This is a genomic window from Tangfeifania diversioriginum (genome assembly GCF_900141875.1).
GTDB lineage: Bacteria > Bacteroidota > Bacteroidia > Bacteroidales > Prolixibacteraceae > Tangfeifania > Tangfeifania diversioriginum.
The window spans coordinates 1-57,671 of sequence record NZ_FQZE01000018.1 but is presented as its reverse complement, the minus strand read 5'-3'; the positions used below and the strand labels follow the sequence as shown (position 1 = coordinate 57,671).

Below are 57,671 nucleotides of genomic sequence, written 5' to 3'. Positions count from 1 at the left end.
CGCGAAAACTATATATTATGCGACTAACAGAGATTCAATCAATAGCGATATTTCAATGATTTCTATAAAATATTTCAGCTAACAAAACCGACTTAATTTTTAACTTTGCACCATACAACAAATTTGTCTGAAGAAATAATTCATGAGCACAACAAATAACCCGGCAAGCCCAAAAGCCTGGTATGTAGTATATACCCGCTCGCGGGCTGAAAAAAAAGTTTTAGCCGACTTAGCAGCACAAAATATTGAGTATTTTTTACCCCTGCAGAAAAAACTGCGCCGGTGGAAAGACCGTAAAAAATGGGTTAAAATGCCTTTAATACCAAGTTATTGTTTTGTGCACATTACCCGAAAAGAATATGACCATGTATTGCAAACCGACAATGTAGTTTGCTTTATAACTTTTGAAGGAAAGGCAGCAATTGTTCCCGACCAACAAATTGATGCACTGAAAAAAATGATGAAACAAACCGATTTTGAAGTGTCAGTTACGACGGATAACTTTAAGCCCGGGAAAAAAGTGGAGATAATTGCTGGTCCGCTCGTTGGCGTGCAGGGAGAATTGGTAAAATTTAAAAGCAAAAACCGGTTCATCATCCGAATTGAACAAATTGATACCGTTTTTTCAGTTGAAGTGCCGGCAGAAAAAATTACTGCACTGCCCTAAGAGTACCTTTGCTGCTTCTGAAAGTCGTTTAAACAGAAAAATTAATGCAATTCACCTGTTTTACATTATTATAAAAATTATTTTTGCCTTTCGTTTGTGAAACAGTTTTTAAACAATTATTGCTTGAAACCAATTGCCAAAAAATTTATAATAATATGAAATTCCATTCAAGAAAAATACTTCTTTTGTTCTTGTCAGTTTTTTTTGCAATTAGCTCCATTGCACAAGATGTTCGTTCTGTTGATCCGAAAACAATGCCTGAATCGGATGTAAAAAAGATTGAAGAGGCCATCAGAAATGCCGGCCTTTCGCCAACTGAAGCGGCCAATATGGCCCGCCAGCGTGGAGCTTCGGAGCAACAAATCAGAGATATGCAGCAGCGCCTGCAACAAAGTATTGCAAACAGGGACACGATAATGCAAACTCAAAAAACTGATTCCTTACAAAGACAAAAAGGCGACCAACTCTCTGAAAGAAAAGTTCAGGTAAAAGATACACTCAGAGTATTCGGCTCCTCATTGTTCAACAATGAAAATCTCACTTTCGAACCCAGCATAAACATACAAACCCCCAAAAATTATGAAATAGGTATTGGCGATCAAATTATTATCAACATTTGGGGAAATTCACAAAACAACTACCAGCTCACCGTAAACAAGAGCGGACAGATATTAATACCGGATGTAGGGCCAATTTATATTGCCGGAATGACTTTTGAAAATGCCGAAACAAAAATAAAACAACGGCTCACCGAAATATACGCCGATATGGGCAGTGACAATCCCCAAACTTTTGCGCAGATTAACATGGGCCGGCTTCGCTCAATAAATGTGAATATTGTTGGCGAAGTAACTGCTCCCGGAACATATACTCTCCCGGTTACAGCCACTGCGTTTAATGCACTCTATTTATCGGGCGGTCCAAACGAAATTGGTTCTTTTAGAAACATCAATATTATCAGAGATGATGAAATTTTTAAAACCATTGATATTTATAAATTTTTAATCGATGCTGATGTGGCTGAAAACGTCCGTTTAAAAGACGAAGACATCATTTTGATTCCACCTACTGAAAAACAAGTTGCAGTTTCCGGTGAGTTTAAACGGAAAGGACTATTCGAAGTGAAAGAAGACGAAAGACTGAATGATGTTATCAGATTTGCGGGAGGTTTCACCTCAGATGCCTACTGGACTAATTTGAAAATTTACAGGAAAAACATAGGTGGAAAAAGTATTATTGATGTTCCTTTTCATGAAGCTGAAAGTGCACTCATACTAAACGGGGACTCCATCTTTAGCGGACAAACCGTTAAAATATTTAAAAACAGGGTTACCATTTCCGGAGCTGTTTTTCGCCCGGGAGAGTACGAATGGAAAGAAAATATGACTCTGAAAGACTTAATATTTAAAGCCGACAGCCTGAAAGGAAATGCTTTTTTAAACCGTGCAATAATCACCCGACTGAACAGTGACTCTACCCGCAGGACACTTTCATTTGATTTAAATCCTATTCTCAGCGGAGAAAATACAATCTTGCTTAACCCTGAAGATTCAGTGCAAATTAAATCGCTTTTGGATTTAAAACAAACGCCCTACATAAGCGTAACCGGCGAAGTGTTGGAACCGGGTGATTTTCATTTTGCAGAAAACACAACCCTTGCCGATGCAATTTTCATGGCCGGTGGTTTTACAGAGGCTGCCGACAGCTCATTTATTGAAGTATCCCGAAGGCTTTCATATGAAGAAGCAGCGGAGCTATCTGATGAGATGGTACACATTTTCACGTTTGACCTGTCGCGCGATTTAAAATTTAACGAAGGCGATGCCAACTTCACGTTGAAACCGTTCGATCGGGTTTCGGTACGGCGTGCCCCGGCATTCCGCGAAAATGCCTCAGTAATGGTTCGAGGCGAAGTAAAATACGCAGGCATTTTTGCCATTCAGAATAAACACCAGCGTATATCCGATTTGGTAGAAATGGCTGGTGGTTTAACACCTCAGTCCTTTTTAGATGGAGCAACTTTTTCGCGTGTATCTGAAGAGTTGGGAAGTGAATTTATCGCCATTGACCTCAACAAAATATTGCAAAATCCAGGTGGAAACGAGGACCTGCTATTACGCGACGGAGACATTCTGGAAATTCCAGAGCAAATGCAAACCGTAAAAATTACCGGTAGTGTTCAAAATCCATTTTCAATCACTTACCAGGAAGGAAAATCTCTGAAATATTACATCGACAAAAGCGGCGGTTTTTCATCAGATGCGTTAAAAAGAAAAGTATATGTAAGATACCCCAACGGAGCCACATCATCTACCAAAAGTTTTATTGTAAAAAACTACCCGGAAGTATTGCCCGGCAGCCAAATAGTTGTTCCGGCAAAACCCGAGCGGGAAGGAATCACGACACAAACCTGGTTGTCGATTGCCAGTACATTCTCATCCATTGCCGTTGCACTTGCAGCCGTGTTACGATAACATTTTGATAATTTTGAATTTGAATTACCTGTAAAATGAACGAAAAAAATAAAAATACGCCGGTTGCCGAAGAAGGTGAAATTGATTTAGTTGCCCTGGCAAAAAGCATTTGGGAACGCCGGAAATTCATTATTAAAACAGTACTTATTTTTGCTGTTATCGGTGTGATTGTGGCACTGTTTTCTCCCACACAATACACAGCTTCAACCAAAATGGTCCCTCAGAGTTCAGGAGGCACCCAAAGAGCAAGCGGTGGATTGTCATCACTGGCATCAATGGCCGGCATTAATCTGAACATGAACCAAACCACCACCGAACTGTTGCCGCAAACCTATCCGCAAATTTTGCAAAGCGTACCATTTCAGTTAAAGCTCATGCAAAACAAATTCACTTTTTCGGATGTTGAGGAACCCGTTACCCTTTTTGAGTATTACACCGAGTACAGCCAGCCCGGAGTGCTTTCCCTGGTAAAAAAATATACTATTGGCTTACCCGGAGTTATAAGCAAAGCCATAAAAGGTGATGAAGAAAAAACTTCCGCAGTAGCAACACAAGATGGAAATACAATCCGGCTGACAAAAGAGCAGGAAGAAGTCCGCAAGATTATTTCAGATAACATTTCACTCGAAATAAACGACCAGGATGGATTTATCCAGCTAAATTCCAGTTTTCATGAAGCCGAACTGTCGGCAGAGGTCGCCCAAAAAGCACAGGAATTGCTGCAGGAATACATCACCGATTTCAAAATTGAAAAGGCCTCAGAACAATTAAATTTTATTGAAGAGCGATACAAGGAAAAGAAAAAAGAATTCCAGGAAGCGCAGGCAGCCCTTGCCGCTTTCCGCGACCGCAACAAAAACGTGACCAGCGCCATGGCCCTTACCGAGCAGGAAAGGCTCCAAAACGAATACCAGCTGGCCTTTGAGGTTTACTCAAACCTTGCCCAGCAACTCGAACAGGCACGTATTAAAGTTAAAGAAGATACGCCTGTATTTTCTGTAATACAGCCGGTTACTGTTCCACAGGAACGCACCAAACCCAAACGAAAAATTATTTTGATTATCTGGATTTTCCTGGGCGGGATTGTTGCCATTGGATGGGTTTTTGCCAGCCAATACCTCGAAACTGCCAAAGAACACTGGAAAGAAATAGACACGGGCAATAAGGAAAACAACAATTCTCTGGCTGAAAATTCAGAATCCTGATACTGCGAAAAGGTGGCTCCCGTTCTCGATTCTTCGGGATTATTTTTAATTTTGAAGATGACAATACGAATGAAGTTTAAAGGGAGGAGCCATTTGTGAAACGTTTATTATTCATACTATTCACCATCATAATTTATAATGTATCAGCACAGGAAATGCTGATGCCCTTGCTTCCTGAACAGGATTCTTTGCAAATGCAAACCGAACGGCAAATGATGTACCGGAATTTCCTTCAGGGCAATTCGCCCACGGGAGAATTAATGGAATTTCAAGAACTGCCGGAGTTTGATTTCAAACAGGCACTAACCAACCGCTGGAACTACAATCTGTCTGATTTTTCATTTCACCAGGGGAATTTTTTCGCACCGGGTTTCGGAGGAATTTCACCTTCCCCATTTTTACGCAATGCAACCATTTTTAGCGAAGGCAGTTATCAGGTTGGCAAAAACTTCCGCTTGGGTGGTTACAGTTTTGGAGGAAATTCAATCTTTAAAGCCCCCTACCCCAGCCAGGGACTGAACAATTTTGACACCCGCGGCTCAACGCTGTTCATACAATACAACGTTTCCAAAAACTTTAAAATTGAAACCCGTGTGAATGTGATACAAAGCCACCCCACCCCCTGAAAATTTCAGCAGCTTCGTCTGGAAATGCAGTCACGCCTGAACAATTCTGGTAGGCAGGCGAGTTGGCAATGGCCAATGCCCTCCCACACCAGCTTTGTATTACAACCAGTTTTTAATACATTTGAAGAAAAATGCAAAAAAATGGAAACAATAATTATAAAACCAAAAGACAAGGACGAACTAAATTTTTTTCTTGAATTGGCAAAAAGGTTAGGTGTAAGTGCTAAAACTTATGAAGAAATGCAAGATGAACAACTCTTGAAGGCAATGGAAAGAAACAGAAAAACTCACAAAACCGACAGAAAAAAAGTATTAGATACACTCAACAATATATTAAATGAGAATCAACAAGACTATCATAAATGAAAACCGAATACCTTGATGGTTTTGAAAAGGAGCTTGCTAAAACAAGAGATAAAAAACTTAACATAAAATGCTCACCGTTTATAAAGCATCAGCCGGTTCCGGCAAAACATTTCAGCTGGTAGCAGAATACCTCAAACTGCTGTTGAAAAATCCGTTCAACTACAAACACATTCTTGCGGTTACATTCACCAACAAAGCCACCAACGAAATGAAAAACCGCATCCTGGGACAACTCAATGTACTGGCCAGCAACCAATCTACTGATTATACCACTATACTGGAAAATGAAACTTCACTCACTGAAGAAGTTATCCGCCAACGCGCACGGCAGGTGCTGAAAAATATTCTTCACGATTACAACCGGTTTTCAGTAAGCACCATCGACTCATTTACCCAGCGGATAATTAAAGCTTTTAACCGCGAAATGGGCATTTCGCCCCAAGTTACTCTTGAGCTCGACGATGGTTTATTGCTGGAAGAAGCAACCGACCGGCTGCTGCAAAAAATTGACAGTGACAAACAACTGCGAAAATGGCTGGTAAGTTTCAGTGAAGAAAAAATTACCGATAACAAAAGCCAGCAAATTGAGGATGACATAAAAAACCTGGGAAAAGAGCTGTTTAAAGAAAAGTTCCAACTGTTTTTCCCGGAAAAGGAAAATTCTGTTTACACCCGCGAAAACCTGAAGGAATTCAGAAGCGAGCTAAAAAAAATAATCATCTGGTACGAGTCGGAATTAAAGCAGAAGGGTGCTGAATGCGTCAGGCAAATGGAAAACGCCGGACTTGAGCCTGATGATTTTTCAGGGAAGAGCCGAAGTATTGGATATTTTTTCCTGAAACTGGCTGCCGGTGAACAACCAAATTTTACCGCTACAGTTGAAAAACATGCCACTGAAATTGAAAAATGGTACACTGCCAAAAGTCCAAAAAGGGACCAGATTCAACACGCAGTTGAAACCACCCTCCAGCCACTTTTACAGGAAATTATCGCTTTCAAAAGCAATAACGAAACCCGTTATTTTTCAGCTATTGAAGCAAATAAACAGCTCCGAATGCTCGGGATACTGACCGACCTGAAAGAAGTAATCAGGGAGCTGTTGCACGAAAAAGGAGTACTACAACTTTCCGACTCCAACCTGCTTTTAAGCAAAATTATTGGCGAAAGCGATTCGCCATTCATTTACGAGAAAATCGGGAACCAGTTCAGTCATTTTATGCTCGATGAGTTCCAGGACACCTCAGCCTTGCAATGGAATAATTTTAAGCCACTCGTGGCCAATTCACTTTCGGAAGGGAACACCAACCTGCTGGTAGGAGATGTAAAACAGTCGATTTACCGGTGGCGAAACAGCGACTGGAATATCCTCGACGAACAAATAAACACCGATTTTCCACATTTTCAACCCGAAGAAAAGCCACTCAAAAAAAACTGGCGCAGCCGGCAAAACATCATCAATTTTAATAATGCCGCAATTGGCCAACTGAAACAAACATTCGAAAACTACCTGCTCGCTGATATTAATGACGAAAAATTCAAAAACAAGTTCTCATCCATTTACGAGCATTTTGTCCAGCAGCCCGGTAAAACCGAAACGGCCCCAACCGGACTGGCACAAATTAATTTTCTGGAAAAAGATGATTTTGAAAAACAATCGGCCCAATTGCTGGTTAAGCAGGTAAAACAACTGCAGGAAAATGGGCTGCGAGCTGCCGATACTGCAATCCTCATCCGGACAAACAAGGAAGGAACAAAAATTATTGAAACCTTTGTTGAGGCTGCCCAAAAACCGGAAAATACCGGGTACAATCTTTCAGTCATTTCAAATGAGTCGCTTTTCCTGTTCGCGTCAAAAGGCGTTAATTTCATCATTTTAATTATTGAATTGCTGGTTGACCCCGACAATAAAATTGTAAAAGCAGCCCTGCTAAACTTATGGCTCTCATGGCTGAAACCGGAGTTGGAATCCAATGGTCAACAAACAATTCCCGGTATCCGGGAAGAAAAATGGCAACTCGATACTGATTTCGAACAAGCTTTTGAAAAAGAACTGCAGCCTGCAATTGAGCGAGTAAAATCGAAAGTTTTGCTGGCTTCACTAGATGAGTCGGTAATGGAAATTGCTTCCCTCTTTGGCCTTTTTCAGATGAAATCGGAGCTCCCTTTTCTTCAGGCTTTTATCGACCAAACGGCAGACATTAAAATTTCAATTTCAAACGACCTCTCCAACCTGCTGCACTGGTGGAACGAAACAGGCTACAAAAGCCCGGTGAGCGTAAATGAAGATGTTGATGCCATCAGGTTACTGACCGTTCATAAAGCAAAAGGACTGGAGTTTGAAGCTGTTCTGCTGCCCAATTTTAACTGGAACAGCTCATGGAAAGGAAACCTGGCGCCCATTTTATGGTGCACGCCTGAATCAGGGCCCTTCAACCGTTTTCCATTACTTCCTGTAAAAGCTACACAGGCATTGGAAAAAACAATTTTCAGCAACGATTATTACGAGGAAAAGCTAAACGCTTATATTGATACGCTAAATTTGGTTTATGTGGCATTCACGCGGGCCAAATCAGTTTTAATGGTGAACGCAGAACAACCCGATGAGAAAAACAATTCAAAAGGCCCGGGAAAAACAATCAACCATCTTTTAAAATTTGCGTTGGAGCAACTGGAAGAAAACTCGTTTGCAGAATGCTGGAATGCTGAAAACACTCAATTCACTTATGGTGAACTTCCCGTTTTTACTGCCAAAAAAGTTGAATCCAACTCAGAATGGATTACAAAATATCACTTTAATAATTTTGGCGAAAGAATTAAACTGAGGCTGAACAGCGAAGATTTTCTGATACCGGGCGAGCTCCATCAATCAGTAAAAAACACCGGAAAACTGGTGCACGAAATCCTCGCGGAAATTGAAACTGTTGATGATATTGAAGCAGCTTGCCAAAAAGCTCAAAACGAAGGAAAAATTAATGACGAGGAAGCAGCCGAAATAAAAATGAAACTGACAGAAAGTATTCAAAACCCACAAACAATTCCCTGGTTTAACGGGAGTTATAAAGTACTAAACGAGCGGGAAATTATTTCATCAGGACAGTTGTACCGTCCGGACCGCATCATGATTTCAGGAGAAAATGCAGTGGTTGTAGATTACAAATGGGGCGAAAAAATTCCCGGAAAATATAACAAACAAGTAAGTCGTTACGCCCAATTGCTCCGTGATTCCGGCTTCAAACAAGTGGAAGGATTTTTATGGTATATCAATCAGGACGAAGTGGAAAAAGTGTGTGAGATATGATTGCTAACAAGGAAAAAAACTATTTTTGCAGAAAATTTTAAAACATGATTCAACGAATTCAAACTGTATATTTACTTGTTGCCGGCTTGCTAACCGCTACCCTTTTTAAACTCGATTTTGCAGAAATACTTGTAAATGACGAGCTGCATATTTTCAATGCAAAAGGAATTTTTAATGGTGAAAATATGATTTTCGACGGCCTGCCGGTAATGGTTTTTATCGGCCTTATTACCCTGCTGCATTTTGTGGCAATTTTCATGTACAAAAAACGCATCCGGCAAATCCGAATAGTCGTTTTTACCATCATTTTGTTACTCGGCCTGGTTGGATTGTTTTTCTATTTTACGTACGCTGCATTCGACAATGCACAAGTGGCTTACAAAGTGCCCATGGCATTTCCTCTGGTTGCCATCATTCTCGATTATCTGGCCATCCGAGCCATCGGAAAAGATGAAGCACTAATCAGAAGCCTGAACAGAATACGGTAAACCCCAGCTATGAAAGCAATGATTTTTGCTGCCGGCCTCGGCTCCAGGCTAAAAGAAGAAACCCAAAACAAACCCAAAGCCCTGGTTGAAATTGGCGGCAAAACATTGTTGCAACATGCCATTGAAAAATTAAAAAAGGAAGGCATTTCAGAAATTGTGGTGAATGTGCACCATTTCGCCGATTTGATGATTAATTATATTGAAAGCAATGATTTTGGCCTGCCGGTAACAATTTCCGACGAAACCCACGAATTGCTCGAAACAGGCGGCGGACTGAAAAAAGCAGCTCCCCTGTTAACCGGAAATGAACCCGTTCTCCTCTACAATACAGATATCCTGACCAACCTGAATATACAGAAAGTGACCGAAAACCATAAAAAGTCAGATGCCTTGGCAACACTGGTTGTAAGAAAACGAAAAACCCAGCGCTACTTTAAATTCGACCAAAACCAGCGACTGGTGGGATGGATCAATAAAGAAACAGGAGAAACTAAAATTTCGTTACCTCAAAATTTTGAAAAGGCAAGGGAAATGGCATTCAGTGGAATTCATGTTATCAGCCCTGAAATTTTCAACTACTTTCCCCGTCACCAGCGTTTTTCAATGACCACCTGGTACCTCCAACTGGCAAAAAATTATAGCATAAAAGGCTTTTTCGACACATCAGATTTTTGGATGGATGTGGGCAAACCTGAACAGTTGAACGAAGCAAGAAAAAATTCAATTCTTTTTGATTTATTTTAATTTATAAGTACCTTGAAGAAAAATTAATACACCGAATAAGTACTCTTTTTTCAAAAAAATGAATACTAATCAAAAAACCAAATTACTTAAAACTAAGTATGCCTTTTTGCTTTGTCCAATCTTTTTATTTATTAGCATTGTAACTCACAGCCAAACAGTTCCAGTAACTTTTCATTATAATTCATTGGGCAAAAGTATTTCCTCGGTTTACCTTACCGGTATGATTGCAGATTGGGAACCTGACAATCCGAATTTTGAATTAAAAGACCAGGATAGCGATGGGATTTTTGAAATAACACTGGATTTAAATCCTCAAACAACATCGGAATTTGGATACTTTTTTGTAGTGGATGGGGAGTGGATTGAAGATCCAAATAATCCTCTGAAGTTCGAAGAAAATGCACAACCATACATGGAAATATCCGATCCAATGATTTCATACCTTATCCCCAAAGATAATAAGAAAGGAAATTTCAGCAGCGAAATCGTAGCAATTGTAGCTTTTTCCGAAGGAAATCCTCCTTTAAACGATTCATGGGAAGTTAAAATAAATGGAACAACTATTGAAAATCCATCTTACTATTACAATGAGGAAACTCAAACATTCAGATATGATGCGTACGATTTGCTAATAAAGGAAAAAAATACTGTTTCAGTAAAAATTGGTTCTTCGGAAGGCACAAAAACAAGAACTGTATCATTTGATTACCTCCCCGGAACTGAAACCTGGCCTTATGTTGAAATAGAGGGAAACATAACGGGCAGAGAAGTAACACTTACAGCAAACGGTTCTTCTCCTGTTGATCTTGACTTATCATATCAATGGAGCCAGGAAAACTCCAATCCGAAACAAGTATCTTTTTCATCATTATCCGGAACAAGTACAACTTTCACAATACCACATGAAAATACCGGGGAATATATGTTTAATGTGGAAGCTACAAATACAGAAGGAAACAGCTTCACAGCAAAAAAAATAGTTTCTGCAAAGCCAAATAAAATAGTCATTCATACGGTTGACAATTTTGCCGGTTGGATTGACAGCATGAATATTTATGAGATTAATTCCTATGGATGGGTCCCTGGAGGAAAAATATTCAATAATGTAAAATCCAGATTAGATTATTTAAAAGAACTGGGTGTTGAGGCTATTTGGTTTACTCCAATTACAAAAGGCGGGGGAATGGGCTACTGGGTTGAAGACTATTATGAAATTGAAAGTTATTTGGGAACTAAACAAGAATTTAAAGAAATGGTGGATGCCGCCCATGAAAAAGGAATAAAAATCATACTTGATATCGTTTTCAACCATACCAGCAAAGAACATCCTTTTTTTCAGAACTGTTTGGTAAACAAAGACAATTCTCAGTTTGCTGATTTTTATATATGGGATGGAGTCCCGGGAGAGTCAAATTATGATTACTACTACGATTGGATAGATAATCCAAATCTAAATTATTCCAATCCGCAAGTAGAAAAATACTTAATTGATGTGGCAGATTACTGGATGACAACCTTTAATTTGGACGGATACAGGGCTGATGTTGCCTGGGGAATTGAGCAACGCTCAAATGTCTTCTGGAAAAAACTTGCCAAACACCTCAAAAATAAAAACCCTGAATTTTACTTACTGGGAGAAGCAGCCGCATCACCTGCAACTGGGAGTTATGAAGAATCACCATCTGAGGAACACAACAAAAGTATTTTATTCGACGACCGTTTCACATCAGTATATAACTGGAAGTTAAGAGGATGGGATGAATCCATAGGGCTTCCGGGAATCTTAAACAACCACTCCTCTGTTAACGATTTACACTCTATTTTAGATGAAAAATTCCCCGAGAATGCCCTCCCCCTCAGATTTATTGAAAATCATGATCATGAAAGAGCAGCCAAATTATTTGGCACTGAAAAATCAAAATTAGCACACACCCTTGTTTTTACGGTTCCCGGAGTTCCTCTAATTTATGGAGGAGCAGAGACAGGACAAACAGAACAATTTGAAGGGTTGACAGAAGGAAATCAAAGTTTAATTCCTTTCTTCAAAAAACTTCTCAATACACGTAAAAAGCATATTCAAAACAGTGCTAAGTTAATCCGTTTACCCAATACAAATCAAAATGTTTATACATACGTAACAATAAATAAGGACAGCAGTTTTGTTGTAACAGCTCTGAACTTTTCAGGCGAACACACAGGCCTGACAATGGATCTTGGTACTTTATACAATGCCTCTGAGGGATATTATATACTTACCAATATATTTGATGATAAGCGGAAATACTTCAAATCAGATGAAATTAACGCTATTCCCCTATCGCTTGATGCATTTGAGGCAAAAATTTATCTCCCGACAGATGACGACAATCTGATTATTAACGGGACTTTCGAAAATGAAACAGATTATTGGAACCTTTATTTAAACAGTGAAGCAAATGCACAAATGAATGTATTAAATGAAGAAATAATTATTGAAGTAGATAACCCGGGATCAGAAAAATGGCATATCCAATTGATTCAGACAGACATTAAAATTGAATATGATAAAAGTTATGAACTCAGTTTTGATGCATCAGCAAATAAACAAACTACAATTGATGCAGTAATAAGCGAAAACGGGGGCGATTACTCCGACTATTTTCGTCAAAACCTCGAAATTTCTGAAAGCAGGAACAGATTCAAATATGCCTTTAAAATGGAAGAATCCACAGACATTAATTCACGCTTTGTCATTGAAATAGGTTCATCAGATGCAATGATTACGATGGACAATATTGTACTCAAAGAAATTGATAAAAACCCAAGTGAAATATCATTAACAAGTCCCAATGATGGCGAAAAATTTATTGCGTCAGAAACAGCAAGTGTTGAATGGGAATCCGAAAATATTGAAAATGTGGATATCTATTTCTCAAGCGATAATGGCACTACATGGGAAGTAATTGTTGAAAATCTTGACGCACAGGAAGGCAATTATTTTTGGGATATACCTTTAATTAATTCATCAGGGTGCATGATCAAAATCACAAGTTCAACTTATCCGGCAATATTTGACACCTCAGAAAGTACGTTTGAAATTGCTATGCCATTTATCGAAGTATTGTATCCAAATGGCGGGGAGGAATTAAAAACTGAAAAAGAAATTAATATTCAGTGGAGCTATGAAAATGTTGAATTTATTGATATATATTTTTCAAGTGATGGAGGTAACAACTGGCAGATTATTGGTTCAAATATTAATGCGGTTGAAGAAATATACCAATGGACAGTGCCCGAACTCAATTCTTCAGAATGCATGATAAAAATAACTAAATCAGGCATACAGGATATAAATGATAGTTCAAACGGACTTTTCACTATTTCTCCCAACACCAATTCTTCAATTTTAAATGAAAAAAAATATGTATTGAAACAGAATTACCCCAATCCATTTACTGAACGAACCACAATAGATTTTTCGGTTCCTCAAAATAGTGACACCGAGCTGAATATCCTCAACTTAAATGGTGAAATTTTAAAAACATTGATTTTTAACAGGAATATTTCAGGCAAACAATCCCTTTCGCTAAAATTGAATGAATTGAAGACGGGCATCTATATTTATGAACTGAAAACACCACAGGGGAGTCTCAGAAAAATGATGGTTCGTTTTTAATTACCTATATACAAAAAAAATAAAGGGGATTATCAAAACCTCGATAATCCCCTTCTTTTCTTTCCTTCGTTATTTAATCAACTCAACACTTCTCCGTACAAATTTATCTAAATCGGCACCCTTGAGCATGTTGTTGGCCAACAGCGCCAAATCAACCATTTGTTTGGCCAGTTTGTTTTTCTTACCAAAATCGGCCAGTTTGCTGCGCTTTTCTTCTTCTAATTTAGCCAACTCATTGTTCACGCTTTCCAACTGTTCTTTTTCAGCTTGCGGAACCTCCTCCTCTTTTTTGCCCTCTTTGGCTTTTTCGAGTTTTTCAGCCTCCGCTTTTTGGGCTGCAATATCCGCATTCATTTTTTCAAGCTGCGTGCTCAGCTTTTTATCTTTGGCTTCAATCACTTTTTTCACAAGCGGGTGAGCTGTGTTCACTACCAGGTTTAAACTGTCCGGTAAATCACCGTACATATTCATACCACCCTGGGCAGCGCTCATGTCCTTCATGCGGCGCATGAATTCGCTGCGGGTAATCACCATCGGGCTGGCATTTTCGCCCAAATCTTTAAAATCAACAATAAACGTATGGTCATTTTTCTCTGGTACAACAGCCTGGAAAACAGGTGAAAGCTCCTGCTTTTCCTCCCACGAAAGATCTTCTTTTTCCGAATCTTCCTTTTTAATCAGGTTTTCAGCCACGTCGGCATCAACACGCACAAAACTGGTGTCGGTTTGTTTCTGTTCGAACCGGTTAATCAGGTGTGGAGCCAGCACATCGTCCAGTATCAGTACATCGTAACCTTTTGCGCGGGCATCTTCCACAAAAGTATATTGTTCTTCCTGGTTGGTAGTGTAAAGGTGCACCACTTTTTTATCCTTGTCGGTCTGACTTTCTTTAATCAGTTGTTCATATTCCTCAAAAGTGAAATATTTCCCCTCGGTATTTTTAAACAGGAAGAATTTCATGGCACGGTCGTAAAACTTATCATCAGTCAACATTCCGTATTCGATGAATATTTTCAAATCGTCCCATTTTTTCTCGAAATTTTCACGGCTCTCCTTAAAAATTTCGCTCAACCGGTCGGCCACTTTTTTGGTAATGTGGTTGCTGATTTTTTTCACATTCGAATCGCTCTGCAGGTACGAACGCGAAACGTTCAGCGGAATATCGGGCGAATCGAGCACCCCGTGCAGCAGCGTCAGGAATTCTGGCACAATGCCTTCAACCGAATCAGTAACAAAAACCTGGTTGGAATAAAGCTGAATTTTATTTTTCTGAACCTCGAAATTATTTTTGATTTTCGGGAAATAAAGAATACCAGTGAGGTTGAACGGATAATCCACATTTAAATGAATATGGAACAGCGGCTCATCAGCCATTGGGTACAACTTGCGATAAAAATTATTGTAATCTTCATCTTTCAGGTCGGCCGGCATTTTTGTCCAGGCAGGTTCGGTATCGTTAATCTGGTTGTCCTTGTCGGTTTCAACCTCTTTGCCGTCTTTCCACTCTTTTTGTTTTCTGAAAACTACCGGAACCGGTAAAAATTTGCAGTATTTATTGAGGATTTCACTGATTTTATTTTCGTCAAGAAACTCTTCCGAATCCTCGTTGATGTGCATTACAATATCAGTTCCGACTTCCTCTTTTTCAATCTCATCCAGCGTGAATTCCGGTGTTCCCTGGCACGTCCATTTTACCGGTTTCGAACCTTCTTTATACGATTTGGTGATGATGTCCACCTCCTTCGAAATCATAAACGAACTGTAGAAACCGAGTCCGAAATGGCCGATAATAGCGTTGGCATCATCTTTATATTTTTCCAAAAAATCGTTGGCGCCCGAAAAGGCAATCTCGTTGATGTACTTCTCGATTTCCTCGGCAGTCATCCCGATTCCGTTATCGGAAACCGTAATGGTTTTCGCCTTTTTATCGAGTTTTACCCGAACTTTCAAGTCGGTTACATCGCCTTTGTATTCATCTTTTGAAGCCAGTGTTTTTAATTTCTGTGTGGCATCCACCGCATTCGAAACAATTTCCCTCAAAAAGATATCATGATCAGAGTAGAGAAATTTTTTGATAATGGGGAACAGATTTTCACTGGTTACGCCAATTTTTCCTGTTTGCATATTTTTTCGTTTTAATATTACTTTTTGAATTGTTTGCCCCCTGGAATCAAACCGTATGCCAACGGCGTTTTATGACGAAATGTCATAATCGCCAGCGTGGACACTAAATTTCAATATCCGAACATTTTGTATAAATTTGAAAATATTAATATTGCATGAATATGGAACTGCTATTAAAAGGGAACAAAAAACAATTAAGAATATTCACTGATTTGGCCAAAATGCTAAACATAAAGCATTATTCCATTACTGATGAAATGGAAGAAAAAGCTTTTGCCAAATCAATTGAAGATGGCGATCAATCTCTACTGGATGAAAAAGAAGCCCAAGAATTTGAAAATTGGCTAAAAAAATGAAAATTGTTTATTCCAAACAATTTTTATAAATATTTCCCATAGTTCAGTTTTATTATAATTCATACTAACCATGACATATCTTCTAAAACAATTTCATGAAAGCCATTTATTTTGCAGAGCATATTTTACCATGTAACTAATTCAATGGAAAAGTACTTCAAAAAATTTAGAAAAAACATTGTTGGCATCGACCAGGAATTTGAAACCCCGTTCGGAAAGCAAAAAATTTTGTATGCCGACTGGATTGCCAGCGGCCGGTTGTACCAACCCATCGAGGACAAAATAAACCACGCATTCGGTCCGTTTGTGGGCAACACGCACACCGAAACCAGCGAAACCGGTTTACTCATGACCCAAGCCTATCATCGCTCGCACGAAATCATAAAAAACCATGTAAATGCCGGCCCTGAAGATGTTCTCATCACTGCTGGTTTTGGAATGACTTCCGTAATCAACAAATTTCAGCGAATTCTTGGGTTAAAATACTGCGGAAAACTTACGCACAGAAAATGCCTGGAAGAACGCGAGCGCCCGGTGGTTTTCATCACGCACATGGAACATCATTCCAACCAAACCAGCTGGTACGAAACCAATGCCGAAGTGGTAATAATTGAACCCGGCGACGGAATGATTGTCAATCCTGAAAACCTGCGCAAACAGCTGAAAGAATACGAAAATCGTCCGTTTAAAATCGGATCGTTCACGGCCTGTTCAAATGTAACCGGAGTGAGAACTCCCTACAAAGAGCTGGCCCGCATCATGCACGAATTTGGCGGCGTTTGTTTTATCGATTTTGCCGCTTCGGCGCCATACGACGAAATTGACATGCATCCGGCCGATCCAAAAGAAAAACTGGATGCTGTACTTTTTTCACCACACAAATTTTTGGGTGGACCGGGCGCTTCAGGCGTACTGGTTTTCGATCGCTCAATGTACAAAAACCGGGTGCCCGACAATCCGGGTGGCGGCACTGTGGACTGGACCAACCCTTGGGGAAAATACAAATATGTGGACGACATTGAGGCGCGCGAAGACGGTGGAACCCCCGGTTTCCTGCAATCCATAAGAGCGGCTTTGGCTTTTGAACTGAAAGACCAAATGGGAATTGAAAACATCAAAAAACGGGAGGAAAAACTTTTGGAACTGGCGTTTAATGGCCTCGATGAAATACCGGAAATTAAAATCCTGGCCAACAATGTGCGCGAACGCCTTGGTGTAATCTCATTCTACATAGAGGGCATTCACTATAATTTGGTGGTCCAAATCCTGAACGACAAATACGGCATTCAAACCCGCGGTGGCTGTGCCTGCGCCGGAACCTACGGCCACTTTCTGCTGGAAGTAACCCAGGAGCAGTCGGAGGAGATTACCAAAAAAATCAATCACGGCGACCTGTCCGAAAAACCGGGCTGGGTGAGGTGGTCGCTCCATCCCACCATGACAAACAGTGAAGTGGAACTGATGATTACCGCTCTGAAAGACATCGTAAAAAACATTGGAGAATACGAGAAGCAGTACGACTACGACAACCACAAAAACATTTTCTGGCATAAAAAAGATAAAGGCAGAGAAAATGTGATGCGGGATTGGTTTACATTGAAATGACCTGTTTTCATCCCTATTAAAAACGTTTTCATTTTTGTAAACTTGTAATTTATTTGAAAAATGCATCATGAAAAAATACAAAACCGGCCTGGTTTTAAGTGGTGGCGGAACACGCGGATTTGCACACCTTGGCGTAATTGCGGCGCTTAACGAAAAAGGCATTTACCCGGAAGTGATTTCAGGAACAAGTGCAGGAGCAATTGTAGGGGCTTTTATTGCCGGACAGAAATCGCCCGAAGAGGTCATGAAAATTTTCAAAAAGGGTTGGTTTTTTCAATACACCAAACTCAATTTACCCGTGAACGGACTGCTAAAACTGGACGGGTTGCGTGAAATTATTGAAGATGAAGTTGAATATAAAAATATTGAAGAACTGCCAGTTCCGTTTTATGTGGCTGTGGCCAATATGAACAAAGGAGCTGTTGAATACAAAAACAGCGGTCCCCTGGGCAAAACAGTACTTGCTTCATCATCCATTCCTGTGCTTTTTGCCCCGGTTGAAATTAACGGTCAATATTATGTTGACGGCGGTTTAATGGATAATATCCCCATCGAGCCCATCAAAAACGATTGCGAACAAATTATTGTTGTCAACATTGCCCCGCTCAATCCGCGCGAAAAATTCAAAAACCTGATACAAATTGCGTCGCGCACTTTTTACATGAGCGTGAATGCCAACATGAACCTGGTCCAGAAATATGCATCGGTTTTTATTGAGCCCGAAGGAATCGATCAGTACGATATTTTAAGCCGTTCACACGCCGACCAATTATTTGAACTTGGCTATAACTCACTAAAAAGCAGGTAACTACCTCTCTAACGCGAATTGATGAATTCAATAATCTTCCGATTATCAGACAATTTTTCGCTCATAAAAACCCCAACTCCTGAAGCGGAAAGATATTCAGTTAAAGCTGGATAATCGTAATACAGCAGACTCCCGGGGGCAACGGCAAATGCTTCTTCCGGATTATAAAATTCATCGTTAAAAAGGTCAGATACTGAATTAGGAAAATTCAAAAAAACGGCTTTCCCAAATGATTTTTTCACAGTGGCAAAATGTAAAAAAGCAGAAGTCGCGAGCCCCTGCACAACTGCAATTTTTTCTTTTCCCGCAAGTTCCTCTTCAGTATGAATAAACTGATGAACCAAATCGATGGCACCGGCCTGAATTCCCGGAATACTTTTCCCTACGAGGTTGGCTCCGAATGTATAATTGAATGGAATTCCCTGAATAACACCATCGCCTGAAAATTCAGGGTCGTTAAGTTCTCCAGTGCCCGGGAGATCAGCACAAACTACGGTGTGCCCATCCTGAACGAGCTCTGCAAGCAGCGGTTCCTCAAACACTTGTTCTTTCCCTTCGGGATGGAACCAAACAACCAGTTTCCCTGAATTTTCGTTCTCGTTACTCACAACGTAAACCGGAAGTCCATAATCTTCCCTGTTATTTTCCAGAAAATATTTTTGCACCAGAACATCCTTTTTCGTGAATTTTCCTGTGTAAACTGCTGCTGTTAGTTTTCGCTGAAAATCAATTCCGGCTGTTTGTGCTACGATTTCGGGCAATCCGCTTTCCGTCACCTTTTTTCCTGCAAAATAGTTGCGGCTCAGGCTGAAAACCGTTTCTCCATCAAACGAAGTTCCTACCTGACCAGTTGGGGTAACCCAAAGTTCTTCCTCCGCGAAAGGCGCTGTTTTGCTGTCTGTGGGATCACCAGGCAATTCAAGGTGTTTCTGAAAGAACGCGTATAGCGATTCCCGGTTATTCCTGGTCGATTCATGAACACCAAGATCTTCCACCATTTGAATATTTTCGGGTTTTCCAAAAGCAGTGTATGGTTTTTGCACTTCAGCAAAGGTTTCGCGTGCTCCCTGGATGCTGAAAAAGTCGTGCGTTGTGGTAATCACCAGCGTGGGTTTTGGTGCCCTGATATGCAGGTAATCGGCATGATCGAAACCGTTGGCAATGGCGTTGTACGGGTTTTGCTCGGCATCCTGCGGGCCAATGGATTGCAAAAGCCGTTTAAAGCTGGTGATGTAACATTCGGGCGCTGCGGCATAAATACGTTGGTCGCAGGCAGCAATTTGCGCGGTTTGGGTTCCGCCACCAGAGCGGCCGGTCATGCCAATGCGGTTCATGTCCACTTCGGGGCGGGTTTCCAAATAATCGAGCACACGAATACCATCCCAGATAAAATAATCAGTAAGCGAAGTGCCTGAAAGCAGGTTTTGTACTCCGGCGTAGGAATGTTCTTTGGTGGAACTGCCCACCCTTGATTTTCCGGTTTCGGCATTTGGATATTGCAGGCGCTCACCTTGTCCCAACGGATCGAACGCCAGTACAATAAAACCTTTTTCAACCAAATTTAATATCACGTGCTGATAAGTTTCACTTCGGAAACCCAGTTCTGTGTGACCGCATGCATAAATTACCGCCGGCGCAGGTTTTTGTCGCTTTTTGGGAAGAAAAAGGCCGGCGGTTACATAAAATCCGGGGTGCGATTCAAACAGTATCTTTTCCACGGTAAATGTTTCCCGCTCCAGAATACCGGTAGTACGGGCGTTTAACGGCGTTTTTTTAAACTTTGCCAGCGAACCGCACAAGGCTGTTTTTGTTTCTTTTTGGTACCTTTTCCAATCTGTGGCAGTATGAATTTCCAAAACTTTTGCTGCACGTTCTTCAAGTAAATGAAATGCCTGGTTCGTAATCACCCGATACAAAGCGCGATGATTGTCCTGATAAGTGAGCCATTGCTGGTCGCCCCCACGGTTGGCATTAAAAACTGAATGAGGGGTTTCCTGCGATAATCCATTTTGTAAAAAAATGAAAAATGACAGGATGAGCAAAGTTGATATTCGGTTCATCTTCATTTTTGTCTGTAATTCATATTGAAATTCTAAAAGTAATAAAGAAGGATTGCATTTCAATATTGAAGCTCAATGTTTTATATCACTTTTCTATTTAACAATTAATTTTTGACGATTTCTTGTAAAAATATCGAACTAAAAAATCATGTTCAAGAGGCTTTTTGAAGCAAAAAAGATTTTGCCAATGTAAAAACAATTAATACATTTGCACGCACGAAAAAACGGGGTAACCCGTGAGTTCATTAAAAGATTGAGGTGAAAGAGCAAAGCTTTCAGAAATGAAAGGACTTTGGTTACTTCTCCAACCAATACTTTTAAAAGGTGAGGTGGGTGAGTGGCTGAAACCACTGGTTTGCTAAACCAGCGTACGGGTAACACTGTACCGGGGGTTCGAATCCCCCCCTCACCGCTTTTATGTTTCAACACACTTGTGTGGAAGCAAAAAAAGTTTTTTGAAAAATTGAAATCGCGGGTAGGGCAATAACTGTACCGCGGGTTCTCCCGAGGGGATCGCTTCGCGGGAATCCCCCCCTCACCGCTTTAATACTCCGAAGCTTTAGTGAAGGAGTATAACAAGTTCTTAAGATTTTTGATAGTTATTTAAACCACCTACGCTAAAGCTTCGGTGGTTGAAACGGGGTATAGCACAGTCCGGTTAGTGTACCTGCTTTGGGAGCAGGGGGTCGCAGGTTCAAATCCTGCTACCCCGACTTTTGAAAGGGTTAAGTTGTTTAAAATCAGCTTAATCCTTTTTTTGTTGCCCGATATCCTGAAAAACTCATCAGGGGTCAATTTAAAAAGTTGTGGAGTAAGATAAAAAAAACGAATTTTGAATATTTTATTTTACAAATCTGATGGCACAATCAAACGAGCATTATCAAGACTTTATTAATTTACTTGTAACTAATCAGTTTGCAAATTAGCAATTGTATTGACAATACTTCGTTAAAAAATTAAGCGGCAATAGTGCCATAATATATAAGTTCATTGACAAGGTTTCGATTTTTAGCAGAGTATGCATTAACACCGAACACGTCAATAAATCGTTGCAATAGTAACCTGTTGTGGTTCATAGTTTTAATATCAGCCATTGAAAAAGGTTTACGTGCCTGTTTTGGTTGGCTCAACCAATGTTCCACTTTAGCAAATGTTGATGGTAGTAAGGGCAGCATTTAAGTGAAAGTTCAGCTTGTTTTCGCTGCGTGCCTGTGAATCGTTCAACCCTGTGTGTTGCTTTGCGTCGCGGTAAAGAAACTCAATCTGGAACCTGCTTTGGTAACAATCCAGGATTTCAAGTGCATCCATTTGGGTATCGGTACTAAAGTAAAGTTTACGGGTTAGTTTTCCTTTGTCGCTTGCATAGGAATCGGTCAGGTCAAATGCTATTACAAACCGGCTGCCACCATGCGAAAGGGCAAGTTCTTTGTTAAAATCGAGCCAGGGAAAAGGTTTTTCAAATTGTTGACGGTATCTATGTTCTTTGGAATTCCCGAAGCGGCCGAGTTGTAAAAAGTTGACACGCCCTTTAATGGAAAGCAAAAGGATAACGACTTCGCAGATAAAGTCTTTCCTGCATTTATTGAAAACTGACACCTTTATTAACATTCTGATAATTAATTAATTATAATTATCACATCCCCTAATAGTCATTCTGTAACAGATTTGTGGTAAAATCCATTAAAATACTAATTATCAGGGGTTTAACCAAATGTCCTGGTGGCTTATTTTGCTCATTTTCAAATAGTTATCCACATTCTTAACGAAGTATTGAATTAAGTTTAACATTATAAAATGCGAATTTCCGGGAATACAACAATCACGGGGTTGTTCATTCTTCCGCATCCATATTTTTCTCCGCCTTCTCTTTCAGTCGCCTGTCCTTAAAATAATATACAATGCCTGCACTTGCGGACACATATTTATCGTATGATTTGCTACCGGCAATTCTTCCTTCAAAATCGTTATCAAAAACGGCAGCATTGGCGCTGACAGCTACATCGAACCTGGGGGTAACACAAAATTTTCCCGTTACACCAAGGTTTACCGACAGGGAATTGTTGGCAGGAACTCCTTTGTATTGAAACACGTGCATGTTTCCGATTCCAACTGAAGGAATTAAATCAAACCTGGTAGTCCCGTTGAATTCGGTAAAAAGGTTGACAAGGCTCAAATACGCATTCAGTGATAGGTTCGCATACCGGATGAAATGGCGGTATGTTCCGTCGGGATTAATGGTAACCTCCTTTCTGACCGGATCTTCATCAAACGGAGAAGTGCTCCCGGTTGTTGCGGTATAAATACCTTCTGTTGTGCTAAACCCGTTCAGCGAAAAGCCCTGGATTTTTACACTGGCCCCCCAAACCGGGGAAAACCATTTTCCTGCCGAAAGGGAAAACGAAGAAGTAAAGCGGTCGTTGAAATCGAGGTTTTCCACGTCTTCTGAAATAAGAAGTTGGGCACCCCCTGTTGCCTCGATATAAAAATGTTCGGGAAAGGGACGGAATGCACCTGAATCTTTTTCTGCAACTTGGCCTCCTTCTGTTTGGGCCCATACCTCAGACATAAAAAGCAGGAATATCATTGTCAAAACGGAAATTCTCATTTTCTGGTTTTTTTTTATTCATGACCAACTGGTCGGCTTAACAGACCAGCCGGCATTTTTTGTTTTCGCAATTAGTCTGTTACGTATTCCAAATCCAATATTACGGGTGAATCATGAGTACCCCAGGTTCCGTCGTTTTCGAACGGAACGCTTTGTAATGCCTGGTACATGTACGAAAGCCTGGCATTATAATACATGAAAACAATCGCTCTGTTTTCCGTATCTGCGGCCCTGATTGTGATATAATATACCCTTTCCCCGGTGCTCTCCGATTTCACGAGATTCCCTACACCGCGGCATTCATCGCCAATAAAAGCAGCTATCTTATCCTCATCGCCGGCGTAGATATTAATTTCATCGGGAATGGCAACAATAGCAGTAAAGCTGTTGGGCAGCAATTCAGGCGACTGAACAGACCATGAAGGCACAGCAGATTCAGGATACGGATCTGTATCTTTACTGCATCCCTCAAAAACCAGGATTGCAATACACAGTGCAAGAATCGTTTTAATTTGTTTCATTTCTATTGTTTTTCAATTTTTATCACATGGGTATTTCCGCCAACGGCAACCCGGGCAAAATATAATCCCGGCGTTAATCTGCTGCAATCGATGGTCGTAACAGATTGTCCGGCGGACACCGGGGTGCCTCGTTTCTCAATTAACGTTCTGCCGGTAATATCCGTAATTTTAATTCCAACCTCCCCGGTATTTTGGGTAAATAATGAAATGGTAACTTCTGTTTTTAACGGATTCGGATAAGCATAAATCCGGTCGTCAATCCTGTTAAAACGCAGAACAACCGGATCGTCAATCGTTCCATTCACCGAATTAGCAACAAACGGAATGTTACTGTCTGTTTTTGCGATGACCTGACCGTCTCGTTCAAGTTCAAACGTCACCGGACGGTTTACACTCCCGACAATCGTTATAAAATACCTGGGATTATAGTTGACATAACCGATGGTCGTTTTCGAGCTCAAGTCATTGCCGAGATAAGCCAGGATACGATCGTTTTCCTGCGGTTCAACATCGGTAACGGCCACCATATTCATATTCCCTGCATAATCTCTGTTTACGTATTCGGCTTCGGTCTCCAACGCACCACTTTTTTCACTCATCGACCCCGAACTGTCGGGATATTTCAGGGTGACAGCGGTATTGTTATTACTGAATAGCATGTATCCTTTACCCGGTTTGAGATAAGAAAGGCTTCCCACCCAGCCGATGTTGCCGGAATACATGGCAAAACCTTCCTGTGTTTTAATAATGTCCTCCTCAGTTGCATCGTATCCGGCCAACGCTTCATCAAGCTTCATGCGCACGGCAGGCAGGTAACTGATGTAATTCCACTGGTTCCCTAATACCTCTATACTTTCGGCAGAAGGTGTGATCTTATTCCCGGCCAGGCTGAGTATTTGGCTGACCGATGAAGAAACCTTGTACATCAGTTTATTTCCCAGGGCAATTGAGCTTTCTTCAACCCATTTGCCCTGCACACCTGAATAGTTTGCACTAAGGTTACCTGCTTCGCTTTTAAAGAAATTGGAAGTATCCCATTCCATATCGGCAAGCACTTCGTTTAAACTGTTCAACGCCGGCGATTCAACATTAAAGGAAATCCAGTTCCAACCGGGCGTCAGTTCAATGTTTTGATAAACCATGTTTGCGGCATCAAAAATTTGCGGGACGGAGGGTGTTCCCACCGTGCTGTTATTGGCAAAGTTGATGGATATGCCCGCATCGGCCAGATAAACAAGACCGGTACTTGCATCCCATATTTTAAATACAATCCCTTCGCGACTGGTTGTGTTCGAATAGAGCGTGAGGAAAGCATACCACATGTCGTTGCGCTCTTCGTATTCAACGTTGGCAACACCAATACATTTTCCATCGGCAAACGCGGCAATTTTGTCTTCCGCATCCGTTGAGAAAATATTATTGATGCGCAACTTGGCATACACAGTCATATTGTAATTGAAACCGCCTGGATTTACTGTCCACCCGGGAGTTTCTCCTTTTGCTATAACAGTTATTTCCAACACTTCAGAAACATTATCTCTGTTTGTGAGGTAAATCATTTCGTTGTATGCCCCCACATTGAGGCCTTCATCAATTTCGAAGGTAATATTGATGGAAGAATTCGGTTCAATTGTACCGCGGGAAGGTGTAATTTTCATCCACGACGGCATATTTTCAATATAAAAACTTTCAACTGCGCCGCCTTTATTTACAGCCTGTACCGTAAATATTAAAGGCTCATCAAGGGGTTTGGTCACCATTAAATCAGGATCGCTCCATTTCAACATGTTCTGATCGATGTATGCACTCCAGGTAATTGGTGAGCTGTTTTCATTCCCGTTAACATCCTGAACACCATCGACTGTAAAAGTTACAATGGTTTTTTCTATTTTCTCAGGCGATTCTTCAAGGTAGATGATGAGCGCATCGTTGTTCACAACAAAATCGAATTCGAGGTCGGAAACCGGCCCTTTGTCTTTTACCGGCGGAGTGTCCGAAACCTGCGCAGAATTGTTGGCCTCGGCATCGGGAACCGCATTGGCAGGATCGGCCTGGATTTTCATATCGGCCAGAGTAAAATCGAGCTCCTCAAGTCCCTGCCATTCTTTATAATACTCAAACGGATAATAAGCCAGCAGCCCCATTTCGTTTCCGTTCAGTTTTACATTATTGTAATCCTGAATTTGCTGTTCGTATTTATAAAGGTCCCAAATCCTGACCTCATCAATTGTACCTTCGAAATAGTTATCAAGGATTAATGTGGCGGAAGCACCTTCCTCGTACCATCCGCGGGCACCGATGTACATATATGCCGAAACAATTCCCCCAAGCTCGTCGGAACTGAAATAGTTCACCATGTTGCCATCGATGTATATCTGGCCCCGGCCAATGGTTCGTCCAACGTTCACTGCAAGATGATGCCAGTTATTGTCGAGGTAGTTGCTGTCAACCGTTGAAACAAATCCATTATTTCTGAAGCAAAGCTTTCCGTTCGCGTCAAACTCTATGGAGAACAGGTCCTCTGAACCTCCCAGGTCCTGTCCGTCGCCCCTGCCGTTGGATAACAGGGTGGCATTGGTTTGACCGGGCGCTCCTTTAAACCAAAGTTCGATGGAATAATCCATTGACTCTTTGATAACGGCAGAACTCCCGGTGTTTATCCTGACATAACTGTCGGTTCCGTTCAATTCAATGGCACGTCCTTCAGGGGTGGACCAAATACAGCCATTCATGAGCATGTTTGCTCCGCGGGCATTGTCTTCAGCATAATCCCCCCTGGCGGCATTCATGGGATAACAGGCAAATAATCCCGGTTCGTTACCCGACAGCTTCGCTAAACTTTTTACCTGTAATTCTCCCGAGGTTCGTTCTTTATTCCAGACCCTCACATTATGCATGTATCCGCTGAAAAAACCGTTATCGCTGCTGATGCTTCTGCCGAGGATAAAATTCCCGATTCCGTTGTAAGTTCCCGCAAAAACATTGCTGATGACTTCGCTGAAATTATAATAACCGGTGATATATCCGGTTTTGCTAAAAACAAATGCCACATGCGCCCAGGAACCTGCTTCAAACGGTACGGCATTGTTACTGGTAATTACATTGTCCCCCACCGTTAATTGAAGATGGTTGTCATTTGTAATGGCCATCTCAACCGATTCATTTATGTTTCCCTGGCTGAACAAAACAGCATCCTGTGGAGCATCCGATTTAATCCACATTTCTACTGTAATATCCTTATTCGCCATGTTCTTTTCAAACTCCGTTTCCATAAAATCGTTTATTCCGTCGAAACTGACAGAAACAGAATGATCGGTTTTGGCGCCGTTGCGGATACCGGTTACCTGAAAATTATTTTTGGTTAAAAGGCCATCGGCAATCGGCTCGTTAAAGTTGAGCCGGATATCGTCTTCTATGGTTAAAATGCCGTTCGCCGGCTGGGGACTGCCAAACAAGCGGGGGCGGTACATGTCTTTAATTCCGCTGACCGTTTCCGAGATATTTTCAATGGCTTCGTTGTTAATCACACAAACAGAAACTGCACGCAGATCATAAAATTGGTCTGGCAAGTCATCCATTTTAAGTGTATATTTTATTGTTCCGGCATCAGAAGCATCTATCATTTCAGCATTACCATTTTCCAGGGCATCCAGATAGAGCGTTGAATCGCTGTAATATTTCATAAGAGTTATCCAGCCGTCGTCCGATTGTGCCGAAGATTTGTATTGCAGTTTAATGTGGTTGAAACTGTCGTAGTTTACATCGAACCCACTGATACGAATATCCATGTAGTGTTTATCGACACCGTCAATTGTAACCGTTGGCAGTTTGGTATTATATGTCCAGTTACCGCCCGGCTTTTCCACTTCTACATCGCAACAGGAAGGAGTATAATGAACCGTAAAATTAACGGTATCAACAATGTCGGACTGACATTGCGACTGCAAAATCAATTTTAAATTGTCGTAATTCATCACCGAGCCTTTCCCCACTTCAAGTGTTTTGGTTAGGGTTTCGCCTGCCGGCACCAAAAATTCGCGGCCATTTCCTATGGGGGCACCGTCAACATATAATTTAGCCCCATTGGGATTCGATTCATCGACAATCTTTAAATTGAACCAGTTGTTTTGTTTAATTTCTGAATTATTTCTCAGATAAAGCACAAAATTTGCGCCTTTCCCGGAGGGTACATTTTCAATAAAATCCTGCTCAACAGCAATTTCCGGGACTTCAATCTTTTTTGTTGCCTGGTCAATTACATGTTTCCCCGGCTCATAATATTGTGTAACATTCGCGTCTTCGTAAGGACAGGAAGTGGCCCCGGCCTGTGTTCTGAAAATAAATGTCGGATAAAAATCATCTTCCGGGTTCTCGTTCCCGGTATCACCTTCAGCGTTTTCGTACATTACATCGACACTTAAATAGTCACTTCCACTTTCTGAAAGGACAAATCCTTTGGAATGACTTTCGGTTTCTGCATCCGCAAATTCTCCTCCGTGGGTTGTGGTGAGCGATTCATCAATTGAAAACTTAAAGCCACTTCCCATAATTTTAACATCGGTTTCGGTTTTAAAGTTAGCACCAATCATAATGTCGAATTTCACCGTGCTCGATTCGGTAGTAGAATAGGCTTCAGAATATTCAACCGGAGAGCCCCCCTGGAAAGAATAATTTTGCAGCAGTTCGGCATTTATTTTTGCTTCTTCGTTTGCCTTCAGCTGTTTGTACCAGTTGTTTATAGATTGATTAAGATACAATATAGTGTCGCTGCGTGTAAAATCCATCCGCTCCGGGAAAATCACCTGGTAGCTCGGTCCGTTATAGTCGTCGTTCGGGTCGGGATCAGGCACATTATTAAACGCTACATCCGAATTGGTTTTTCCGAAATTTGGATCGTCAGGAGTCAGGCGTGAAACATAGAAAACAGTGTCCTGCGCATTTGCCAGGTTTTGTAAGGTTGTGATATCGGCCTCTCCTTCCTGCATCAGAAAGTTATCCCTTAATGCTTCCATCTCAGGCAGTAAGCGGTCAACAATATGCGACTGCGGGTATGCGAACAGGGTTGCGAAGGTTTGGGCAATTCCCAGGCCGGTTTGCTTCACTAACAGCCAGTCGCTGACAAGTGGGGTAATATCCCTGAAAACCTCATAAGCCGATATGTTTTTCAAAAATTTTTCTCTTGGAATAATACTCACGCATTCGGTAGAACCATAAGCAATGTTGGTAGAGTAGCCTACAAATACATCCGCATCGGCCCCCACATACGACGGATCGCCACTGGTTTGAAAACGTGTGGTGGTGGTAGTGACAGATTCGGAGGTATTACTTCCTCCCACTGTTTCCTCATGAAGAACCCCAACGGTAAATCCTGTGCTGTTTGTGGCTGATTGAATGGTTCCGGCACCCAAACCGGTAAAAGTAATCAACTCTGTTCCCAGCTTCTGGGTAAACAATTCGGAGCCCGTGTTTGTAGCACTGCCATTGTAAGTGGAAGATTCGGTTACCGTAACTCCTTTTTCAAGATATGAATAGCTGTTGGAACCCGGAGGATCGCGCAAAACCATTAATACCTTGTCGGGCCCCCCGGTCACAAAATCGCGGCCACTTTGAACAGATCCCAGAATAATTCCGGTAAATGCCCCGTCCCAGTTAATAGAGGTTCTATTCTCGTCGTTTCCGTAATATATTTTAGAAGAAATTGCCCGGACAGCAGAAGTCAGCTCAGGATCGGTAACGATAAAACTATAAGTTGCTACCCCTAAACTGTCAGCTTCTACTTCCGAAATCCCGGCAACCGACAAGTTATTGGTAAACTCTACCGTTGCATCCCGGGTTGGAACTTCGTCAGCCGCAACATCTTCTTTTAAAGTCCCGTCGGCGGCATAATATTTATATTCTTCAAATACCTCTGCTTTAAGCGAATACGATTTGTTTTGTGTAAAAACAGGCTTCCCAAGAAGGTAATTGTTATTCGAATACAAATTTATTTCCACATCATCACCCCCTAATGTTTTCATATAATACACCGTATCGCCAAAGTAAGACAATTCCTGCATCCTGCTATCCAGTTGCCGGATACGTACGGTTGGAGCGTAGCGTTTTATAAATTTCTGAGAGGCATTATAAAAAACAGTATCGGAATAACTTGTTTTTTCCCACACTTCGTCAACCAGTGTTGAATCAACATATTCATAAACAATGGAGTTCATTACCAGCCTTTGGGTTAAATTGAGGTCTTCCCCTGAGCCGGGAATATCGTCGTGGCCGGGAACATTCACCCTGACAGTAAATGCCTCAGGAATGACCTCTGCCACAAATTCCCCGGTTTCTGCATTCGGATAAATGGTAATTGTTTCCTGACTGTAAGTTACATCATTTGTTTTGGGCCACCCCTCTCCGCTATTATTCGACGGGAGCAGGTGTTCAAATACTTTTGTAGTATCGCTACTCGAAATAGAATAAGCCGGATTTTTGGTTGTTAACGTAACCGTTACTCCATCGGCCAGGTTATTGGCAGAAAGCGAATGCCCCAAAAGATACGAATCCTGTAATGCACCTCCTGCAACACGCCCTATATATTTTACTTTGGTAATATCGGTCAATTCGAGTCCAAGCACTTCATCCTGGTAGTTCAAATCCACGCCGTAGCTATCTGTTATTTTGCCGCTGTTTTTAAAAACATGATTATCTTTTCTGGCAATCACCTCATGCGACCCAACGGGCACCCGTATTTCAAATTCGCCCTGGGCATCTGTCATCAGTACCGTTCCGTTTTTTCCCATCGCTACTACTCCGTCAATCGTAAAAGATACTCCTTCAACGGGGATGGTACCTCCTTCGTAGGTGACTGTGCCGGTAACTTTAAACGATGATTTATCGGTAAAATTTACAGTGAAACTTTCGGATCCTTCGCCAATAAACCGCACTTCTTCCTCTGGTTCGAACTGATGAATACCCAAACGTGGAATAATAGTATAAACCGTTCCGTTTCCGCTGTAAGGAATGGCGCGGATGGAATAGGAGCCATCTGCTCCGGTTACGCCTTTGTAACCAAGCTGTTCGCTTGTTGGAATACGTATATCAGTTGAAACAGCGCCATTTAATTTCCCGTGGTTTTCGTTATAATTACTGTTTTTATAAGACCGATCGTAAAAATTTCCATCCGTCACATAATTAAAATTCCAGTAGGCAATCAGCCCTTTTTCCCCTCCTGTCAGGTAGCGGTTATAATCCCGCGCCACCTCTTTTGCAGACAGGGGCCGGTTCCAAATCCTGACCTCGTCGATGGCCCCGGTAAAGTTTTCACCAAGGGTCGCCTGGTTAGTATTTCCGCTGATGGTTTCATTATTCAGGGTACTGTCGGTCCGTTCCCCGTTAACATAAATAAAAAGACTGTCACCACTATTGACTCCCGTAACATGCACAAAATCGGCTCCTGCCCGGTATTCACTCACGGAGCCGGAAGAACTGATCTCCTGGCTCCCAACAGAAAAATAGAAGTTCCCGTCCTTCATTCCCAGCTCAGCCATTCCCGGCTTCGAGAATATTTTTCGTGTACCGATTACGTCATCGGGGGCAATCCATGCCTGAACCGTGAACGAATCGGTGTTATTCTCGAAAAATGATTCATTGTTGATTGTTGCCGGGCTGGTTGCGTCAAACTCTGTGCTTTTGCCCATTATCCCCTCTTCTTCGCTTTCAAGCCGTACTTCAACATTTTCTTCAGCCTGCCCGCTTTCGAAGGTTACACGTCCGTAAATATCGCCCGTTGGTGTACGGAAACCGTAGGTATATAGCGTATCGGTATAAATGGTTACATCGGCACAATTGGTAACCCCTACAATTTGATATTCATATACGGTTCCAGGGCCCGATTGTTCATCGTTAAACTGGTACAGTTCAGAGCCATCGGTAGCGGTAATTTGCTGAATTTGTTTAAACGAATTTCCTGATTGGTATTCCCTGCTTTTTACCGTAAAATAATCAATCGGCATTCCGTCAGTCTCCCACGACAATTCAGTACGATCCGAGAAATAGCCCTTTGAAGCATTTATAGCGAGTAGGTTCCCCGATTCCAGCGGCACTATTTCCCCCTGCACTGATATGGCTTCCTGGGTTGTATATTTTGGACTTCCGGGTTTTACATAAATTTTATAGGTGAACTTGTTGCACATCTGGAAAAGCTCCTCAGAATAAGAACGGTTTGGAAGAGAATCTGCCGGAACAGTTATGGTCTCCTTTACTCCTCCGTTGGTAATATTGTAACGTTCAATAATCACGCTCGAACCGTCTGTCCATACATTACCACTGTCGTAATTCCATGTTATTTTTGAAAAATTTCCATCCAGTAACTGTACGCTGGCATTTTCAATTTTTTTATGGGCCATGGAAAAATTAATGGTGGCTGTACTGCATAAATCCCAGCCCCATTCATTCTGTGTCTTTGTGCGCCGAATCCGGTAATAATAGGTTCCGTTCAGATTCTCTTCTGACGTTTCATCAATAATATCATAATTGCTTCTTGCTACATCGTATCCAACTTTTGCTACGCTTACCGGATTATTGAATTCAGCATTATCAGCCCGCTGTATTTCGAACTGGTCGCCGGTGACGGGAGAATTCCCCAAACCGGATGTATTTACATTCCATGTTACGGAGGTATTCCCGTTGGCCAGTTGCGAAGCCGTAAAATTTTTTGCCTGCGGATAGGCCGGCAGTTTAATGGTATTTGCTTTCTCCATTGTACGGTTGCAATAGCCAAGGGTGTAACGTATAGTTACCGTTTTGGTTTGTTCGGTTTCTGCAATGTTTACCGGTATCACAGCAGAACCCGCATTCAAATCACTGAAGTTAATTCCGTCAATAGAATATTCATACCCTGCATAAACTCCCGTGGAAGAAATCGTTGCTGTAATGTCATATTTTCCAGGTGAAGACGAAAATGACGAGGATAAACTGGGTGTCGGAAATGTTAACCCGGAAAAACTATGGGAGGTACTGGTTTCTCCATAATCGGCTCCACCGTCTTCATCCACGTAATAACTCACCCCCACTTCTAGCGTACCATCGTCAAGAAGCCAAGTGGGTAAACAGACCCGGATTTGTGCCCAGGTTGTACTTCCATCTTTCGTTATATCAACCTGGGTATAAGTGGACGAACTGTAAGAAGAAGTGACTGCAGAAACTGACTTCCAGTAATCAGTACCCGACGTTCTGTAAATATTTACATCCACATCCGAACGGGTCCGGTGCGCCCTAACCCAATACCAGTCGTCATCTCCCTGCGGATCACCCGCGCCATGAAACGACCAAAAACGGAGAAGCGTATTGTTATTCACTTTTATTTTCCCTGCCCGTGTGCTGGTCGGTGTAATCCCCTCGTCATTCGCGTCATCATCGTAGATTGGTATTTTCAGATAGATGTAACCGTTTTTTAAATCGTTGGCATTCATTGTGACCTTGTCGGCAGATATTCTCTGGGCATGAACTTGTCCTAAACTTATAAAAAACAGGCACACTGCTATCCCTAAAGTTTTATATAAACCGGTCCAAGAAGGGGGCATTTTTTGCAATTTCATAATAAGCTGGTTTTTTGTAAAAAAAAACATAAGAATGTAAAAAACAAATGACCAAATTCGGTCATTTTTCATAATTTTCAAACAAGTGAAAAGGTATAGATGTAACGAAATAAATCGGCCGTAGATTTTATTTCCAGTTTATGCCTGATGTGTTTTCGATGGTTGTCGATAGTGTGCTTTGAAATGTATAATATTTTGGCAATTTCATTCCTCGATTTACCTGCACCAATCAATCGTAAAATTTCTATCTCACGGTTGGTTAACGATGCAAATTTTTTATAATTGTTCCGGATAAATTCATTCCGTTCAATAAAACGGTTTATAATTTTTGTACCATTCCCCAAATTATCTACCGGGATATTATATGTTAAAAAACACTGGAAGCTACTCCACCACTGTGTAAAACAAATAAAATCGCGATATTCTGATTTTTCAGTCTTTCGAATTTTCTGAATATATAAAAAGAACTTTTGTTCGTCATCCCGTTCTGCGGAGTCAACAATTTCCTCCACCTTATTTTTCCATTCCGCGAAACAGTAGTGTTCCCTGAAAAATTGAATGTCCTTACCAATTATTTCGTTGGGTGACAACCCAAAATAATCGGAAAAATTATTGTTTACATAAATCATTTGAAATGTGTCAGTGCAATTAAAATGCGCAAAACCGGGCATACTCTCAGCAAAATAAATGAATGCGCCACCACGCTGTTTTTTTTCCGGGAGGATAAAGTCTCGTTGAAGTGATTCTACAAGTTCCGAATTTGAAAAGTACATAGATTAGGTAATAAGAATATTCTAATTGCCGAAAGTACATATTTTAACAGAAAGCAACGAGCAGATAGAAGTATTTTTATTGTTAAATTTCCCCTGGTCAAAACTTTTAAAGGAGGGACATTGTACCTTATACCGGCTTCAAAATGGGCAGGATTCAAAGTAAAAATACTGGAGATGTCCAAGAAAAAGAAGAAAAGAAAAAAAAAAGGGATTCCATCATTTCTGATAAAATCCCCGCTTTGGTGAACCTGGCGGGACTCGAACCCACAACCTCCTGATCCGTAGTCAGGTGCTCTATCCAATTAAGCTACAGGTCCATATTTTTAAGAACGTCTTCCTTTTTCAGACTGCTTCAAACAAGCCGTTGACATGTTATAAAAGCGGGTGCAAATATAATACTTTTTAAGAAATAGCAGCAAATTTCAAAAAATGTTAATCGTACTTTTCCATTTTATCTTCAATGGTAACGCCGTTTTGAAAGTCAACCTGAATTTTCAGATTGGTTAACATCTTTTGAGTACCAGCTTTTTGGCAGGCATCGTGAATTGTTTCAAGCAAAATGGGCAATTCGTTGTAGGTACATTCCACCACTGTTTCAAACGGACACACCCTGTATTTCAAACCGGTATTCCGGATGGCTTCAATGGCCTCATCAACAAGCGAATATTTAATTTTTCCGTCGGCTTCGGGCAAAACCTGGATGGCGACATTAACTGTTTTCTTCTTCCATTCCATCACCTAAGTTTAAATTTTCACTTTGATTTAACATTTGAATAATTTCACCGCGCGATAAAACTTTTACGTTGGTAATTACCATGTCGTCGTTGAGGAAGTTGCCGTATTGGTTACATTCGACTACCACATTGTTAAACAGCTTTTTGATGTCGGCTTTCAGCGGCAATAAAATGAGCGAGGTTGAAAAGCCCTCGAAAAAATCGATGGATTCAAATTCTCCGTCATTGTCTTTCAGTTCAAAAATAAGCTCATCCTTTACCAGTTTTTGCTGTGTGGCGTTAAGCATGTTGTTTCTGTCGCGGTTAATAAATACCACATAGTAACGTAGTTTTTTTCCTTTACCGCCCAAACCGGTAGAGATGAAAACCTGCTTTTCGTCGAGCAGCGAACTTTTCAGCAACATCCGGCTCTCCTGCAGGGCAAGCACTGCCCAGTTGCGCAGTTCTTTATCCGGTTCTTCAAGGTATTTTTCAATGGTACGGTAGGCTTTCACCTCGTCAACAGCGGCAATGGCCGATAAAATTTCTTTTTTCCGTTCCTCAGTTGTTTCAGCATGAAACAACTCCTCCCGGTTTTCAAAACACTCCTTTCCAATATTTTTTTCCCTGATCTCCTTTGAAAACTCGAAGTATTTCATCTGATCCTTGATGTCAATCTGCTCCTCCAGGATACTGAAATCTCCGGGTAAATCCTCAATCGCCTTCTGTATGTCCTTATAGTATTTATCTTCTTCCATTCAAACAGTTTAAACAACAAAAATAACCACTTGTTGCGATTATAAGAAAATTTAAACCTATTTTAAATAGAGGGATTTTAAATATATTTGTACGCTTATTTTTATTTAAATTAAATACGAAAAAGAGAAGGGACTGAAGAGTTTGAAGTTAAGCGAAGTAAAACATAGTGAAACAGTAATAATAACCAAAGTACTCGGGCACGGATCATTCAGAAAACGCATTACTGAAATGGGTTTTGTGAAGGGGAAAGAGGTGAAGGTGATAAAAAATGCCCCCTTCAAAGGACCGTTCGAATTTAAAATACTCGATTATAACGTATCGTTAAGAAAATCGGAAGCCGAATTGATTGAAGTGGTGCCGGTGAGCGAATTTGATGCTTCGCAAAACGGCACATACAAAGGGGTAATCGACCGGAAAATCAAACTGATTAACCAGTCGGAAAGAACCCGCACCATAAACATTGCCCTGGTTGGCAATCCCAACTGCGGAAAAACCACACTCTTCAATTCCATTTCGGGTGCAAAAGAAAAGGTGGGGAACTACACCGGTGTTACGGTTGACATAAAAAAAACAACATTCAATGTAAAAGGTTACACCTTCAATTTTTATGATTTACCCGGAACATACAGTTTAACGGCGTACTCCAAAGAGGAAATATTTGTTCGTGAATTTATTTATGAGCAAACGCCCGATTTGGTAATTAACGTAATTGATTCCACCAAACTGGAGCGGAACCTGTTCCTTACCACCCAGCTCATCGACATGGATTTACGCATTGTTGCCGCCCTTAACATGTACGATGATCTGGAGCGCAAAAAAATGAAGTTTGATTACAAGGGGCTTTCGCGTTTAATGGGAATTCCGTTTATCCCAACCATCAGCTCAAAAGGAATTGGACACGATGAGCTCTTCGACAAAGTAATTGAAGTTTTTGAAGGAAGAGATACTATCAGCCGGCATGTGCACATTAATTACGGGAGCGACCTGGAAGATTCGATTCAGTGTATCCGTCAAAAAATAAAAGAAGTTAAGCCGGTTACCGATAAAATATCGTCGCGTTTTCTGGCCATTAAACTTTTGGAGCGTGATAAACATGTAACAGAATTGCTTTCAGATTACTCTAACTTCGCGGAAATAAAAAACATCACCGAAACGGAGATCAGTAAAATTGAAGGACTCCGGAATGAAGACAGCGAAACAGTTATTACCGATGCCAAATATGGTTTTATTGCCGGGGCCCTGAAAGAAACGTTTAAAAATCCGTTCAGAAAACAAAAAACAGGATCAGAAAGAATTGACAGTGTTCTCACCCACAAGTACTGGGGACTACCCATTTTTGGGGCCATCCTGTTCATTATGTTTTATACCACATTTAATTTGGGTGCCTTCCCCATGAACTGGATTGACGCAGGAGTAATGGAACTTGGCAATTTCATTTCGGGTATTATGCCCGATGGAATACTCAAAGATTTACTGGTTGATGGGGTCATTGCCGGGGCAGGCAGCGTTCTTGTGTTTCTGCCCAATATCCTTATACTTTTCTTCTTTATTTCATTGCTCGAGGAATCGGGTTATATGGCACGTGCTGCTTTTTTAATGGATAATATTATGCACCGTTTCGGGCTGCACGGGCGGTCATTTATCCCGCTGGTGATGGGATTTGGTTGCAATGTCCCGGCCATTTTGGCCACACGCACATTACGTAACCGCGGCGACCGGCTGCTGACCATGTTGATCATTCCGTTCATGTCGTGCAGCGCACGGTTGCCGGTTTACATACTTATAATTTCAGCATTCTTCGATAAATTTCAATCACTCATTCTAATAGGAATTTACGCCGCAGGGATATTTTTTGCATTTTTTACTTCGCAAATCCTGAATAAAACGGTTTTCAAAAACAAAGAAACCCCTTTTGTAATGGAGCTTCCCTCTTACCGCATGCCCACAGTCCGAAATATTATTTACCACATGTGGGACAAAACCAGGCACTATCTGAAAAAAATCGGGACAATAATATTAATCGGGGTAGTTATTATTTGGTCATTGGGCTATTTCCCGCGCGAAACCGAAAAAAACCAGCAGGTTAAACATGAAATTGAAATTGTTAAAGCCAATACCCAGCTGGATGAAGAATTAAAACAGGAAAATATTGCCAGCCTTGAACAACAGCTGAAAGCAGAACAGCTTTACGGGTCTTACCTCGGGCAACTCGGACATGTAATTGAACCTGTCATGCGCCCCCTCGGTTTCGACTGGAAAATGAGTATCAGCCTGCTGGCCGGGTTGCCTGCCAAAGAAATAGTGGTAAGCACAATGGGTGTTTTATACCAGTCGGGCGATGCTGACTCTTCGGTTAATCTTCAGCAAAAACTAAGGGACGAAGTGCACACCACCGGAAAAAACAAAGGGCAGAAAGTTTTTACTCTTCCCGCCGCACTCGCCTTTTTAATTTTCATCCTGATCTATTTCCCCTGCGTGGGTGTTGTGGCTACCATAAAAAATGAGGCAGGCTCGTGGAAATGGGCTGCCTTTGTTGTTTTATATACCACATCGCTGGCATGGATTACCGCTTTTGCAGTTTACAATGTAGGGAATTTATTGAGCTGAAATGACACAGGAAATCATTACATATCTGATAGTGGCAGCAGCCTTTTTGTTTGCTTTCTGGAAGTTTTACAAAAAATTCAGTAAAAAGAAACCTGCTGATAAGTTGAATAATGAACAACAGCAAAAACAAAACAATTGCTCAATTTGTACGGAAGAATGCATTTTGCGCGACCAGTCAGCATCACCCCCGGATAACGCTGATTTTTGCAATAAAACATTCACTGAAAAAAATTAAAGTGCCTTCAGGTTATTAATGGTTGCTTCCGGATTTTCGGACGAAAACACAAAACTACCTGCCACCAAAACATTGGCACCGGCATCGAACAGTTTTTTTCCGGTTTCGTATTTCACGCCCCCGTCAACTTCAATAAGGCAATCTGAATTTGATTGTTCAATCAGGTTGCGGAGCTGGCTGACTTTCTTATAAGTGTTGGAAATAAATTTTTGTCCGCCAAACCCCGGGTTAACCGACATCAGTAAAACCATATCCAACTCACCAATTATGTCTTCCAGAACGGCCACCGGAGTGTGCGGGTTCAAACATACACTGGCTTTCATTCCGTGTTCTTTTATCAGATTAACGGTGCGGTTCAAATGGTTGCAAACTTCGTAATGCACGGTTAAATAATCAGCTCCGGCATCAGCAAAATCTGCAATAAATTTATCCGGATCGATAATCATCAGATGAACATCCAGTGGTTTGCGGGCCACTTGCTTCAACTGGGATATGACGGGGATTCCAAATGAAATATTAGGCACAAAAACGCCGTCCATCACATCGCAATGCACAAAATCAGCTTCGCTGTGGTTAATGACTTCAATGTCTTTTTCAAGGTTATTAAAATTAGCTGCAAGAATGGAGGGAGCTATCAAATGTTTCATGAAAAAATTTAATTATTGCCCGAGGTATGCTTTAAGCAAACGGTTCCGGTATTGGTTTCTTAACTTTTTTATGGCTTTTTCTTTTATCTGCCGCACGCGCTCTCGGGTTAACCCAAATACATCGCCAATTTCTTCCAGCGTATGTGGCTGGTAACCTTTTAAACCAAAATAGCAACGGAGAATTTCTGCTTCCCTGTCGCACAGGGTGGACAGTGAGCGCTCAATTTCCTGACGAAGTGAACTGTTCATCAATTCTGAGTCGGGACTGGGCGAATCGTCATTCAGCATCACATCGTACATGTCGTTCGCTTCCTCATCGCGCAGCGGGGCATCCATTGAAACATGAATATTCGAAAAATTCATGGCATCCTCAATCAGCTCTGGTTTCGATTCCATCAGGGTGGCCACCTCGTCGGAAGTGGGTTCGCGTTGGAACTCCTGTTCCAGCTTATTAAATGCTTTGTTGATTTTGTTGATGGAACCGATTTTGTTTAGCGGAAGCCGAACTATGCGTGCCTGTTCGGCCAGTGCCTGTAGAATAGATTGCCGAATCCACCAAACGGCGTAGGAAATAAATTTAAACCCCCGGGTTTCGTCAAAGCGCTCGGCGGCTTTTATCAGCCCCAGGTTTCCTTCATTAATCAAATCGGGTAAACTCAGTCCCTGGTTTTGGTACTGTTTTGAAACTGAAACCACAAATCGAAGGTTGGCTTTAATGAGTGTTTCAAGGGCTTCACTGTCTCCTTTTTTGATTCGTTTGGCTAGTTCAACCTCTTTTTCTGCCGACAACAACTCCACCTTTCCAATTTCGTGCAAGTACTTGTCCAGCGACAATGTATCGCGGTTAGTTACTTGTTTGGTAATTTTAAGTTGTCTCATAAACCTGGTTTTATCTCAAAAAAAGTTAGCTAAAAATATATATCGTTTTGATAATCACCAAAAAATAAATACATTTTAGTAATACTATACGAAAAATAACCTTTCTGGTTAAGAAAACATGCGTGTTTTATGAATGTTCAGGTAATTTTTGATTAAAATTTTCCGGGAAGAAGATATTTTTTAAAATCCTGAAAATCATTACCAAGTTTTTTAACCTGCTTGTCTTCCTTTAAGAATGAAGCAAGCCGCTGCGGAATTTCCATATTGGATGCACCAACCACCTGAGCAACAGTTTCGGTAAATTTTGCGGGATGGGCAGTTTCAAGGAAAACACCTGTTTGATTGGGCTGTAGAAAATCAGCCAGTGCCTGGTAACCACAGGCACCATGCGGGTCGCACAAATAGCCGGTTTGGCTGAATACATTTTTTATCGTTTCCCTGATTTGCTCATTGGAATAGCGGAAACCTTTCAATACCGAAGAAATTTTTTCATGCGAATGCTTGAACAAATCGAGTATCCGGGCAAAATTACTGGGTGCCCCAACATCCATGGCGTTGGCAATGGTTTCAACCGAAGGGCGCGGGTTATACTCACTGGTTTTCAGGTATTCGTAAACCACATCGTTTTGGTTGTTGGCCGCCAGGAACTGCGCTACAGGAAGCCCCATTTCGCGGGCAAACAACCCCGCGGTGAGGTTGCCGAAATTGCCGCTGGGGACCGAAACTACAAGATCTCTGTTTTCAAGAACACCTTTTTCTTTCAGCCGTGCATACGCATTGAAATAGTAAAAAGCCTGCGGAAGAAAACGTGCTACATTGATGGAGTTGGCCGAAGTAAGCATCAACTTTTTATTCAACTCCTCATCCAAAAAGGCAGTTTTCACCAGGCGCTGGCAGTCGTCGAAAGTACCGTCCACTTCAAGCGCGGTAATATTTTGACCAAGCGTGGTGAACTGCGACTCCTGTATTTTACTCACTTTTCCTTTAGGATAGAGCACATGTACATGGATTCCTTCCACTCCGAGAAACCCGTTGGCTACGGCGCTGCCCGTATCGCCCGAGGTAGCCACCAACACGTGCACCTGTTTTTGATTATCTCCCAGAAAATAGCTGAGCAGACGCGCCATAAAGCGGGCACCCACATCTTTAAACGCCAGTGTTGGCCCGTGAAACAGTTCCAGAGAATAAATATCATCTGTGATTTTCACCACCGGGCAATCGAATGCGAGCGTATCGTAAACAATCTCTTTCAAACTAACTTCGTCCACATCTTCGCCAAAAAATTTCTTTGCTACTTCGAAGGCAATTTCCTGAAAAGAGAGGTGTTGAATATTATCAAAAAATGAAGGTTCGATTTTTTCAATCCGTCCGGGCATAAACAACCCGTTGTCGGCCGCCAGTCCTTTTACCACTGCTTGTTTCAGGGTTACTGATGGCGTCTTTTTATTGGTGCTGTAATACATCATAATTCCAAAAACTTTCGAATAAACTCATCGTCCTTCAGCAAACCGTACGAACCGTTCTGGACACTGAATTCATCGTACACTGCCACCTCATCGGGTTCAATACCGGGTTTGTACACCAGAAATGGTACCGGTTCTCGGGTATGGGTTTTCAGAGCGCAGGGTGTAGGATGATCGGGCAAAATGGCAATGGCCACGGGCTCGTCCATTTTTTGGGTTTCTTCCAGAATGTATTTTATCACCCGCTGGTCGAGGAACTCAATGGTTTTTGTTTTTAGTTCCACATCTCCTTCGTGGCCAGCTTCATCACTTGCCTCGATGTGCAGGTAAACAAAATCGTTCGTTTTTAATGCCTCCACGGCTGCCCGGGCTTTCCCTTCGTAGTTGGTATCGTACAAACCGGTGGCACCTTCCACTTTAATCACTTCCATGCCGGCATACACGCCAATTCCCTGGATTAAATCGACTGCCGAAATTACGGCCGATTTTTCAATTCCAAACATCTCTTTCAGCGTGGGCATTTTCGGTTTGTTGCCCGGCGACCACGGCCAGATGCTGTTAGCTACTGGCTTTACGCTTTTCCGGCGTTTTTTGTTCACCGGGTGGTTTGTCAGAATTTCCTGTGACTTCAGGATTAATTCGTTCAGTTTGCGTGCGGTTTCAATCCCTTCTTTCGTCTTTTCAATTATCAAAACATCCTTGAACGGGGCTCCCTGCACATCATGGGGAGGGGTGCAGTTAATATTTTTGTCGCCCCCTTTCACCACCAGCAGGTGACGGTAGGAAACTCCCGGGTAAAATTTCACCTGATTATCGCCCAGCTTTTCATTCAGAAAATGAATCAGTTCAGCTGCCTCCCCGGTAGAAATGTGCCCGCCTGAATGGTTTTCCAAAATACCGTTTTCAATGGTGAGCAAATTGCAGCGCATGGCCAGGTCACCGGGTTGTAGTTCAACGCCCATGCTGGCAGCCTCGAGCACGCCACGGCCATCGTAAACCTTTTGCACATCGTAGCCCAGAACGGCCATGTTAGCAATTTCGCTGCCCGGATGCATGGTTTCGGGAACTGTACTCAACCGCCCGGTTTGTCCGTTTCTGGCCAGCCAGTCGATATGTGTTTTCCGGGCCATTTGGAGGGGCGTTTTCCCGCCAAAATCCTCCAGCGGTTCATCGGCCATTCCATCGCCAAGTATAATTAAGTGCTTCATAATCATTCAGTTTAAATATTCGATACTTTAATTAAATCGGCAAACACACCGGCAGCCGTAACCGAAGCACCGGCGCCATATCCTTTTATCAGCATCGGGAATTCGTTGTAACGCTCGGTGGTGTACATCACCAGGTTGTTGCTGCCTTCCAAATCATAAAACGGATGTTTGCTATCCACTACCTGCAGCCCGATTTGTGCTTTTCCGTTTTCGTAGCGGGCAACAAAACGCCACTTTTTGTTTTCTTCTTCCAGCTTTTTACGTTTTGTTTCAAATTCATCATCAAGGGCCGGAATGTTTTTCCAGAAATCGTCAAGCGAGCCGTCAAAAAAGGACGCAGGAACAAAACGCTCGATGGTAATGTCTTCCATCTCGAGCGGATACCCGGCTTCGCGGGCCAGGATCAGAATTTTACGTGCCACATCCACCCCGCTCAAATCCACCCGCGGATCGGGTTCCGAAAACCCTTGTTCTTTTGCCATTTGTATGGTTTTGCTCAATGGTGTTTCTGCTGAAATAGTATTGAAAATAAAATTGAGCGTACCTGACAACACAGCCTCGATTTTCAGAATCCGGTCCCCTGAATAAACCAAATCGTTGAGGGTGTTAATAATTGGTAAACCTGCACCAACATTGGTTTCAAACAAAAATTTAACACCTTTTTGTTTGGCAATGTTTTTCAACGCGGTGTAGTTTTCGTAAGCTGAAGAAGCAGCCACTTTGTTGGCCGTCACCACAGCAATGTTCGACTGCAAAATTTCTTTGTACAGCGAAGCAACCTCGTCCGAGGCGGTGCAATCCACAAAAACCGAGTTGTAAATATTCATTGCCTTCATCGCTTCCACAAATCCCTGCAACGAAGATTTCATTTCCGAGGCCTGCAGCGTTTCTTTTACATTCGCGATATCAAAACCCTCGCGCCTGAAAATCATTTTTTTCGTGTTCGCAATTCCTGTGAGTTTAATTTTCAGGTGTTTTTCATCGAGCAGCTTTTGCTGTTGCTTCTGAATTTGTTGCAGTAAATTTCCACCAACAGTTCCAATACCCATCAGGAATACATTCAATTCCACATTTTCGGAGAGGAAGAACGATTCATGCACCACGTTCAGTGTTTTTCGCAGTTCGCTGGTTTTTACCACCCAGGAAATATTAAGCTCCGAGGCGCCCTGCGCAATGGCAATTATGTTTATCCCATTTCTTCCAATGGTTGAAAACAGTTTTCCGGCAATTCCGGTAGTGTGTTTCATGTTTTCGCCCACAATAGCCACAATAGACAAATCGTTTTCTATGGCAATTTTACTCACCTGCCCGCTTGCAATCTCCTTTTCAAACTCAGCCCTGATGGCACTTTCAGCAAGGTTAACCGCGTGCTCGTCAACCGCCACACTAATTGAATTCTCGGATGAAGCTTGTGAAATCAGGATCACATTTACATTCATTTTGGCCAGCGCCGTAAACAAACGCATTGAAATACCGGTAACCCCCACCATTCCAATTCCCTGTAGTGTAAGCAACGCAATCCGGGAGATGGAAGAAATTCCTTTAATCGGCCGATCTTTTCGGTCACTGGTGCTGCTTAAAATGAGTGTGCCTTCATTTTCGGGCTTAAACGTATTTTTTATATGAACAGGAATTCCTTTCTGGTAAACCGGCAAAATAGTTGGCGGGTAAATCACTTTTGCGCCGAAATGCGACAACTCCATAGCTTCGGAATAAGTGAGCTCCGGAATTGTGTAGGCTTTACTTATAACGCGTGGATCGGCAGTCATAAAACCATCCACATCGGTCCAAATTTCAAGGGCTTCAACTTCGAGGGCTGCGGCAATAATGGCTGAGGTATAATCGGAACCGCCGCGGCCTAAAGTGGTGAATTCATTGCGGGAGTTTTTGGCAATGAACCCCGGAACAACGGCAACGCCGGAAAAATCTTTGAATTTCGCTTTTATCAACTGGTCGGTTTCATCAAAATCAACCGCAGCTTTTCCAAAATTACTGTTTGTTTTAATAAATTCGGCTGCATCTTCCCTGATAGCCCCGGGAATATACTGCGCAACAACATGCGATGAAATACGCTCGCCTATTCCGGCAATGCGGTCAAGGGTTTTTGGGGTGAGCTCCCCCACCAGCGTAATTCCGGTAAGAATTTGTTCCAACTCATCCAACAGTTCGTCAGCAATATAAGTTATGGGGCCCGAGCCGTTAAAAAGTTCGGAAACCACTGTGGAGTGCCGCTGTTTTATTTCTTTCAGATAATTACCAAAATCGTCCGTACCGGTGGCAGCAACCTGTGCTGCCTCAAGAATTAAGTCGGTTACTCCTCCCAATGCGGAAACCACAACAATTACATTGTCATTCTGGCTTTGTACAATTTCCCTAACTTTTTGAATGTTTTTGGCTGAGCCAACTGATGTGCCTCCAAATTTTAAAACCTTCATGCGAACTTTTTTTTCATTAAAAAAAAAACTGGATGAATCGACAGACGCGTTTCACCCAGTATAATCTGCCGTTTTTCGTTTCTTATTCTGTTGTTGTGGTTTTTCCTGTAATGGCATCAAAAATTTTGGTTTCAAGCTCTTGTGCCAGTTCAGGGTTATCGATTATCAGGTTGCGCACAGTTTCGCGCCCCTGCCCAAGTTTGGTGTCGCCATAACTAAACCACGATCCACTTTTTTTGACAATATTATATTGAACGCCCAAATCGATAATTTCACCCGATTTTGAAATTCCTTCGCCATACAAAATATCGAATTCTGCTTTTCGGAAAGGTGGTGCCACTTTGTTTTTCACAACCTTCACCCGTACATTAATACCCATCACCTCATCGCCGTCTTTAATCTGGCCAATCCGCCGGATATCCAAACGCACCGACGAGTAAAATTTCAGGGCATTCCCACCTGTGGTGGTTTCGGGGTTGCCAAACATCACACCAATTTTTTCGCGTAGCTGGTTAATAAAAACACAGCAGGTTTTTGTTTTGCTGATGTTTCCTGTGAGTTTCCGCAAAGCCTGCGACATGAGGCGGGCCTGCAATCCCATTCTGGAATCGCCCATTTCGCCTTCGAGCTCAGCTTTTGGCGTAAGTGCTGCCACGGAGTCGATAACAATAATGTCGATGGCACCCGAGCGCACCAGGTTATCCACAATTTCGAGGGCCTGTTCGCCGTTGTCGGGTTGCGAAATCAGCAGTTCCTCGGTATCCACGCCAAGTTTTTTGGCATAGTACGGATCGAAAGCATGCTCGGCATCTACAATTGCGGCAATGCCACCGGCTTTTTGTGCCTCGGCAATGGCATGAATGGCCAGCGTGGTTTTACCCGACGATTCGGGGCCATAAATTTCAACTACCCGTCCTTTGGGGTAACCACCTACGCCAAGAGCAATGTCGAGTGCCAACGAGCCCGACTGGATAGCCGGAAGATTTTCAACAACTCGGTCGCCCATACGCATGATGGAACCTTTTCCGTAACTCTTTTCAATTTTGTCCATGGTAAGCTGAAGTGCTTTCAGCTTTTCTTTGTTCATTGTTGCTTTTTCTTCTTTCGTCATGTTCAGACCAGGTTATATATTTAAGCTTTTTAAAATTTGATTCGTATGATCTTTTGTTTTCACTTTTTTGAAAACGTCTTCTATCACCCCGTTTTCATCGATAACAAAAGTGGTGCGTAACACGCCCATATATTTTTTCCCATACATATTTTTTTCGCCCCAGGCACCGTAAGCCTGCAGGATCTCTTTTTCTGTATCGGCTAACAAATCGAATTCCAGATTGAATTTTTCTTTAAATTTCCGGTGCGATTCTACACTATCGGGGCTCACGCCCAATACTTCATATCCTTTTTCTAGCCAGGCATTGTAATTATCGTTCAGGTTACACGATTCGGCTGTGCAGCCCGGCGTGTTGTCTTTCGGGTAAAAGTAAAGTATCAGCTTTTTTCCTGAGAAATCCTGTAAACCAACCTTTTTGCCATCCTGATTTACCCCCTCAAAATCGGGTGCTTTATCGCCTGATTTTAATGTTGTCATGTTTTGTTTGTTTTTCAAGTTCTACAAATATACGTTATTTAATGATAAATATCAGGCAACATCTTATTTGATTCCGAAAGATTCCTTTGCCCTTAAAAAGTTACTGCTTTGCACAATTTTTGTAATTTTACCATTTGTAAATTATCAGAAAAAAACAATGCTGAACAATAATAAATTAGTACTACTAACACTCCTGTTTGTTTTATTGTTTGCCGGAAATGGTAACCTTTTTGCCGGCAACCAGGATGTTTCGGCCATCAGGGCCATGCAACTTTTCGATGATGGAGAATATGAAGCCGCAGAAACTGCGTTCAGGCAACTGCTGGAAAATGAACCGGGTAACACCATGTTAAATTATTATTATGCTGCCAGCCGAACCGAAAATGGCCATTATTCAGAAAATGATTTGAACACTCTGCTGGGCGTAATAAAAGATGCCACTCCTCACCGCATTAACTATTATCTGGGAATTCAGTATCACGCAAGAAATAATTGGGAACAGGCACTAAAATACTATAACCAATACAGAATTAGTGTAACTGAAGATGACCGTGAAGAAGTTCAACTCACCCAAAAAATTCAGCAATGTTACGATAAAGTGAATCCTTTTGCTGAACAAGAAAAACCGGCACAGGCAGCAATTACCGTTCAACAGGAACAGCCTGAACCTACTGCCGAAAAGGAGCAAACCAAAGCCCCCGAAAGTACAATACCGGAAACCACTCCTCCCTCAACAAAGCAGGAAAAAGAAATTATTGCAGAAAATCCGGTCATTGAAGACAGCCTGATAGTTCCGGTTCCCCAATCGCTTCAAACCGAATTAATTTCAACACCCCGAAAAAATTTGCCCGACCTGCCCGGCGTAAAAGCAACCTACACTCCACCGTCGGGTGAGCCGGTAGAATTCCAGGTAAATAACAAAATAACTTACCTCAACACCGCCCATTTCAAAACTGAAAAAGGAAAAGAACTTTTTCTGGAAGGAAAAAAAATTCAGTCAGAGCTGAATCAGGATATTGAAAAGGCCGAGAAACTGCGAAACGAATATAAAACAACACAAGACCCTGAAAGAAAAGCAGAAATCGGTGATGAAATTCTCACCATTGAAAATGAATTATACCAGATCAGGGAAAATATTATGCAGCTTTTTTCGGAAAGCAGGCAGCTCGAAAATAATTACTGGCAACAAGCCGGAGAAACTGCGGTAAATAATTTCATTATAGAACTGGATAAAATGAAAAAGGCCCGCGAGCAGGCAACAGTACAAAACCAGAAAAAAGACACTGACACTCCGCTTTTAATAGCAGCAAGCGATTTGTTCAACAATTCGGAACCGATCTCTCAAAACCAACAACAGGAAAATGAAAACCAGTTGGTTTACAAAATACAAATAGGAGCTTACAGTCGCGGACTGCCATCCTATATCAAACGAAAGTTCAATAAATTATCACTCATCCGTAAAATTGACAACTATACCGATGAAGACGGAGTGGTTGTTTACACCACAGGAAACCTCTCAAATCTTGATGATGCCATAAAAATGCAAAACCAGGTGAGGCAGGAAGGAATAGAAGATGCCTTTGTTGTACCGTATTTTAACGGAAAAAGAATAACTTTGGAACAAGCAAAAAATATAGAAGCAGAAGATGACATCGAGAGAGACTAAAAAGAATCCGGCCAAAAACCTCCAACAAAAGGAAACCAATGAATACCTGCTGGTTTTGCACAATGATGAAGTGCACAGTTTCGATTACGTTATTGATGCACTGATTGACGTTTGCGACCACGATTACGAACAAGCAGTACAATGTACGGTAATTACCCACCACAATGGCAGTTGCGACATTCGTAAAGGGGAATTTAACACATTAAAAAAAATGAAAGATGCGCTGACTGAAAGAGAGTTAAGCACATCCATAAATACAGAATCATGACCGCATTTGCTATTATTTTGCTCATTTTACTGGGTTTGTTGCTCTTACTCATCGAGTTTGCCGTGATACCCGGAGTTACCATTGCCGGGATTGGCGGATTCATTCTGCTGGGGATCAGCGTTTTTATAGCTTTTTCAGAATATGGTACCGGGATTGGTTTTCTTACCCTCACGTTTGTTTTAATTGCCTCCCCTTTGCTGATTTACTATTTTTTTAAATCGAAATCGGGCAAAAAAATGATGCTTGAAACTTTTGTTGACGGCAAAGTGGAATCGGTTGACAACTCCAAAGTTAAAGTTGGCGATACCGGAAAAACCATTGGGCGGCTTGCCCCTTCAGGAAAAGTAAAAGTTAACGGCGAAATAGTTGAAGCACAGTCAACCGGCGCTTATGTTGACCACAACACCGAAATAAAAGTATTGAAAATGCTCACTAATAAAATAATTGTAGAACCTGTAAAAAAATAACAAAATGATTGAATCAGTAGGTACATGGGGAATGGTGATTGGAGTAATTGTTTTACTTTTCATCATCCTCTATTTCATTCCCATCGGGTTGTGGTTTTCAGCCCTGGTTTCAGGCGTAAAAATTTCACTTCTGCAGCTGTTTCTGATGCGGTTCAGAAAAGTGCCGCCGGGAGTTATCGTCCGGGCACTAATCGAAGGAACAAAAGCAGGCCTTCATCTTAACCGAAACGATTTGGAGGCACACTACCTGGCCGGCGGGCACGTGGCCAATGTGGTGCACGCGCTGGTGTCGGCATCCAAAGCCAACATCGACTTAACTTTTAAAGTGGCCACTGCCATCGACCTTGCGGGCCGCGATGTGTTCGAGGCCGTTCAAATGTCGGTTAACCCGAAAGTGATTAACACCCCCCCGGTTACTGCCGTTTCAAAAGACGGGATTCAGCTGATTGCCAAAGCACGTGTCACTGTCCGCGCAAGTATTAAGCAGTTGGTAGGCGGCGCCGGCGAAGACACAGTTTTGGCCCGTGTGGGCGAAGGGATTGTTTCTTCCATCGGTTCATCGCACTCGCACAAAGCCGTGCTCGAAAATCCGGATTTTATTTCGCGGGTTGTGCTGGAGAAAGGACTCGATGCCGGGACCGCTTTCGAAATTCTCTCCATCGATATTGCAGACATCGACATTGGTAAAAACATTGGTGCCGGATTGCAAATTGACCAGGCCGAAGCCGACAAAAACATTGCACAGGCCAAAGCCGAAGAACGCCGTGCCATGGCTATAGCCCTCGAGCAGGAAATGAAAGCCAAAGCACAGGAAGCCCGTGCCAAAGTTATCGAGGCCGAGGTGAAAGTGCCACTGGCTATTTCCGAAGCATTCAAAAGCGGAAACCTGGGCATAATGGATTACATGAAATACAATAACATTAAAGCCGATACGGCTATGCGCGGGTCAATTGCAGACGACGAGCAAAATGATGAAAAAGAATAATATTCAACAACTTATCAAAAAAGCCTTTCATTTTCTGAAAGGCTTTTTTTTTGATTTAATGTTGAATAACATATTTTTAACATTCAGTTAACCCATTCAATCAAAATCGAGCTTATATTTGCAGCATAGTTTTAGTTCATAGGTTTAGGTTTGATTAGTTTTATTGGTTTAGTTAGATGAAAAGGATGGGTGTTGACCCGTCCTTTTTTTTGCCACAATGGGAGCCGGAGTTTCCAATACCAATTTATATTGGTCGTAAAATAATTCTACTTTGACACTTTACACTAATATCGAAAAATCTATTCGTTTTACCCTACACCCCAAGGGGAACCAAATAGATTTTTCTTATTTCTCCACTTGGGGCCGGGGTAAAAAATAAGAAAAATCGGTCTCTCATATAATCTGTCAAAGTAGAAACAATCAGCATTCAATTATTTATAACTCCCTTAAAAACAGCCATTAATTATACATTCTATAGGTTTTGCTATCTCAACAAAAGTGTTAAAAAATGTTTAACAACATATTTCTTAACACTCAGTTAACCCATTCAATCAAAATCGGGCTTATATTTGCAGCATAGTTTTAGTTCATAGGTTTAGGTTTGATTAGTTTTATTGGTTTAGTTAGATGAAAAGGATGGGTGTTGACCCGTCCTTTTTTTTTGCCACAATGGGAGCCGGAGTTTCCAATACCAATTTATATTGGTCGTAAAATAATCAGTACTTAATTATTTATAATCACTTCAAAATCAGTCATTAATTATTCATTCTACAAATTTTATTATCTCCAAAAAGTGTTAAAAAATGTTTAACAACATATTTCTTAACACTCAGTTAACTCATTCAATCAAAATCGGGCTTATATTTGCAGCATAGTTTTAGTTCATAGGTTTAGGTTTGATTAGTTTTATTGGTTTAGTTAGATGAAAAGGATGGGTGTTGACCCGTCCTTTTTTTTTGCCCGCAACGGAAGCAGGATTTTCCAACACCGAAATTTATTTACTACACTCTGACACCTAAGTTAATTACCCAAATATCAAAATGTGCTATTGTATTTCCATCTCTTTTGGATACCCGATGTGGGATAAAAACAGTCCCCGGGCCGGTGCCGAAGCTCCTGCCGCCCCCCTGTCCTTTTTTTCAATAATTTCCCTGAAACCTTCCACAGAAAGTTTTCCACGGCCAACTTCGAGTAATGTTCCCACCACGGCACGTACCATGTTACGTAAAAATCGATCGGCGCAAATGGTAAAAACCAGTTGATCTTCTTCCCTGCTCCACTCTGCTTTGCATATTTTGCAGTAGTTGGTTTTTACATCGGTATGCAGTCGGCTGAAGCTGGTAAAATCAGTGTATTCAAATAGTAATTTGGCGGCTTCATTCATTTTTGGCACATCGAGCGGAACCGTGTATTGGTAGCTGGTTTCTGTTTGAAACGGATTTTTCTGTGTGGAAATATAATAGTGGTAGGTGCGCGAGATGGCGCTGAACCGGGCGTGGAAATCGCCGGGTGCCTTTTTAATGCCGATAACCGCAATGTCCGGCGGCAGAAAGCGGTTCAGTTTAAAAACTAAGTCTCCTTCAGCAATCGCCCTGTTTTTACTGTCGAAATGCAGTACAAAACAGGAAGCATGTACCCCGGTATCGGTGCGGCCGGCGCCCACTACTGCGATTTCTTCGCGAAGGATTGTTGACAATGCTTTTTCCATCACTTCCTGCACCGAAACGGCATTGGGCTGAATTTGCCAGCCATGGTAGTGGGTTCCTTTGTAACTCAGTTGTAAAAAATAGCGTTGACTCATTATATTTTTCGCTTCAAACCGCAAATTAACCATTTTCTCTGCAAAATACATCGGTGAGACGGGTGCTGTCTGAAAACTATTTGCCCAGGAACCACCTCTCGCCCACCAAAATGACGGGCTTCTCAAGCTTCAGGTGATGCCAATTCCGATCGGCATCTCTTTAATCAGCGGAGCACCACATAGTGATCCCTTTGGAAGAATCCGCTACACCTTATTTCTTCATCAAGCCATTCTTTTAAATTTTTTTTGAACTAATTTCAGTTGGTACTGTTGCCATTATTTAAATTAATTCTAATTAAAACACATTTCAAAACAAAACAAATTATTATGAAGTATTTGGTTAAAACTTATGTTGTATTAATTGCCTTAGCTTTTACAGGCATTTTTTACAGTTGTGAAAAAGATGAAGAAGTTCAGCCCGGCGATCCGCCAACTGCAGATGCAGGCATTGATCAGGATGCAGTAGTGGGCAGTACAGTAACTTTAAACGGTACTGGCACCGATCCTGACGATGATGAATTAGCTTACAGCTGGGCAATCACCACTTCTCCTTCGAGCAGCAGTGCTACCTTAACAAACCCGAATAGTAAAAATGCAAGTTTTGTTCCTGACGTTGCGGGAAGTTATACCGTTACGCTGACAGTGACCGACGGCGTTTATGATGCAGTGACCGATGAAATCATCATCACTGTAGTTGAAGCAGAGGGAAGCCCGCCTGTTGCTGTCATTCATGATGAAAATGGCAGTGCCGTCAGCGAGGACAATGAAAACAACAGCATTACCATAACACAAACTTATGTACTGGATGGAAGTGCATCGACCGATCCGGATGAGGATCAGCTTTCATTTCAATGGACGATTGTTTCCCAACCCGACGGCAGTAATCCGGAAATAAACAACGACACCAATGCCGAAGCTGGTTTTGTTCCTGATGTTCCGGGAGAATATATCCTTCAACTGGAGGTAACCGATCCTAACGACAACAGCAATGCCACCCAGGTGACAATTATAGCCAAGGCAGATCCGATGGTAATCGATTCAGATATAAATGAGAACACCACTCTTGAGGACATTTTTGAAGACTCGGATATGCCGGATTATCTTGTTACTGCCAATGTGGATGTAAATGCTGAATTAACAGTTGCCCCGGGTGTTATCGTTCATTTTGAGCAAAACAGGGTACTAACCATTACCAGTTCAGGAATGATAAATGCCGAAGGAACCACTGACGATTCAATTCTATTTACATCGGCCAACGTAGCGGGCGAGATAAGATGGAAAGGTATTTTGGTTAATTCTTCAGATGCCAGGAACATCATGTCTAATGTTGAAATATCCTGGGCCGGCAGCGAAGAGATTCTGCATTCTTCGGGTTGGAAAACTGCTGCCCTGGCTGTTGGTGACGAAGGTAAACTAAAACTAAACAATACCACCATTTCGAAAAGTGGCGATTACGGGCTCTTTGTTCATGTAAATGGCGAGTTGGGGGAATTCTCGTCCAACTCCTTTGAAGACAACGAAGGTTATCCCGTAGGTTTATACGCAGCGCAAACTGGTTCCATGGACGGCGCTACTACTTTTTCAGGAAACAGGAAAGATGTAGTTGTAATTAACAAATCAACCTTGTCGTCTGATTCTGAAATACAATGGAGCGCCTTAAACAATGCACGCTACCATTTAAGCGGCAATATAACTATTGAAGCATTACTGAGAATAGAAGAAGGCGCACAATTTGAATCGGAACAGGATGTAAAAATAGTGGTAGATACCGATGGTGCTTTAATCGCAAAAGGTACTGCTTCAAATCAAATTGTGTTTACCACAGCCAATGAAAGCGGCCAAATCCATTGGTCGGGTATTATATTTGAATCAGCGGATGCAAGAAATGAACTCGATTATGTAACTGTTTCGTGGGCGGCAAGTAACGATAATTTCTATTACAGCGGCTGGCAGTACGTGAGTGTTGGAGTAGGTGACAATGCGCAGGCTACCATCACCAATTCAACAATATCAAACAGTAGTGCGGATGGAATATATGTTCACAAAGGTGCAGAAGTTTCATTCAGCGACCTGACGTTCGAGAATATCCAGGGGCGACCGGTTGTTTTATCTGCAAACCATGCTGCTGAAGTTAACGAAGGTTTCCAGTTTTCAAATAATACCCAAAACGTTATAGCTATTTATAAATCGAATTTTACAAATACAGAAAATAACACGTGGGTTACCTTGTCCGGAGACGCCTATTACCTTGTGATGAGCGAAGTACAGGTCAAAGAAGCATTAACTGTCAATGCAGGTGCAACCTTGAAATTTACAAGCAATGCATCGCTTATTGTTAACGATTCAGGAGCCTTAAGTGCCGAGGGAACCGAAAATGAGATGATAACATTTACGGCTGTAGATACCGATGAAAAATGGAAAGGTATTGCAATTGAAACCAATAGTGCCAATAACAAGTTAAACTACTGCGAAGTATCCTATGCAGGAAATGACGAGATATTGTACAGCGGTGGTTGGAGAACAGCCAATGTGGCATTAAATGGCACACTGGAGATACAAAATTCAGTAATCACCAACGGTAGCGGAACTGGCTTGTTTATCTCCAATTCTTCAACTGTAAACGGAATGCTCAGTACTCTTGCTGAATTGGAATCCACTTTACTCTCCGAAAATACATTCACCAGCAATGCGGGATCAGCGCTGACGATACAATAAACACTTCTCAAAATAACAATGGGTAGCAGGGGTACTTTTCTTTCCCCTGCTATTTTTTTATCAGCGGATCGCCACGGAGTGATCCCTTTGGGAGAATCCGCTGCACCCGGCACACCAGTTATTCTTCATGCCAGTTGCCCGGCCATTCCCGCCAATCATCCACAAAACCGGCGTTTACCGGATTATTCAGTGTATATTCAATAGCATAATACAAATGTTTTTCATCGCGAATGGTAGTATCAAAACTTTCCTTCTGCCATAACCTGCCTTCTCTATTTTCCAGTTTGTTTATCTGCCCAGCCGAAAACCGCTTTACCGAATAGAGAATATCCTGCAAATAAACCGGTTCTCCGTTTCTGTCTTTTTCAAACACCTGAAACACCCAGTGAATATGATTCGGCATAATACAAAAAGCGTGATTCTTCAACTTCTTTCCGTTCCAAAATTTTAAGGCATCAATTAAAATCTCCAGTTTTTCAGGTTTAGAAAGATCTGTTTTTGGGTTCCTTTCAGCATCCAGCAAGTCATCGTAGGCTTTTATGTATCTTTTTCGAAGGGCGTAATATTCTTTTCGGAGTTTACGAATCAGCGGATCGCCACAAAGTGATCCCTTTGGGAGAATCCGCTGGTTCCATGGGTGTCGCCGATTCCGATCGGCGATTTGTGAAGGGGGGATCGCCATGAAGTGATACCCTAGGAGAATCCGCCGCACCTGCATCAATCCGCGATTTTAAAACTTCAAGTTGCTGAGTATATCGTTTTAACACTTTTTTAGGCACAGTATCTTGTAAACTCCAGGTCACAAAATACGCTTGTCCGGGTTGTTGGAAATGGGGCAGATTATGTTTGTAATACTCCTTTTTTTCCATAGATGAATGGATTAATTGTGCAATTTATGAAAAATAAAGTAGGTGATGCCAATTCCGATCGGCGTTATGAATCAGCGGATCGGAATCCGCTGCACCCACGGGTGTCGCCGATTCCGATCGGCGATTTCTTAACAGCGAATTGCCACGAATTGATCCCTTTGGGAGAATCCGATGCACCCGGGGTGTGGGCGATTTGTGGATACCGGTTTCTTTTACTGCCGGAAGACGAGCCGGGAAAAAGTACCCCCCCCTCCGGTCACGAAGGGACGGTTCCCGATTAACAAAAACGCGTTATTTTATTTCACCTGTTCTCTCTCTTATTTTGGCCTTTCCTCATTCTGTTGATGCTATCCTCAACCTGTTTCATGTATTTTTTAGGTTGGCTGGGCTGTTTTTTCTTCAATTCTTGCGTCAGAATCGCGTTGGAGTGGGGATTAATTTTTTGTTGCAAGTTCATTTTCAACTCGCTTTATTTAAAAAGTTATCAATTCTTGTCTTTGTATTAGCAGGTAAGTCCATATAATATACTTCATAACGTCGAACGTTCATTTCTTTAAACCATTTTTTCCATAAATATCTTAAAATGTCTTCATCTAATTTATTATTAGAATTCTCCGCTCTAATTTCTAAAACGAGTACTTCTAATTCATTCAAATCATTTCTTTCGGTTTTAATTCCAAAATCATTTTTTGCTATCAATTCTTTCCAATTTTGCTTTCTATATTTTTTTATATTGGAATTGCCCAAAAGATAAGTATATCGATTCTTGTTATTATAAACTGATTGCTCATGATAAAGATAACCATCAGTAAGAATGATTAAAATATTTCGATATGTGGTGTCTTTTTCAATGCAAAAATCTTTCACATCATTTTTGAAGAACCTCCAAATATCACTTCCTTCCCAATCACTTGTAGCAATAGTTTCTTGATAAATCTTCTCCAAATTCTTTGCATAAAGTTCTGTTAGAGTATCATAAACTTCTTTTCGTCCTTTATTTTCCATTTCGGAGCAGTCTATTGTTAATTTGGTTACTATTGAGTTAATATTTTCATTTGAAGGAGTTGGACTGAAAAACAACCTTATTTTCCCCTTTGCTTTGTATGCTCCTAGATTTGCCATATTTGATTTGAAAAACTCTGTTATATTTCTAATATTTTCAATGTCATTTTTTTGTGCGTCGGAATTTATACTTGGACTGATTCTGTCAGACAAATCCAACAGAATTGAAATATTTAATTGTTTTTCTTGAGGTTTTACTGCTTTCTCAGTTTCAGAATTAGAATTAATGCTATTCTTGTTATTACATGATAAAATCGAAAATGCAGCAATTGCAATAATGAATAATCGTCTCATAATTTTATTAAATTGAAAGTTAATTGTTTGCAACAGATCTTGTTTTAATAAATTCCGAATTTTTCAATTCAAACAAAAACCGTTCTTTGATTTGTTCACAGTCATGAATATCTGACTGTGATGAGTTAGTAGATTTCAAATAACCACCCCAGCCTGTGAAGTAATTATTTATACCTTCTCTTACGTCATTGAAATAAAGCACATAAGATTCTAACCTAATTTTTTGTTTGTCTATTTCTCCTTGCGTATTATTCCTTTGCGATTGAAGTTTTGTAAGATTCTCCTTGATTTGTTTACAGTCGATTTTATATTCGGATAATTTTTGGTTTTTGGTTTTTATAGCGTAACGCACTCTATCCATCTTCTCAAATTCTTTCATTGTGAAACTGAATACAAATCCCCAAATTATATAAACCACAAAACCAGCAAAAATGATAATCCAAAAATTAATTTCTTTAAATGCACCTTCGATTGTCATTGGTGCCATTTCTTGGAAGCTCCCTCCAATCTTAATTTCGTAAATCTCTTTTACAATTGCATAAGCAATGATAAAATCAAAAATGAATGTCACTACAACAAGGCCAATGATTTTAAAATATTTGGCAATACCTTTTTCTTCTGAAAACTTGTGAATTAAAAATCCCAGCCCCAAAAATACTGCTGGAATTGCTAATATAAAAATTAGCTCGGTAAAACCATCTGCTAATGCTTTACTTACAGCCTGCGCATCAAAAATAGCTTGTGTGATATTTGTATCGTCAGGAGTAAAGTCCTTGAAAAGAGCAGAATATGCAGCCGAACTATAAAATACAAATAAATAAATGGTTAAAAATATTATTATCATCAGTCCAATCCAAAAACTTGTTTTCACAAAAGAATCACCAGAAACTATTTTTGGATTTTCTTTTATATTATCTATTTCCTTAATGAGTTTAGAAATTTTATTTTCTTCGTGCTTAAGTTCAATACTTCGTTAAATAATTAAGCGGCAATAGTGCCATAATATATAAGTTCATTGACATGGTTTCGATTTTTAGCAGAGTATGCATTCACACCG

At 41.4% G+C, this 57,671-nt stretch carries 40 protein-coding genes and 3 tRNA genes (1 of these 43 running past the window's edge); 22 read left to right on the top strand and 21 right to left on the bottom strand.

The annotated features are described in order from the left end of the window. From BUC07_RS12245 to BUC07_RS12200, 10 genes are all read left to right on the top strand, one after another. A protein-coding gene (locus BUC07_RS12245; RefSeq protein WP_073169847.1) for a hypothetical protein crosses the window boundary here: on the top strand, positions 1–27 show its final stretch. 786 nt of this gene lie to the left of the window's left edge; the window shows 27 of its 813 coding nt (coding positions 787–813); the start codon falls outside the window, past its left edge; its stop codon occupies positions 25–27. Positions 28–142: 115 nt separating this feature from the next. Continuing rightward, a complete protein-coding gene (locus tag BUC07_RS12240) occupies positions 143–667 on the top strand; it encodes a UpxY family transcription antiterminator (protein ID WP_073169845.1) in 525 nt (174 codons plus the stop codon). Positions 668–822: 155 nt separating this feature from the next. Then, complete coding sequence (locus tag BUC07_RS12235) at positions 823–3,141, top strand: SLBB domain-containing protein (protein ID WP_073169939.1); 2,319 nt, start codon at positions 823–825, stop codon at positions 3,139–3,141. Between the two features lie 35 nt (positions 3,142–3,176). Beyond that, a complete protein-coding gene (locus BUC07_RS12230) occupies positions 3,177–4,346 on the top strand; it encodes a Wzz/FepE/Etk N-terminal domain-containing protein (protein ID WP_073169843.1) in 1,170 nt (389 codons plus the stop codon). Between the two features lie 95 nt (positions 4,347–4,441). Next, positions 4,442–4,972 (top strand): hypothetical protein, encoded by a 531-nt coding sequence (locus BUC07_RS12225; protein WP_139279569.1) that lies wholly within the window; start codon positions 4,442–4,444, stop codon positions 4,970–4,972. A gap of 141 nt (positions 4,973–5,113) precedes the next feature. After that, positions 5,114–5,338: a hypothetical protein gene (locus BUC07_RS12220; RefSeq protein WP_139279568.1), complete on the top strand. Its 225-nt coding sequence runs from the start codon at positions 5,114–5,116 to the stop codon at positions 5,336–5,338. Between the two features lie 67 nt (positions 5,339–5,405). Then, positions 5,406–8,636 carry a UvrD-helicase domain-containing protein gene (locus BUC07_RS12215; protein ID WP_073169837.1) on the top strand — a complete coding sequence of 1,077 codons (3,231 nt, stop codon included), beginning with the start codon at positions 5,406–5,408 and terminating at the stop codon, positions 8,634–8,636. A gap of 44 nt (positions 8,637–8,680) precedes the next feature. After that, positions 8,681–9,124: a DUF4293 domain-containing protein gene (locus tag BUC07_RS12210; RefSeq protein ID WP_073169834.1), complete on the top strand. Its 444-nt coding sequence runs from the start codon at positions 8,681–8,683 to the stop codon at positions 9,122–9,124. 9 nt (positions 9,125–9,133) lie between these two features. Next, positions 9,134–9,868 (top strand): nucleotidyltransferase family protein, encoded by a 735-nt coding sequence (locus BUC07_RS12205; RefSeq protein WP_073169832.1) that lies wholly within the window; start codon positions 9,134–9,136, stop codon positions 9,866–9,868. Between the two features lie 58 nt (positions 9,869–9,926). After that, a complete protein-coding gene (locus tag BUC07_RS12200; protein ID WP_073169830.1) occupies positions 9,927–13,523 on the top strand; it encodes an alpha-amylase family glycosyl hydrolase in 3,597 nt (1,198 codons plus the stop codon). 69 nt (positions 13,524–13,592) lie between these two features. On the opposite strand, the gene htpG is transcribed toward BUC07_RS12200, so the two are convergent. Beyond that, positions 13,593–15,647 (bottom strand): molecular chaperone HtpG, encoded by a 2,055-nt coding sequence (htpG, locus tag BUC07_RS12195; protein ID WP_073169828.1) that lies wholly within the window; start codon positions 15,645–15,647, stop codon positions 13,593–13,595. Between the two features lie 161 nt (positions 15,648–15,808). Here htpG and BUC07_RS12190 point away from each other — a divergent pair, with 161 nt between their 5' ends. From BUC07_RS12190 to BUC07_RS12180, 3 genes are all read left to right on the top strand, one after another. Then, on the top strand, positions 15,809–16,003 hold the full coding sequence (locus BUC07_RS12190; RefSeq protein WP_139279567.1) for a hypothetical protein: 195 nt from the start codon (positions 15,809–15,811) through the stop codon (positions 16,001–16,003). A 144-nt stretch (positions 16,004–16,147) separates the two neighbouring features. Continuing rightward, complete coding sequence (locus BUC07_RS12185) at positions 16,148–17,608, top strand: aminotransferase class V-fold PLP-dependent enzyme (RefSeq protein WP_073169823.1); 1,461 nt, start codon at positions 16,148–16,150, stop codon at positions 17,606–17,608. A 67-nt stretch (positions 17,609–17,675) separates the two neighbouring features. Continuing rightward, a complete protein-coding gene (locus BUC07_RS12180) occupies positions 17,676–18,416 on the top strand; it encodes a patatin-like phospholipase family protein (RefSeq protein WP_073169822.1) in 741 nt (246 codons plus the stop codon). A gap of 8 nt (positions 18,417–18,424) precedes the next feature. Here the strand turns inward: BUC07_RS12180 and BUC07_RS12175 are convergent, their stop codons facing one another. Beyond that, on the bottom strand, positions 18,425–20,476 hold the full coding sequence (locus BUC07_RS12175; RefSeq protein WP_073169820.1) for an alpha/beta hydrolase family protein: 2,052 nt from the start codon (positions 20,474–20,476) through the stop codon (positions 18,425–18,427). A 323-nt stretch (positions 20,477–20,799) separates the two neighbouring features. On the opposite strand from BUC07_RS12175, the gene BUC07_RS12170 reads away from it, so the two are divergent. Then, a tRNA-Ser gene (locus tag BUC07_RS12170) sits at positions 20,800–20,888 on the top strand. A gap of 226 nt (positions 20,889–21,114) precedes the next feature. Further along, positions 21,115–21,189: transfer RNA gene (locus BUC07_RS12165), tRNA-Pro, on the top strand. Between the two features lie 430 nt (positions 21,190–21,619). On the opposite strand, the gene BUC07_RS12160 is transcribed toward BUC07_RS12165, so the two are convergent. From BUC07_RS12160 to BUC07_RS12125, 8 genes are all read right to left on the bottom strand, one after another. Then, positions 21,620–22,084, bottom strand: a complete 465-nt coding sequence (locus tag BUC07_RS12160; protein ID WP_073169818.1) for a transposase — start codon at positions 22,082–22,084, stop codon at positions 21,620–21,622. A 223-nt stretch (positions 22,085–22,307) separates the two neighbouring features. Next, positions 22,308–23,081, bottom strand: a complete 774-nt coding sequence (locus BUC07_RS12155; protein WP_139279566.1) for a hypothetical protein — start codon at positions 23,079–23,081, stop codon at positions 22,308–22,310. Positions 23,082–23,152: 71 nt separating this feature from the next. Further along, the gene (locus tag BUC07_RS12150; protein WP_073169813.1) at positions 23,153–23,602 is read right to left on the bottom strand and encodes a hypothetical protein; all 450 of its coding nucleotides are present in this window, start codon (positions 23,600–23,602) and stop codon (positions 23,153–23,155) included. A 2-nt stretch (positions 23,603–23,604) separates the two neighbouring features. Then, positions 23,605–33,180 (bottom strand): T9SS type A sorting domain-containing protein, encoded by a 9,576-nt coding sequence (locus tag BUC07_RS12145; RefSeq protein ID WP_175552528.1) that lies wholly within the window; start codon positions 33,178–33,180, stop codon positions 23,605–23,607. Positions 33,181–33,257: 77 nt separating this feature from the next. Further along, positions 33,258–33,953, bottom strand: a complete 696-nt coding sequence (locus BUC07_RS12140) for a response regulator transcription factor (protein ID WP_073169809.1) — start codon at positions 33,951–33,953, stop codon at positions 33,258–33,260. Positions 33,954–34,193: 240 nt separating this feature from the next. Further along, positions 34,194–34,270 (bottom strand) — tRNA-Arg (locus tag BUC07_RS12135). A gap of 115 nt (positions 34,271–34,385) precedes the next feature. Further along, positions 34,386–34,688, bottom strand: coding sequence for a thiamine-binding protein (locus BUC07_RS12130; protein WP_073169807.1), 303 nt, complete (start codon positions 34,686–34,688; stop codon positions 34,386–34,388). After that, positions 34,663–35,424: a hypothetical protein gene (locus BUC07_RS12125; protein ID WP_073169805.1), complete on the bottom strand. Its 762-nt coding sequence runs from the start codon at positions 35,422–35,424 to the stop codon at positions 34,663–34,665. Before BUC07_RS12125 ends, BUC07_RS12130 begins: the two co-directional genes overlap by 26 nt. 142 nt (positions 35,425–35,566) lie before the next feature. Here BUC07_RS12125 and feoB point away from each other — a divergent pair, with 142 nt between their 5' ends. After that, positions 35,567–38,032 (top strand): ferrous iron transport protein B, encoded by a 2,466-nt coding sequence (feoB, locus tag BUC07_RS12120; protein WP_073169802.1) that lies wholly within the window; start codon positions 35,567–35,569, stop codon positions 38,030–38,032. A gap of 231 nt (positions 38,033–38,263) precedes the next feature. Here the strand turns inward: feoB and rpe are convergent, their stop codons facing one another. The 7 genes from rpe to bcp all read right to left on the bottom strand — a co-directional run bounded on the left by rpe (position 38,264) and on the right by bcp (position 46,487). Then, positions 38,264–38,914 carry a ribulose-phosphate 3-epimerase gene (gene rpe, locus BUC07_RS12110; RefSeq protein WP_073169797.1) on the bottom strand — a complete coding sequence of 217 codons (651 nt, stop codon included), beginning with the start codon at positions 38,912–38,914 and terminating at the stop codon, positions 38,264–38,266. Positions 38,915–38,926: 12 nt separating this feature from the next. Next, a complete protein-coding gene (locus tag BUC07_RS12105) occupies positions 38,927–39,793 on the bottom strand; it encodes a sigma-70 family RNA polymerase sigma factor (protein ID WP_073169795.1) in 867 nt (288 codons plus the stop codon). A gap of 152 nt (positions 39,794–39,945) precedes the next feature. Then, positions 39,946–41,259 carry a threonine synthase gene (gene thrC / locus BUC07_RS12100; RefSeq protein ID WP_073169793.1) on the bottom strand — a complete coding sequence of 438 codons (1,314 nt, stop codon included), beginning with the start codon at positions 41,257–41,259 and terminating at the stop codon, positions 39,946–39,948. Beyond that, positions 41,256–42,464 (bottom strand): cofactor-independent phosphoglycerate mutase, encoded by a 1,209-nt coding sequence (locus BUC07_RS12095; RefSeq protein WP_073169937.1) that lies wholly within the window; start codon positions 42,462–42,464, stop codon positions 41,256–41,258. The genes thrC and BUC07_RS12095 overlap by 4 nt, the downstream gene beginning before the upstream one ends. An 11-nt stretch (positions 42,465–42,475) precedes the next feature. Then, a complete protein-coding gene (thrA, locus tag BUC07_RS12090; RefSeq protein ID WP_073169791.1) occupies positions 42,476–44,899 on the bottom strand; it encodes a bifunctional aspartate kinase/homoserine dehydrogenase I in 2,424 nt (807 codons plus the stop codon). Positions 44,900–44,981: 82 nt separating this feature from the next. Then, positions 44,982–46,010, bottom strand: a complete 1,029-nt coding sequence (recA, locus tag BUC07_RS12085) for a recombinase RecA (protein ID WP_073169788.1) — start codon at positions 46,008–46,010, stop codon at positions 44,982–44,984. Between the two features lie 12 nt (positions 46,011–46,022). Continuing rightward, positions 46,023–46,487 (bottom strand): thioredoxin-dependent thiol peroxidase, encoded by a 465-nt coding sequence (gene bcp, locus BUC07_RS12080; RefSeq protein WP_073169786.1) that lies wholly within the window; start codon positions 46,485–46,487, stop codon positions 46,023–46,025. Between the two features lie 157 nt (positions 46,488–46,644). Between bcp and BUC07_RS12075 the strand changes: the two genes are divergently transcribed. Genes BUC07_RS12075 through floA form a run of 4 tightly spaced genes read left to right on the top strand, consistent with a single transcriptional unit; the run spans position 46,645 to position 49,873 of the window. After that, on the top strand, positions 46,645–48,153 hold the full coding sequence (locus tag BUC07_RS12075) for a hypothetical protein (protein ID WP_139279564.1): 1,509 nt from the start codon (positions 46,645–46,647) through the stop codon (positions 48,151–48,153). Next, positions 48,134–48,421, top strand: a complete 288-nt coding sequence (locus tag BUC07_RS12070; RefSeq protein ID WP_073169782.1) for an ATP-dependent Clp protease adaptor ClpS — start codon at positions 48,134–48,136, stop codon at positions 48,419–48,421. Before BUC07_RS12075 ends, BUC07_RS12070 begins: the two co-directional genes overlap by 20 nt. Further along, a complete protein-coding gene (locus tag BUC07_RS12065) occupies positions 48,418–48,888 on the top strand; it encodes an NfeD family protein (RefSeq protein ID WP_073169780.1) in 471 nt (156 codons plus the stop codon). Before BUC07_RS12070 ends, BUC07_RS12065 begins: the two co-directional genes overlap by 4 nt. 4 nt (positions 48,889–48,892) lie before the next feature. Beyond that, entirely contained in the window at positions 48,893–49,873 is a 981-nt protein-coding gene (gene floA, locus BUC07_RS12060) for a flotillin-like protein FloA (RefSeq protein ID WP_175552527.1), read from the top strand. Positions 49,874–50,918: 1,045 nt separating this feature from the next. On the opposite strand, the gene truA is transcribed toward floA, so the two are convergent. Next, positions 50,919–51,674 carry a tRNA pseudouridine(38-40) synthase TruA gene (gene truA, locus BUC07_RS12055; RefSeq protein WP_073169933.1) on the bottom strand — a complete coding sequence of 252 codons (756 nt, stop codon included), beginning with the start codon at positions 51,672–51,674 and terminating at the stop codon, positions 50,919–50,921. A gap of 327 nt (positions 51,675–52,001) precedes the next feature. On the opposite strand from truA, the gene BUC07_RS12050 reads away from it, so the two are divergent. Continuing rightward, a complete protein-coding gene (locus BUC07_RS12050; RefSeq protein WP_139279563.1) occupies positions 52,002–54,389 on the top strand; it encodes a right-handed parallel beta-helix repeat-containing protein in 2,388 nt (795 codons plus the stop codon). 118 nt (positions 54,390–54,507) lie between these two features. On the opposite strand, the gene BUC07_RS12045 is transcribed toward BUC07_RS12050, so the two are convergent. Continuing rightward, a complete protein-coding gene (locus BUC07_RS12045; protein ID WP_083578228.1) occupies positions 54,508–55,107 on the bottom strand; it encodes a transposase in 600 nt (199 codons plus the stop codon). A gap of 177 nt (positions 55,108–55,284) precedes the next feature. On the opposite strand from BUC07_RS12045, the gene BUC07_RS12035 reads away from it, so the two are divergent. Beyond that, positions 55,285–55,539, top strand: a complete 255-nt coding sequence (locus BUC07_RS12035; RefSeq protein ID WP_139279562.1) for a hypothetical protein — start codon at positions 55,285–55,287, stop codon at positions 55,537–55,539. 178 nt (positions 55,540–55,717) lie between these two features. On the opposite strand, the gene BUC07_RS12030 is transcribed toward BUC07_RS12035, so the two are convergent. Further along, positions 55,718–56,614 (bottom strand): hypothetical protein, encoded by an 897-nt coding sequence (locus BUC07_RS12030; RefSeq protein WP_139279561.1) that lies wholly within the window; start codon positions 56,612–56,614, stop codon positions 55,718–55,720. Positions 56,615–56,633: 19 nt separating this feature from the next. After that, entirely contained in the window at positions 56,634–57,458 is an 825-nt protein-coding gene (locus BUC07_RS12025) for a hypothetical protein (RefSeq protein WP_073169767.1), read from the bottom strand. Positions 57,459–57,671: the final 213 nt, after the last annotated feature.

Excerpts from the sequence above, each read along its gene's own strand:
- BUC07_RS12240 (WP_073169845.1), top strand. The coding sequence starts at position 143 with ATGAGCACAACAAATAACCCGGCAAGCCCAAAAGCCTGGTATGTAGTA.
- BUC07_RS12235 (WP_073169939.1), top strand. The coding sequence starts at position 823 with ATGAAATTCCATTCAAGAAAAATACTTCTTTTGTTCTTGTCAGTTTTT.
- BUC07_RS12230 (WP_073169843.1), top strand. The coding sequence starts at position 3,177 with ATGAACGAAAAAAATAAAAATACGCCGGTTGCCGAAGAAGGTGAAATT.
- BUC07_RS12220 (WP_139279568.1), top strand. The coding sequence starts at position 5,114 with ATGGAAACAATAATTATAAAACCAAAAGACAAGGACGAACTAAATTTT.
- BUC07_RS12215 (WP_073169837.1), top strand. The coding sequence starts at position 5,406 with ATGCTCACCGTTTATAAAGCATCAGCCGGTTCCGGCAAAACATTTCAG.
- BUC07_RS12210 (WP_073169834.1), top strand. The coding sequence starts at position 8,681 with ATGATTCAACGAATTCAAACTGTATATTTACTTGTTGCCGGCTTGCTA.
- BUC07_RS12205 (WP_073169832.1), top strand. The coding sequence starts at position 9,134 with ATGAAAGCAATGATTTTTGCTGCCGGCCTCGGCTCCAGGCTAAAAGAA.
- BUC07_RS12200 (WP_073169830.1), top strand. The coding sequence starts at position 9,927 with ATGAATACTAATCAAAAAACCAAATTACTTAAAACTAAGTATGCCTTT.
- htpG (WP_073169828.1), bottom strand. The coding sequence starts at position 15,647 with ATGCAAACAGGAAAAATTGGCGTAACCAGTGAAAATCTGTTCCCCATT.
- BUC07_RS12190 (WP_139279567.1), top strand. The coding sequence starts at position 15,809 with ATGGAACTGCTATTAAAAGGGAACAAAAAACAATTAAGAATATTCACT.
- BUC07_RS12185 (WP_073169823.1), top strand. The coding sequence starts at position 16,148 with ATGGAAAAGTACTTCAAAAAATTTAGAAAAAACATTGTTGGCATCGAC.
- BUC07_RS12180 (WP_073169822.1), top strand. The coding sequence starts at position 17,676 with ATGAAAAAATACAAAACCGGCCTGGTTTTAAGTGGTGGCGGAACACGC.
- BUC07_RS12175 (WP_073169820.1), bottom strand. The coding sequence starts at position 20,476 with ATGAACCGAATATCAACTTTGCTCATCCTGTCATTTTTCATTTTTTTA.
- BUC07_RS12160 (WP_073169818.1), bottom strand. The coding sequence starts at position 22,084 with ATGTTAATAAAGGTGTCAGTTTTCAATAAATGCAGGAAAGACTTTATC.
- BUC07_RS12155 (WP_139279566.1), bottom strand. The coding sequence starts at position 23,081 with ATGAGAATTTCCGTTTTGACAATGATATTCCTGCTTTTTATGTCTGAG.
- BUC07_RS12150 (WP_073169813.1), bottom strand. The coding sequence starts at position 23,602 with ATGAAACAAATTAAAACGATTCTTGCACTGTGTATTGCAATCCTGGTT.
- BUC07_RS12145 (WP_175552528.1), bottom strand. The coding sequence starts at position 33,180 with ATGAAATTGCAAAAAATGCCCCCTTCTTGGACCGGTTTATATAAAACT.
- BUC07_RS12140 (WP_073169809.1), bottom strand. The coding sequence starts at position 33,953 with ATGTACTTTTCAAATTCGGAACTTGTAGAATCACTTCAACGAGACTTT.
- BUC07_RS12130 (WP_073169807.1), bottom strand. The coding sequence starts at position 34,688 with ATGGAATGGAAGAAGAAAACAGTTAATGTCGCCATCCAGGTTTTGCCC.
- BUC07_RS12125 (WP_073169805.1), bottom strand. The coding sequence starts at position 35,424 with ATGGAAGAAGATAAATACTATAAGGACATACAGAAGGCGATTGAGGAT.
- rpe (WP_073169797.1), bottom strand. The coding sequence starts at position 38,914 with ATGAAACATTTGATAGCTCCCTCCATTCTTGCAGCTAATTTTAATAAC.
- BUC07_RS12105 (WP_073169795.1), bottom strand. The coding sequence starts at position 39,793 with ATGAGACAACTTAAAATTACCAAACAAGTAACTAACCGCGATACATTG.
- thrC (WP_073169793.1), bottom strand. The coding sequence starts at position 41,259 with ATGATGTATTACAGCACCAATAAAAAGACGCCATCAGTAACCCTGAAA.
- BUC07_RS12095 (WP_073169937.1), bottom strand. The coding sequence starts at position 42,464 with ATGAAGCACTTAATTATACTTGGCGATGGAATGGCCGATGAACCGCTG.
- thrA (WP_073169791.1), bottom strand. The coding sequence starts at position 44,899 with ATGAAGGTTTTAAAATTTGGAGGCACATCAGTTGGCTCAGCCAAAAAC.
- recA (WP_073169788.1), bottom strand. The coding sequence starts at position 46,010 with ATGACGAAAGAAGAAAAAGCAACAATGAACAAAGAAAAGCTGAAAGCA.
- bcp (WP_073169786.1), bottom strand. The coding sequence starts at position 46,487 with ATGACAACATTAAAATCAGGCGATAAAGCACCCGATTTTGAGGGGGTA.
- BUC07_RS12075 (WP_139279564.1), top strand. The coding sequence starts at position 46,645 with ATGCTGAACAATAATAAATTAGTACTACTAACACTCCTGTTTGTTTTA.
- BUC07_RS12070 (WP_073169782.1), top strand. The coding sequence starts at position 48,134 with ATGACATCGAGAGAGACTAAAAAGAATCCGGCCAAAAACCTCCAACAA.
- BUC07_RS12065 (WP_073169780.1), top strand. The coding sequence starts at position 48,418 with ATGACCGCATTTGCTATTATTTTGCTCATTTTACTGGGTTTGTTGCTC.
- floA (WP_175552527.1), top strand. The coding sequence starts at position 48,893 with ATGATTGAATCAGTAGGTACATGGGGAATGGTGATTGGAGTAATTGTT.
- truA (WP_073169933.1), bottom strand. The coding sequence starts at position 51,674 with ATGAGTCAACGCTATTTTTTACAACTGAGTTACAAAGGAACCCACTAC.
- BUC07_RS12050 (WP_139279563.1), top strand. The coding sequence starts at position 52,002 with ATGAAGTATTTGGTTAAAACTTATGTTGTATTAATTGCCTTAGCTTTT.
- BUC07_RS12045 (WP_083578228.1), bottom strand. The coding sequence starts at position 55,107 with ATGCAGGTGCGGCGGATTCTCCTAGGGTATCACTTCATGGCGATCCCC.
- BUC07_RS12035 (WP_139279562.1), top strand. The coding sequence starts at position 55,285 with ATGAAAAATAAAGTAGGTGATGCCAATTCCGATCGGCGTTATGAATCA.
- BUC07_RS12030 (WP_139279561.1), bottom strand. The coding sequence starts at position 56,614 with ATGAGACGATTATTCATTATTGCAATTGCTGCATTTTCGATTTTATCA.
- BUC07_RS12025 (WP_073169767.1), bottom strand. The coding sequence starts at position 57,458 with ATGATAATAATATTTTTAACCATTTATTTATTTGTATTTTATAGTTCG.